This is a genomic window from Winogradskyella sp. (genome assembly GCF_028289625.1).
Classification (GTDB): domain Bacteria; phylum Bacteroidota; class Bacteroidia; order Flavobacteriales; family Flavobacteriaceae; genus Winogradskyella.
Genome location: NZ_JANQOM010000063.1, coordinates 57,672 through 115,163 on the forward strand (window position 1 = coordinate 57,672; position 57,492 = coordinate 115,163).

A 57,492-nucleotide genomic window follows, 5' to 3' on the forward strand; every position below is an offset into this window, starting at 1 on the left:
ATAATTACTTTACCAAATAACCAATTTAAAATTGACTTAAAGACATTGTATTCTGGCCCTATTACATTTAAACTGTTTAACACGTTAGGTCAACAGCTTGTATTTAACAATATCTCAAAACAAGGTGATGTATACACATATGATTTAGACATGAGCTACGCATCTAGCGGAGTATATATTGTTAAAATAGGCATAGATAATAGCTTTAAAACAGGTAGAATCATCGTAAAATAATTAGCATTTTAAAATATAAAAGAGAAGTTTAATGCTTCTCTTTTTTTATATCTATAAGTTCGATAGGTTGAATAACATCGCACCTATATGGCATACGAAGTCGGCGATATTTATAATATATAATCATTGAGTCCTTTCTAAAAGGAAGGTATTTTTTTTCCTCCAAATTTATAGGGTCGAACTCAGAGTTTATCTCTCTATCAATAATGATATATGAGCACTGTGAATCACTAATATATTTCACCCTACCTATTGAATATCCTTCTTCTATTAGCGTTTTATTGACATCATTATTTTTTACAATGGACTCTCCCTTTGATTGTTTTTCTTCTCCAGTTTTAAACGTATTACAAGATTTTAAACTTATAATTAGAATTAAAATCGAAAGTCTCAATGGAATATTCATCATTTATAGATATTATAATCGATTAATAAATTTAGTCATTTAAGTATTTTGGTCGTCTTTATTTCTGTTGATCATATATTAAAAATACGCCCTTAACTGTATGGTGCCCGTATGAATGACTTGAGATGTTTCTGTCTTTCTCCCAAAATAGTTAAGGTTAAGGTCTAAAAATTTTGTGATTTTTTTCTGGGCTAATAAGCTCCAAGTAAAGTTTTGCCCAGGTTGTAGTCCTTCTAACATTTGGTAAGCTACTGGTGTATTTGGGTTACCTTCAAATTCGTTTTGAAAGAAATTGAATTCTCCTGTTAAAGCAATTTTAGCTGCTTTGTTATAGGTAAAAGATAGTCCATAATTATTCTGTGCCAGTGACTCTAAACTACCAATGGTATTGTTCTTAGAGGTGTATTGGTAAAAGACATCAAATTGTGCATTCTCACTAAACAAATAGGATAGCTTTGGCTGAAAGCGTTCTTCTTCAATATTAAAATTTCGGTTAGCAAAGTTTTCACTAATACTTTCATCTGTTCCAAGACTAGCCAAGGTATTAATAAGCCAACTTTCAGCAAACTTATGGTTAAAATTCAACTGATGATTGGTTAATTTATTTTCTTGAAAACCTATAGATAATAAATTGCGACTTGTGTTGGTTAAAAATGTATAAGATGTTGTGTAACGTTGCTTTCCTCTGTTATAAAACAGCACATTACGCACGCTATTGTTTAGGGCTAGCTGGTTTTCTTCATCATTTTCAAAAGGATTGAGATTAAAGTTGTTACCTTCTCTCCGCACTTTTCTATCTATTAAATACGAGGTCTGGTTATAAAAATGGGAAAAGAATTTCTTCGTTTTATTATCGGATTTGCTCCATTGAATTGGGTTAATCGTCAGGGTTTGGCTTAACCGATTTTGATGCGTCCTCACAAAAACCTGATTGGGCAATAACACCCTAATATAATTGCCTTGGTCTGCAAATTGGGCGATTTCAAATTCATTAAGCTCTTGTATACCATTCTCATTATAGTCTATCCAAGTAAAGGTCCCTTGGCCTGCCTCTACCTCAACATAGGTAAAGTCTTGTTGTGGTAAAGTTCCAGAATTAGTTTCAAAGCTGGTATTCCATAACACCAGATTATTAAAGAATTTCTGATTGTAGTTCAATCGGCTATTCAAACTTTGTTCATCTCCAGAAGTTTCGTCTTCCGCTTTTAAGTCTCTAAAATTTACAAATAATTGAAGGCTGGTATTTTTATTCTGAATAAATCGCGATTTTAGGTAATAGGTATTTGAGGTATTTACGCGTTCTACCAAGTTATTTCTTAGACTATCGTTAAACCGTCTAATATAACCAACCTCTGTAAAAACTTTGGTACTATCACCAATACCTACAAAAGCTTCATAAGCTGTAAATTTTTGGCTTAATGGTGTTAATGAATCTGTTGCAATAACCGTTTGTTCATTATCTTCAATGGCAAACTTTGCACCAATCCATTTATTGTTTTTAACATATACTGCACGATTAAACGACCTTAAAAACGTGGAACGGTTAATGGTACTCTCACTATTTAAATAACTGGTGTTTGAAAATATATTGAAATTACCCAATTGCAAATTAGCTGAGGCGTTATGCCGACTACCATTGAAATTATTGTCATAGTCCAAATACTCAAAATTATAATTGGCAATCCCTTTTTTAGAATGTGATAATTGCAATCCTGAAGTGAATAGCAGTTGGTTGCCTATAATGTTATTGCCTTGGTCATCTCTATTGTCCTCCAAGTTCCAATCGCGATTAAACTCTGCCCTGTATAAACGTTGAATTGTCCTAAAATTCTCTTGAATGAAATCCGCATCCACCAAAGCGGACAAATTCCAGAGGCTATCCGATTTTATCAACTTTTGATTTACACTTAGCTTTCCTGCAAAACCATCATTGTCATTATCGTCAATACTAGAAAACAAATTAAGATCGTTCTTGCTTCCAGCCAATTCAAAAAACACATTAGTCTTTTCAGAAGGTTGATAACGTCCATTCAAAATAGCAATTTGCAAGCGTTCTGGAGCAACTAATTGGGTGATGGGTTCATAATTTCCTTGTGGTATTCCACCGACCGGAGGTACATACTCAAAAATATTACTTACCGCATCATCATTGATAAGTACATAATTACCTTGATTAGCTCCTACCAAAGTAAACCGAACACTAAACAATTGATCATCAGGATTTTGGGAAAACACAAACACTTCCTCTCCATCAATGATTTCTTGTCGGTAGAGAATCCTGTTTTCCGAAAATGACTCTTCTGTTGCGGATGATGCCACCATTAGGCTTGTATCATCACCAGCATCTGCTAAAACCTGTGTCTGTTCTGATGACAAATTTTGTTGAAGCGGCTGATTTTTAGCATCGCTTTCAGAAAATACAGAAATGTTGAGGCTCAGTTTTTCTGTCTTAAATGTCCCACCTCCGAAGACCGTAAATCGCGAATAATTACGCTCGCTAAACTGATAATCAACCGTTATTCGCATTTCGGATGTAATCGGATATGTCGAATTAAAAATAATCTCACCTGCATTATAATCAATGATATAATCCCTGTTCTCCCCACGTTCTAAGGGTACACCATTAACATAAACCGTTTCACTGCCAGAAACAATAAGCACAAACAACTCGTTCTTGGGCCCTCTTAATTTATAAGGCCCTTGGTTACCTTCTTGGGCCGTAAATTGTGTTGTTGTAAATTGTCCTCTTACTAAGGCACCAGAGGCAAACACAGACGTCTTTTCACTTAAGTTGGCACTCACCAATAAACCCTGGACACGCTTCGAAAAATTAGCAAAATAACTATTGGTATTTACCAAATCTATGTCACCTGCTCTAATATTCCAGTTGTCACTAAACAGCTCTATAAAAACTTGATCAAATTCATCTAAACGCTGTGAATAACCACTCTCTTGTAAAGGAATATTGGCATCTTGTATTGAGGCTCTTAATGAGACTTTATCGCTTAACTTTCCTGAAATTTGCAAGTCTAATTCACTATTTAAGACCGAATTTTGATTGTTACCTATCGTAACCCCTCTAGAGATACTTCCAGAAGTCGTCAGACCATCAAAAGGCGTAAACGGATTCCGCTTTTTGGTATTTTCAAGTTTGTACAGGGCTTGCGCTCCAGACGACGATCGGTCAACAATCACTTTATCATCCAATTGCTTGTAAACCTGTGTTAAAAATTTAGGATAACGTAAATATTCTATTTGTACCGTATCCAATTCAATAGGTTGCTTAAATTTTAAAACAGCTTTTGCAAAGTCTATCGTGTAAAGCGTAGAATCAACTATTTCTCCACCCTTTGTTTTGACTACAAATTTTGAAGAATTGATACTGACTGAATCTATTTGAATGGAATCCTTAACAGCAAAACGCTTTTTCTTGTAATTACTGGTGTTCTCTTGGGTAAAGCCCAATAAAGAACATAGCATTAATACAAAAAGTAACATCTTTTTCATCAGCCAATATTTATGTCATTAAATAGGCCAGATGGAACATCTATATTATAATCTACTTGTTGATTTGTAATAGGTACTTGATGTTTCATGTAGAATAATAACTACTTAAAACTTGAAATATTTTATTGTTAAAATAGGCTCAAATTAATGGTGTAAAAGTAGGTTATTATTTAATTTAGAACCCTAACGGACATTTGATAAAAATAATTTACCCTATTTAAGCTATGAAAATTGCGTCTTATAACGTCAATGGTATTAGAGCCGCCATAAATAAAGGCTTTATCGAATGGTTAAAAGCTACAAAACCAGATGTTATTTGTCTACAAGAAATTAAGGCTTTAAAAGAGCAGCTCGATTTAGACGTGTTTGCCAATGCAGGCTATCAATACAACTACTGGTTTAGTGCCCAAAAAAAAGGCTATAGTGGAGTTGCTGTTTTATGTAAAGACGAACCTAATCATGTTGAATATGGTACTGGTATCGAATCCATGGATTTTGAAGGCAGGAATCTTAGAGTTGATTATAACGGTACGTCTATAATGAGCATGTATTTACCTTCTGGGACTAATGATGCTAGGTTGGCACATAAATTTGAGTACATGGATCTTATCCATGAGTATTTGAATAATTTACGCAAAGAGAAGCCAAACTTAGTGGTCTGTGGAGATTATAATATATGCCATGAGCCTATTGACATCCATAACCCTAAAATGAAAGGTGTCTCGGGCTACTTACCAGAAGAACGCGAATGGCTAGGTAAATTTATCGATAGTGGTTTTATCGATAGTTTTAGGTACTTACATCCCGAAAAACAAGAATTCTCATGGTGGAGTTATCGCGCTAATGCAAGAGCCAACAACAAAGGCTGGAGATTGGATTATGCCATGGTTAGCGAACCTTTACAAGAAAAAATTAAACGAAGCGTTATACTAACCGAGGCAGTGCACAGTGACCATTGCCCTATTTTATTAGAATTAAATTTATAAACTAGAACAAATTAGCAATAAACATGATTAAAAAAATTTCATTAATAGCATTAACAGTATTCACATTATCATCTTGTGTTTCCAAAAAAATCTATACGGATTTAGAGGACAAATACGCCAATCTTAAAAAGGAGAATAGACGCTTAACTGATGATCTTGAATCGCTTACTTCTGATAAAACTAAGTTAACCAATGACCTCAGTAGTCTGCAATCGGCTTATGACGAAGCCGTAAAAGAACGCGACCAATTACGTTCAGATTATGCTGCAACCAAAACCAATCTCGATAACTTAAAAGCTTCATATGATGCTTTAGAAAAAAACAGTTCAGCAGAAATTGCAAAAAACTCGAAGAAAAACAGAGAGCTTTTAGCACAGCTTGAAGCCAAGGAACAGGCTCTTGCTGCCGAAAACGCACGTTTGGAAAACCTAAAAAAGGAATTAGACAGTCGATCTAAGCGCGTTGCAGAACTTGAAAGTGTCATAGCCACCAAAGATGCCAATATGCGAGCTTTAAAAGATGCCATTTCTAAAGCCTTAACTAATTTTGAAGGTAAAGGGCTTACCGTTGAGCAAAGAGATGGTAAAGTATACGTGTCTATGGAAAACAAACTATTGTTCAAATCTGGGAGCTGGTCCGTGGGTACGGAAGGTCGCAAGGCCGTTCAACAATTAGGCAATGTTTTAGCTGAAAATCCAGATATTGCTATTTTAATTGAAGGGCATACTGATGATGTTCCATATAAAGGTAGCGCACAGTTAAGCGGTAACTGGGATTTATCTACGAAGCGTGCAACTGCCATAGTGAATATCTTAAGAGAAAATGTATCAATTAACCCTGAAAACTTAACTGCAGCAGGTCGTGGCGAATACGCTCCTATTGCCTCGAATGATACTGCAGAAGGTAAAGCTAAAAATAGACGTATCGAAGTGATTCTCACACCGAAGTTGGATGAGATTTCTAAACTGTTGAATGATATATAAGCCATTATACATATTAGTTTTTTTATTCTTCATTAATGCGTATTCTCAAAATACTAAAGACGTTAGTTTTATAAAAGATATGTCATATTTAGAGAGTGCCAATCTAGTGAATTGTGATAGTACTTCAGGAAGTAATCTTGAGCAAAGGATATGCCTTAATATTAAATTAAGACGCATTGATTCCCTAATGCTATCCAAGTTCCATTCAACCTTAAGAGAAATTGAAAGTGATAGTCTTAAGAATGTTTTTAGAGAAAATCAAACCAACTGGGAAATAGAACGAAAGAGTATTAGTATGCATAAATCAGATGGTTTAGAAAGTAATGTTGGTGCAAATATGTTTATGCATTATATGATTAAGTTAACTGAGCTAAGGATATTAACTTTAAATTATATCCTCGAGGAAAACTAATAAATCAAAAAACCTTAACATAGATTTAGACCTTTCATGTCCTTGAAACTTGAAAGGTCTTGTTATTTTTGCTTAAAAATAGTGGCTTAGGCAGATAGTGAGGCTCTCGAACCGCAAAAAGCCACCACAAGTAAAATGTCATTTCGAGAGCCTCAATGACCATAATAAATATGCGCTACACCACACTACCCAATACCGATATAAAAGTTAGTAAAATATGCCTTGGCACGATGACTTGGGGCAACCAAAACACACAAAATGAAGGTTTTGCTCAAATGGATATGGCTCTCAATAAAGGAGTCAATTTTTTTGATGTCGCCGAATTGTATCCTGTACCTGCTACAGCAGATACTTATGCCGATACCGAACGCATTATTGGGAATTGGTTCAAAAAAACAGGCAATAGAGATAAAGTAGTATTAGCTACAAAAATTGCAGGACCTGGTGATTATACTGCTCATATTAGAACCACAGGCTTTAGTAAATCCGCTTTAAATGAAGCCGTTGATAATAGTTTAAAGCGCTTACAAACCGATTATATCGATCTATACCAACTCCATTGGCCAGAGCGTCAAACCAATACCTTTGGAGTACGTGATTATAGTCAAAATCCTAATGATCCTTGGGAAGATAACTTTAATGAAATTCTTCATAATCTCGATGAAATCATTAAATCGGGTAAAATAAGACAGGTAGGGTTATCCAATGAAAAAGCTTGGGGTACTATGCGCTATTTAGAAGAATCGAAATACAACGATTTACCTCGAATGATTACTATACAAAACGCTTATTCATTATTGTGTAGACCATTTGAAGGTGACTTAGCAGAAGTAGCACATAGAGAAAATATTGGTTTATTAGCGTATTCACCAATGGCGTTTGGGGTTTTATCTGGAAAGTATATTAAAGGGACAGCAGCCGATAATGCACGTTTAAAGTTATTTCCACGCTTTGCGCGTTACAGTGGTGAACAAGCCACGGAAGCTACAAAGCGCTATTTAAAGATTGCCGAAGATCACGGTATGACTTTAGCCCAAATGGCATTAGCTTTTGTAAATGAAAGACCATTCTTGACCAGTAATATTATTGGTGCAACCAGTTTAGAACAACTTGAGGAAAACATTGATAGTATAAATATCTCCTTATCTAAAGAGGTAATGAATGCCATCAATAAAGTACATGCTGAGATTCCTAATCCAGCACCTTAAAGAGGAAAAGATTATTTGACTCCAGAATTAACGTGTGATTGCTCAGAGATGTTAAATGATTTATTAATTTTATAGGTACAGCTTGGATGGTAAATAATAGAACAAGAGAAAATTGGAAAAAATTAATGCTTGAAATTCAAATTGGCGATGTTTTTAAGGGTGTGGTTTTCCAAGTTGAACCTTATGGAGTTTATGTTGATATAAATAAAGACTTTTACGGAATAGTTTTGGCGCCATATATGGGCAAAGAAGATATTAAATTAGAAGAGTACCCTAAAATAGGCGAAAATTTAAGAGTAGAGATTATAGATTTGCCAAATTATAGTGATGAATTCACATACGTAAGTCTTAAGGTCGTTTAGTAAGCTTATATGTTGCCTATCTATTCAGCTAATAAGTTATTGAGAAATAAAAAGCCCAATTGAATTCCGATAGTTATCGGACCAATTGGGCTTTTTTAGTAGATATTATTTGATTTCGTTACCATCTTTATCAAAAAAATGATATTCAAGATAAGTGTAAGCATCTCTTGGTAAGACTTTTATCCATTTTTTATGTTCAAAGAACCACTTTGTACGGATTGATGGGTACCCTTTGGTTAGAAAGGCTGCTATAAAAGGGTGTGCATTTAAAGTTACCTTCTTATAGTCTTTTTTGAAAATCCGCTCTAAATCTTGCTTAATACGTTGTACTACTTTAATAGGTGCTTCTATTTCGGCGCCTCCTACAAGATTAGGATTCTCTTCTTTGGTTTTAATATTGCGTTCTGGCCTAACGCGCTGTCTGGTAATCTGCACTAAACCAAACTTACTCGGCGGCAATATTTTGTGTTTTGCTTTATCGTCTTTCATCTCATCGCGGAGATGATTGTAAAGTTTTTTTCGGTTTTCTGCTTTACCCATATCGATAAAATCGATAACAATAATACCACCCATATCACGCAAGCGTAATTGTCTGGCAATTTCAGTAGCAGAAATAAGGTTAACTTCTAGCGCTGTTTCTTCCTGGCTTTTTTCCTTATTAGAACGGTTACCACTATTAACATCTATAACATGCATAGCTTCTGTATGTTCTATAACCAGATAAGCTCCTCTCGCCATTGAAACGGTTTTTCCAAATGATGTTTTTATTTGACGTTCAATACCAAACTTTTCAAAAATCGGAATTCCATTTTTGTAATACTTTACAATAGACTCTTTTTTGGGTGCAATTTGCTGCACATAATCTTTTACTTGTATATACAATTCTTCATCATCTACTACTATACCAGAGAATGAATCGTTAAAGATATCCCTTAAAATTGAGGACGCTTTGTTCATTTCACCCAGTACTTTCGTCGGATAATGAGCCCTATACAACTTTTTACACATCGCTGTCCATCTTGCCAGCAAATTCTGTAAATCATTATCGAGCTCGGCAACTTTTTTGCCTTCAGCTACTGTACGAATAATCACCCCAAATCCCTTAGGTGTAATACTTTTTACCAGTCTTTTTAATCGGTCTTTCTCTTCTTGTGTTTCTATTTTTTGCGAAATCGAAATACGGTTAGAAAATGGCACCAAGACAATGTATCTACCAGCAATAGACAATTCTGAACTAATGCGTGGTCCCTTCGTGGAAATGGGCTCTTTTACGACTTGTACTAAAATCGATTGATTGGATTTTAAAGCATTGGCAATAGCACCATGCTTATCTAAATCTTTTTCAAGTGGAAAGTCTTTGAGTCTATAATCTTTTAATTTCCCTGTGCTTACACGTTTAATGAATTTTAAAAGTGAAGGTAATTTTGGGCCCAGGTCGTGATAGTGTAAAAAACCATCTTTTTCATAACCAACATTTACAAATGCGGCATTTAACCCTGGAATCACTTTGCGTATTTTGGCAATGAAAATATCACCTACTGCAAAGTTGCTATCCTCTTCATCCTTATGTAATTCAATAAGTTTTCCATCTTTTAATAGTGCGAAATCAACAATATCTGAACTCGATCTTACGATTAATTCCTTGTTCATAATGTTAATTTATATCCCGATAGTAAACATCGAGATGGATTTTACTAAATTATTTGACACAGGATTCCGATAGTTAATCGGAAAATCCAACAAATTATGATGTACGATTAGTTACATCTAATTTTATATCAAAGAACGCTTTTTAAAACTGAAAAAAGTAGTCTTCAAACTACTTTTCCTCAGCTTATTTCTTTTTGTGACGATTAGCGCGTCTACGTTTTTTACGCTTATGCGTCGCTACCTTGTGTCTTTTTCTTTTTTTACCACTTGGCATAATGAATAATGCTTTTTTTTAATTAATATTTTTAAAGTCTTAGTTAACTTCAACATTAGATTTTACACCTTCTAAAAACACTTTAGCTGGCTTAAAAGCTGGTATGTTATGAGCTGGAATTTTGATTGTCGTATTTTTTGAAATATTACGACCTGTTTTTTCAGCTCTTGTTTTAATGATGAAACTTCCGAAACCTCTTAAATAAACATTATCACCACTTTCTAGAGATGATTTTACTTCTTCCATAAAGGTTTCTACTGTAGCTTGAACGTCGCCTTTCTCCATACCTAACTTATCAGATATCTTAGCTACTAAATCGGCTTTTGTCATTGTAATTAGTTTTAGGGTTACTATAAATTCTAAGGGATGCAAATATATGTAATTTAATTTCAATATTTCAAGCGTAATTAATTAAAATTTAACGTAATAAAGAATTAATTTTGCGTCATTATTGAAAAACTGAATGGATTTTACAAATAAACTAACTAGTTGGTATTCAGCAAACAAACGCGATTTACCATGGCGAAAAACCAAAAATCCATATTACATTTGGCTATCAGAAATAATTCTACAACAAACGCAGGTTAAGCAAGGGTTGCCTTATTATAACGCTTTTGTTAAGAGATTTCCAACAATTTTTGATCTTGCCAATGCTTCAGAACAACAGGTTTTAAAACTTTGGCAAGGGCTTGGTTATTATTCTAGAGCAAGAAACTTACATGCCACTGCCAAACATATTGCATTTGAGCTCAAAGGTGTTTTTCCCAATAATTATAAAGACTTAATTAAGCTAAAAGGTGTAGGTGATTATACCGCTAGTGCTATTGCCTCAATAGCTTTTAATGAAGTAGCGGCTGTAGTTGATGGCAATGTCTATCGTGTATTGGCTCGTTATTTTGGAATCGATACTCCTATTAATTCCACAGCGGGAATTAAGGAATTTAAGGCCTTGGCATCCTCACTTATAGATAAAGAACAACCCGCTACTTTTAATCAAGCTACTATGGAATTTGGGGCCACGCAGTGCAAGCCCAAAAATCCATATTGTATAGTTTGCCCTTTGAATGAAGGCTGTATTGCCCTACAAAGGAATTTAATTGGTTCACTTCCCGTTAAATTGAAGAGGACTAAAATTACCACTAAGTATTTCAATTTCTTAGTGTACATTGATAAAAACAAAAATACAATACTCGAGAAACGAATTAGCAAAGGCATCTGGCAAAACCTTTATCAATTCCCTTTAATAGAATCTGAGAAAAGCTTAGACTCCAAACAGTTTTATGTTTTAAATTTAAATAACACTATTTTAAAAGATGTAGCATTTGAATATTCACTTTATAATCAAAAAGATATCGTTCATAAATTGTCACACCAACATCTTCACACTAAATTTTGGATCATTGAGTTAGATGAGTTACCAACAACATCGGTTTCAATTCAACAATTAAAAACATACCCTACTCCTGTTCTAATTAGTGACTTTATAAATACCTTTAATTTTCATAGGATCTAGAACTCACAATTTTTTATTAATTTTAAAGTAACCATTTCAAAATAACTAACTTTGTAGGCTAAATCAATTTTTAATATGTCTGGAACATTAAATAAAGTAATGCTAATTGGTCATTTAGGGGATGAAGTAAAAATGCATTATTTCGATGATAAAAATTGTGTAGGTAGATTTCCTTTGGCAACTAATGAAACCTATACCAACAAAACAACGAACGAGCGTATTTCTAATACCGAATGGCACAATATTGTGGTGAGAAATAAAGCTGCCGAAATTTGTGAAAAGTACCTTAGCAAGGGGGATAAAGTTTATATAGAAGGTCGGATTAAGACCAGAAAGTGGACCGATGATAAGGGCATGGAACGTTACTCAACCGAGATACAGTGTACCGACTTCACCTTTTTGACCAATAGGAGCGAACAGCAGCAAATGCAACCACCAAATACCAATCAACCCGTTCAACCACAACAACAAACACAAAATAGTGTTGTCCCTGAGGTTGATGACGATGACTTACCATTTTAATTTAATATAATTATATCTTGGATCCTGAACCCTCGGTTTTATTTTCGAATCTATTAGTTTCCAATACCTCATTTATTACTAGTGTAGTATTGCTATTTATACTGCTTGCTTGCTCTGCACTGATTTCTGGTGCCGAAGTTGCGCTCTTTTCGTTAACAAAATCCAATATCGATGAAGGTATTGAGAATAAATCCTCGGCGATTGAAATTGTTGCTTCTCTACTAGAGCGCCCTAAGAAATTATTAGCCACCATTTTAGTAGCCAACAATTTTATAAACATAGCCATAGTACTTCTATTCGCTTATATAGGTGAAACACTTTTTAGGGATATTACCAATCCCATATTGCGATTTTTTTTAGAAGTTGTTTCAGCTACATTTTTGATATTGCTTTTTGGGGAAATTATACCAAAAATTTATGCCAGTAGAAACAGTGTAAAATTCTCTTCATTTATGGCTAGACCATTGAAGATATTAGATATTGTGTTTTCGCCTATTAGTCTCCCTATGCGCTATGGTACATTAAAAATTGAAGAGCGGTTTGGCAAGCAGAGGTCGAATCTTAGCGTCGATCAGCTATCCCAGGCATTAGAACTAACAGACAACAACGATACGACGCAAGAAGAACAAAAGCTACTTCAAGGCATTGTTTCTTTTGGGAACACGGATACAAAACAGGTAATGCGGCCTCGAATGGACTTATTCGCACTCAATATAGAGACCCCTTTTGAAAATATATTAGAAGAAATCGTCGACAATGGCTACTCTAGAATTCCTGTTTACGAGGAAAGTGTTGATACCATTAAGGGGATACTTTATGTGAAAGATTTATTGCCACATCTAAACAAGCAAGCATTTGATTGGCCAAGTATTTTGCGAGAACCTTTTTTTGTACCAGAAAACAAGAAGTTAGATGACCTAATGGTAGAATTTCAAACTAAAAAAGTCCATCTTGCTGTTGTTGTTGATGAGTATGGTGGTACTTCAGGTCTAGTGTCTCTAGAGGATGTCATTGAGGAAATCGTAGGTGATATTAGTGACGAATATGATGATGACGATTTAATTTATGCCAAGTTGGATGATTACAACTATAGTTTTGAAGGCAAGACACCGTTAAAGGACGTTTACAAGATTATAGGTATAGAAGACGAATCAGAAGATTTTGAAAACCGTAAGGGTGAAGCTGAGACACTTGCAGGTTTTGTTTTGGAAATTTCTGGTGGTTTCCCAAGAGTAGGAAGCAAAATAAATTTCAAAAATTACGTTTTTACTATTGAAGCTTTAGAACGAAAACGCATCAAGCAGATTAAGCTTACAATATTAAACACCAACATATGAAGCGTGTGATCATACTTATACTAAGTCTCTTCTTGTTGGGTTGTGGTGATGACCCACTACCCAAACCTAAGGGCTATTTAAGATTAGAATACCCAGATGCTACATACAAAAAAACCATAGTATCCCTTCCTTTTACTTTTGAAAAGAATGCCTTATCTGCACCTATTTCTAAAGTAAAATCATCTGATAAAACAAAAGGGATAGATGTGAAGTACCCTTCATTAAAAGCCACAATATACCTTACCTATCAAGAAGTAAAGGATAACAATTTAGACAGCCTGCTTCGTGACGCACAAAATCTTACCCAAAAGCACACAATTAAAGCTGATGAGATATCATATAATCCTTATGAAGATTTTGACAATAAGGTCTATGGTATGTTTTATGAAATTGGGGGCGATGCGGCTTCGCAATCCCAATTTTATGTTACCGATAGTATAAACCACTTTTTAAGTGGGTCTTTATATTTCTATGCAAGGCCTAATTACGATTCCATATATCCAGCCTCAGAATATCTTAAAAAGGATATTAAGCGCATTATGGAATCGATACGGTGGGTAGATTAATACATTTCCCAAATTATCACCACCTCTGAAGCAAGTTGACAGTTAGTTTCTAAAGACTTACATCAATATTGTTTATGCTAATTACGATTAAGGGGTTGTAAGAAACATATTTGTTACACCATTATGATGTTCTAAAATGAGTAATTAAATTTTGGGTGGAAGTATCGTGTTGACTTGCACTTGTGCCAGAATCTAATTCCTTGAGGATAGTTTTTGCTAATTGTTTCCCTAATTCTACTCCAAATTGGTCATAACTATATATATTCCATACAATACCTTGAACAAATATCTTATGCTCATACATAGCAATAAGTTTTCCAAGGCTTTCGGGTGTAAGTTTTTTTATTAATATAGAGGTTGTTGGTTTATTGCCTTCGAATATTTTGAACGGTAACAATTTGTCTTTTTCTTCCTCTGATGTGGATTGACCACTTAATTCTGATAAAACTTCAGCTTTGGTTTTACCATTCATTAAAGCCTCTGTCTGGGCAAAATAATTAGACATTAGCTTATTGTGATGATCTTTGTTGCCATGAAGTGATTCTATAAACCCTATAAAATCTGCAGGAATTAGTTTAGTGCCTTGATGAATCAGCTGAAAAAAAGCATGTTGCGAATTGGTGCCTGGTTCTCCCCAAATTATGGTTCCGGTTTGATAATCCACAACATTTCCTTTTCTGTCAACATATTTTCCATTACTCTCCATTATACCTTGTTGCAAATAAGTAGCAAACTGATTTAAATATTGTGAATAGGGTATGATTGCTTCGCTTTCGGCATTAAAAAAATTATTGTACCAAACGGTCAATAATGCAGATATTACAGGTATATTCTCTTTAAAATCTGTGTCTCTAAAATGCTTGTCCATTTTATGGGCTCCATTAAGTAGACTTTCAAAGTTATTATAGCCTATGGCCAAGCTTATTGATAAGCCCACAGCACTCCATAACGAAAAACGACCGCCAACCCAATCTTTCATAGGAAAGATATTGTCTTCATCAATACCAAATGCTTTAACGCTATCAATATTTGTAGATACCGCTACAAAATGCTTTGAGACAGCTTCTAGTGGCAACGACTCTAAAAACCAGGCTCTTATTGAATTGGCATTTGAAAGGGTTTCTTGGGTAGTAAAGGTTTTAGAAACGATGACAAAAAGTGTGGTCTCTGGCTTTAAACGTTTGATTATTTCGTTATAATGATCTCCATCAACGTTACTCACAAAATGTGTATTCAGGTGATTCTTATAATATTGTAAGGAATCTACAACCATAGCTGGCCCAAGATCAGAGCCACCAATACCAATATTTACAATATCCGTAATCGTCTGACCTGTGAAACCTTTATGTTCCCCAGAAACAACAGCTTCAGTAAACCCCCTAATTTTTTCTTTTACTTCAAAAACTTTAGGGATAATATTTTCACCATCCACAAATACTTCAGTAGTTTTTGGCGAACGTAATGCCGTATGCAAAACCGCCCTTCCTTCAGTAGCATTTATAATATCACCACTAAAATATTTTGAAATGGCATCTTTTAAATCGACATCATTTGCCAAATCAATAAGACAAGCTAAAGTCTCATCTGTAATTCTATTTTTAGAAAAATCAACATAAAAATCATCCCACTTTATCGTTAAATCTGTAGCTCTATTAGAATCAGTATCGAACAACTCTTTAAGGTGTTTGCCTTTTATGGTTTCAAAATGTGATTGTAGTTTTTTCCAAGAATTTGTTGTGGTCGGATTGGTAGATTTAAGTGCCATTATTGTATATCTGTAAGAGGGTCCTCGGTTATTGTGTTTTCTGTTTCTTTAGTAAGTTCAGCTTCTAAAAAGAAAATATTGTCTAGCCTTAGCCTAATTGGTTTTATGTATTCTAAATATCTTACCTTTAAGCTATCAGAAATTGGCTCTGCTTCAGGCAGTTTTTGTTTAAACGGATCAACTTGTCTTCCATTTTTCCAAAAGCGATAGCAAACATGTGGACCGCCTGTATTTCCTGTCATGCCAACCCAACCTATGACATCGCCTTGTTTTACGTAATCGCCCTTCTTTACATTTTGAGCCTTCATATGTAAATATTGGGTCATATATGTGGCATTATGCCTTATTTTAACGTATTTGCCATTGCCACCTCTTCTTGTCGATTCAATAACGGTTCCGTTTGCGGTTGCCATAATTGGAGTACCTATTGGTGCGGCAAAATCAGTACCCTTATGAGGTCTTATTTTGTAACCATAATAGGCAATACGACGTTTTAGATTGTAGCGCGAAGACAGCCGTCCGAACTTAACTGGCATCTTCAGAAATGCACGGCGAAGATTTTTAGCTTTTTCATCAAAGTAATCTTTAATATTTTTAATAGAATCCGTTTCGAATTGAAAGGCGTACAATGTATCCCCTTTATGCTCAAAATAAGCAGCCTGCACATCGTGTACACCAGCGTATATGGAATCGTTAATATATTTATCAGTATAAATTACCTTAAATCTGTCCCCAGGGAGTAGTTTTCTAAAATCTATAGTCCATGCATAAATATCATCTGCCAATTTGTTAGCCAATACTTGGCTCAGACCTTTTTCTTCTAATGTCAGTGATATGTTATTTTCTATAATACCAGTAGCCGTTTTTTCGATGTATGTTATTGGTTTTGTCTTTGTATAAGCTTGTATGGAATCCTTAAAATCAATAACCACATAGTCTTCCAATGTGTTCTGATAAATAAAGGTAGTGGGCTTTTGGATACTGTCGTTATTATTCTCTTTTGAATATAGCAGCGTATAAGGTTTGCCGACTTGAAGCTTTGTTGCTATATCAAAAGTGTCTTTTGTCTTTTCAGCAATTTGAAAGATTTCTGGATAACCAATGTTATGGCGTTCTAGAATGATACCAAAAGTATCTCCTTTCTTAATGGTGTCTCGTTTAAATTCGTATTGGCTTTGGTCAAAACCAAATTCTATTATTTTTTTTTCTTCTATCTTTTCTGCAATGTCTTTTTTGGCTTTAGATGGTATGTTATCTTCTTTACATGCAAAAACAAGTACTATAAAAACGGCTATTGCTATTAATCGTTTTATGTGCATCAATTGTGCTAATTATATGTTATTTCCCCAATTTTCTAATTCCTCTTCTGTCCATAAATCTGGAAAGAAAATACGTTTTTGATATTTCGGATGCATATACTTTTTCCAATCACTTCCTCCTGTTGCCTCTCCATCGCCTATACCACTGTCTATGTAATGCTTTGCAGTATTATAATGTGCCATAACCCAAGTGACATTAACTGTATAATCAAAATGGCGCATCGCTTTTACTAAATCTTCATCGTTTTGATCTTCTTTTGGTAATTCTTTAAAACGTGTCCAGAGATTTTTAGTATTGTAAGCTTCCATAAATCTTAAGAACTCGTCCTTATAACGCTTTTCAAAATTAATTAAAAGTGTGGATTTTTCACCTGTTTTATGATCTTTTCCTGCTGCTTGCCAATACAAATGTTCAAAGGCATGCGTATAAGGTGTATTCCTATCTATATTTTTCCTAAATCTGTAATCTATAAGATTTATTAACTCAGTGGATGCAAACTCGATAAGCCTGTATTGAGCACTTTGAAATCCACTGGCAGGAGTCAAGGTATATCTAAACTTCATGTATTGCTCAACTTCCATCCCTTCGCGCATAATGTTGAAAGACGTTGTAAGCATATCAAAATAACGGCTAATGCGCATTATTTTGTTTTCAAAAAACACAACATCTAAGTTTTCTTTTTCAGCAACCTGTGAAATTTCCCAGAGAATCATCTTAAAAATAAGTTCATTGATTTGATGGTAGGCAATAAAAACCATCTCATCTGGAAGTGTTGTACGTTGAGTCTGAAGATTTAGCAATGCATCGGTTTGGATATAGTCCCAATACGTAATCGGCTTGCTATATAGCAAGCCGTATAAATGGTCGTCTGTATCTTGGTCTATTTTGGTATACTTCTCTTGAAGCGCTTTTATAATGTCTTCGTAATTTGGCTGATCTGACATAAATTAATTATCAAATATAATTGGAAAGTAATGTTTTAGTCCTTTAAACTGGACTAAATCTGCACGTAAAGATCCTACAGCAAGATCTGCTTTTATTTTTAATGGAATTTTGTTTTTGTCTGCACTTACCCACAATGTTAAACTCTCTTCTTCTTTAAAAACACGGCCAGCCATAACATAAGGCCTAAATTTAAGGGACCTTACCTTAACCCTAGAACCATTAATATCTACCTTTATGATTTCTTTTCCCAAGTACTTAAGTTTAAAACCGTAATTCTCTGCATCGAAGAACATATTAGACCTTATTTCGTCTCCTTTTTTTAAGGATTCAATATCTATTTTATTTCTGAGATAATAGTACATAGATACCATATCCTGAACATCTTTTTCGGTAGTTACGGTCGTAACCTTTTTATGCTTTTTATTATTGACTATTGCCTTTTGTTCTTCTTGATTAAACTCAATTTCTATGTCTTTAGTGTAGCCACCCTCATCTACTTTTCTGATAAACTTATATGGAACACCAGTTTGCGTATCAAAGTAACTTTCATAGCGGTCCCTTACTTTAAAGAAGGTGTTTACTATTCCAGTAGTTTTTCCTTTTCCTACGACATGAAAAACGGACTTTCCTTTTAATTTTTTTTCTTCAACTTTTAAGGTTCCTTCACCTGCCTTAAACCAGCCACTATAGCTCATTCTAAATTTAAACCACTCTCCTGATTGAAAGGCAGTTTCTTTTTGAACATCGGGGGCTTTTAGTCCAATTAAGAAAACCAATATGGTAAATAAATATTTCATACTCTACAGTTTGTAAATTTAAATAATGTAACGCAATTTTAATGTTACTATTCTCTTAAATACAATTACTGTTCCAAATCTATTAAAACCCTGAAGCACAAGCAAAAACCTTAGTTGTTTTCTAAAATTTTTCGATTAATGCTCACATTTTTAAGATTCTTCGATGTTAATGTAGAACAAACCAAAACACAGAGATACTAATTTATTTTTGTGCAATAAATTTTAGAGTTAGTTTTTATATTAGCGCGTTTAGAAGTAGGGGTCTAGACGCGCTTCAATTTTTATAAGGTACCTCTCTTTGCCTGTTCGCGCTCTATGGATTCGAATAACGCTTTAAAATTGCCTGCGCCAAAACCTTGGGCTCCCATTCGTTGAATAATTTCAAAAAATAAGGTCGGGCGATCTTCTACCGGTTTAGTGAATATTTGTAGCAAATAACCTTCTTCATCTGCATCTACCAAAATCGATAATTTTTGAAGCTCAGCAATATCTTCTTTCATCATTTCCATATGAACACCTAATCGCTCTGGAATCATATCGTAATATGCTTGAGGTGGAGGTGGCAAAAATTCTATGCCTCTAGCTTTTAATTGCGATACTGTTTTTATGATATCATCAGTAGCTACAGCTATATGTTGCACGCCAGAATCTTCATAAAAATCCAGATATTCTTCTATCTGTGATTTTTTAGCAGCTTTTGCTGGCTCATTAATCGGAAACTTAATACGTCCGTTGCCATTACTCATTACTTTACTCATTAAGGCGGAATATTCGGTATGAATTTGCTTATCGTCAAAGGATAGGAAATTTACAAATCCCATGACATCCTCGTACCATTTCACCCAAGTATTCATTTGTCCCCAGCCTACATTACCTACCATATGGTCTATATATTTTAAACCGACAGGTTCTGGATTATAATCACTTTTCCATTCCACAAAACCAGGCATAAATACCCCACTGTAGTTTTTGCGTTCGACAAACATATGAACGGTTTCGCCATAAGTATAAATCCCAGCCCTAACAACTTCACCAAACTCATCCTTTTCTACAATGGGCTCCATATAAGATTTAGCGCCACGTTTTGTAGTTTCTTCGTAAGACTTACGTGCATCATCGACCCAAAGCGCAATGACTTTAACACCATCTCCATGCTTTACAATATGGTTATTTATAGGTGATCTGCTATTAAGTGGTGTTGTTAGCACCAAACGTATCTTATCTTGCTTTAAAACATAGCTAACATGGTCTTTAGAACCTGTTTCCAGACCTTTGTAAGCATACGATTGAAAACCAAATGCGGTTTTATAAAAATGTGCCGACTGTTTGGCATTACCGACATAAAATTCTACATAATCTGTTCCTAGAAGCGGAAGGAAATCTTGCGCTCCGTCGAATATTTTTTCTAAACCGTAATTAACGGACTTTACTTCTTTCATAATAATTAGAAGCCCCTTCTAACTTCCCCAAGGGGGAAGAACTCTTACTGTTGGGCTAAAAGAGTTTGTTTAAATGGTTATTTTATTTTTTTATGCCACGTGTTCCTTTCTTTCGAAAAGGTTAAGATGGCATTTTATTCAATCCAAGATTTAAAATAATCTTCATCAGCTATTTTTAAGGCTTCTTCTGTAACCTTTAAAGGTTTGAATGTGTCTACCATAACGGCAAGTTCATCCGTTTTTACCTTACCTATACTTCGTTCCATAGCCCCTGGGTGTGGTCCATGCGGAATACCAGCAGGATGCAATGAAATATGACCAGCATCGATATCATTTCTACTCATAAAATCACCATCAACGTAATAGAGTACCTCATCACTGTCTATATTACTGTGGTTATAAGGGGCTGGTACAGAAAGAGGATGGTAATCATATAATCTTGGCACAAAACTACATACCACAAAAGCATCGGTTTCAAATGTTTGATGTACTGGTGGTGGTTGGTGTATACGACCAGTTATAGGCTCAAAATCGTGAATTGAAAACGCATATGGATAGTTGTAACCGTCATAACCCACAACATCGAAAGGGTGCGAAGCATAGACCATATCAAATATCTCATCTTGCTTTTTGATTTTAATTAAAAAATCACCCGATTCGTTATAAGTTTCTAATTCCTGAGGTTGTCTTAAATCGCGCTCACAGAATGGGGAATGTTCTAAAAGTTGCCCAAACCAATTACGATAACGCTTTGGTGTATAAATAGGTCTGTAAGATTCTACAATAAATAAACGGTTATCTTCAGAATCAAAGTCTATTTTATAAATAATACCTCTGGGTATCAAAAGGTAATCTCCATATTTAAAATCTAAATTACCCAAATGTGTCCTTAATTTGCCCGAGCCTTTATGAATAAAAATCAATTCATCAGCATCTGTATTTTTATAAAAATAATCTTCAGTTGATTGTTTGGGTGCTGCTAAAATAATATTACAATCACTATTGGTTAAAACCACCTTTCTACTGTCTAGATAGTCGTTTTCTGGTGTTACCTTAAACCCATGGAAACGGTAGGATTGCATATTATTTGCCTTTGCTACTTTTGGAGCAATATTGTACTGGGCTTTTATTGCTTTTACCTGTGTTGGGCGTTGCTCGTGATAACTATTGGTTGACATGCCGTCAAAGCCAATGGTACCAAATAATTGTTCATAATAAAAGTCACCATTTGGTTTTTTAAACTGTGTATGGCGTTTTGGAGGAATCTTTCCTAATTTATGGTAAAATGGCATGTTTGTTTAAAGTTTAAAATTCAATGTTCAAGATTCAATTGACTTTAATACTTTACAGCCAATTGATAGTGTTCTAAAGGTACAAAAAATGAAGGTATTCCCTTTGAGCCTTGAATTTGCTTCGACTGCAGTTCGGCTTCGCTCAGTGTAGGCTAAATGACACCAAGCAGGAATAACGAAACAAAGCTATTCAGGGTTCCTTTTGATAAGGAAGTGCAAATAAAGTTTTATATCCGACCAGAATGGTTTCATATAGCCACAAATATGCGAAAATTTCGTAACTTTATATAATTATTACCTTTATTTAATTAAGTGAAACTTATCTTCAGTTTGTGTTTGGTATTGTGTTCTGTTCAGCTTGTCTGTACTTAGAATTTAGGTGAAAAACCTTACTCATTTACTAATATTTTAGCCATACCTAAAATCGATTATGAATCTGAATTGTTACCATTGGATAGATTATTCGATGATACTAAATCTTTTTCGTTCTTTGATGCAAATAGCATTGATTTTAAAACCAATTCTGAAGAGTTAAACACAAAACTATTTTCTAATATTAAGCTAGTTGATAACACTTATAGAGATTACAACGAATATCTTCGTGGCTGTGGTCTTTTAGAAAACGGCATCACAAACCCTATTGATAGTGGTGACTTAATGTTATCTGTGATTATTTATAATTTTGTAAACAACATCTTACTTCGCATGAGGTTTACTTCCTAAAAAAATTAGAAACCTCATTACAAAAAAATTATACTAAAATCCAGATTAAAAAGTGTTTAAAATTGAAAATTAAACAGGCGAGGGATTACGAAAAAATCAAGACTAAAATTTAAGAAAATTCTTAATATTTTTTCGTTAATTTCTACTTTTTTCTTAAATTTGTAATGTTAAAAATATTTTCTAGAGTTAATTTAGAAGCGAACTTTAGATTTTGTGGTTAACAAAAAATGTTGACATATAGCTTGCGCAAGCTTTTTTTTCGAAACCCTAAGAATTCAAATAAATAGCGCAAAAAGACTTCTAAAAAATGCTTCTACATCTCTTGCCCTTAACTAGAGATAAAATATGCTTCTTAAATTTTAAATGCTTCTATCCCTTTTATTGGGAAAAGTTTTATATTAATCGACCATGATTATGGTCTTAAACTTAAAATTATGAAGAAACCATTAATACTACTCATTCTCACATTAGGCTTATTTGCTTGTTCTAATGACCAAAATGAAATAAATAATGAAGAGCAAAATATAAATTTTGAAGCACAGGCAAAAGATTTGTTCTGTGGCCCAACCCATCATTTAGAAATCACATTCTTTGAAGAATTATTATTATTTGCCGCAGGTGGTGCAAAAAAGGGCACTTGCAAAAAGAAAAGTTTTGGCTTTTGTTTTGCGGCAAATTTAAATATAAGTTTTGAATGTGTACCTAATTCGCCTGAAATATCTGCTCGTTTACAAAATGTATCTTACGACAAAATAACTCAAGAAACAATTGCGATAGGCATTTCTGACCCTAGTCAATCCCAAATCACAATTTATTTTGACAGAGATATAGTTAACTCCCAAAATCATATACCATCCGATTTTGATACTCTTGATGTTGGCAAAGATTTTTATGTTACAAACAAAATCAAATTAATTGAAGGTTCGTACTCTAAAATAGCAGATGGTGACTTTTTTAAATATATTGTACCTTATGAAGATAAAAATTAAAATTCTTATAACAATTTTCAAAATTTGTCTCTTGGCTCAAACGAGCCAGGGACAAGTTGATTATAGATTCGATAACAAAAGTTCTTATTTTAAATTTATAAATAAGGAATATTCTTTAGACAGCACCAGCATATATTACGTCTCAGATGCGACTAAAAAAACTGTTTTTTTAATCCCTGCGTTTACGTTCTTCATTAAAGGAGATAAAATTTTAACTATTAATGAGGTAGCTAACAGTTTGAATTCCAATTGCCCACCTAGAAAATTATTCACACAGCTCTCTTACGACCTTGTAGAAAATCTACTAGATCAAAAAGGCTATAACGTAGATTTAACTTTAAAGAATTTAAATTCAAATGATATTCTGAACCAAAACGATACTATTACAGCACTATTTCTATTTTCTGTTGATTGGAAAAAATTAGGGATTCGATACATCAAGCACAAAAAAAAACTGGAGGATTTAGGATTTAAAACAATAGTTTTATCTAACGATATGCCATTAATAAATGGTGTTGTTGATTATTCAAAATTTAATCAATTACAGGTTAAAAAGAACTAGCTATGAAACATTTGATTTTTTTTACTTCTTTATTCATCACAATTCTATCAGTGCAATCTCAAGACATAGTGCAATCTGAATATTCCTTCTCAAATAATTTTTTAGAACCCAAACATTTCTTCGATTCCGAACTGAAGGCGATTACTAATATTATGAATCAAAATCGCTCTTTTCAGTACCAATATGACAATAGCAATAACCATGTATTAACAGTCCAAGCTTTAAATAAAAAGTTGTTTTCAAATTTTAAAATTGTAGAAAACACCTATAAAGACTACGGTAGTTTTTTTATCCTATGCGCTCCTTTAAATGACGGCATTTCTAATAGTATTGATAGTCGTGATGCCATACTATCTTACATCCTTAACAATTATATTAATAACTTTATTTTTAAAGGTCGCATTTTCCAAAGGTTCTTTTGATTTTAATTTAAGTGATTAGCGTGAGTCCAACAAAACTATCAAACAAATTAAATAAGCCATTTAACATAATCAAATCTAGTCTAATAATGTAGAAAAGACTTTTTTAAAATTTCCTTTCGCATTTCCTTACCTAACGCGTTCTGCTTAGCACATCTTTAAGTTATTCAAAATGGCTTCTACGACAGTTCTTCTTAGATTGTAGACCTGGGGCTTAGGTATGTAAAATTTTGTTTTAATTTCTCACTCAAGTCACTGAATACATGCTAATAGCTGGAGTCCTAATAAAAGTATTTGGAGGTTTAGAAAAGGTTACGATAGTCACTCCATTAAGCTCTAAAATCCGGAAATAAGATACTAGTAAAGAAAAATCACACCTTAGGTGTTTGGATTCATTACACACATAATAATTTTTGAGTGTCTAATTTTCTGTTTTACTGCTATAATAATCAATTTATTCCTGTTGAACCCACATTTACTATTATTAGGATGGGATACTGAAATGCTGAAACGAATTCTGTAAAGAGGTAAGTTTAGTTTAATAGATCTATTATTCTGGATTCCTTTTGATAAGGAAGTGCAAATAAAGTTTTATATCTGACCAAAATGGTTTCATATAGTCACAAATATGCGAAAATTTCGTAACTTTATATAATTATTATCTTTATTCATTAAATGAAACTTATCTTCAGTTTATATTTGGTATTGTGTTCTATTCAGTTTGTCTGTGCTCAGAATTCAGGTGAAAAACCTTACTCGTTTACTGATATTGTAGCCATACCTAAAATCGATTATGAATCTGAATTGTTATCATTGGACACATCGTTCGATGATACTAAATCTTTTTCGTTCTTTGATGCTACAAATAATATTGATTTTAAACCCAATTCCGAAGAATTAAACACAAAACTATTTTCTAACATTAAGATAATTGAAAACACCTACAAAGATTACAGTGATTTTTTTAGTCTTTGTAGCCCTTTAGATGACGGCATTGCAAATAATGTAAATAGTGGTGACCGCATGCTTTCGATGGTCTTAAACAACTTTATTAACAATGTACTATTTAAAGATAGAGGTCCTTTAACCAGACTGTTGTCATCTAAAAACTAAATCTTTTACTTTTTGGCATAAATGTGTCTTTAATCGTAAAAGGACTACTTAAATGAGTTCGGCATAATCACACACCCTGATAATCAAAACCAAAACCCAAGGTTAAAAAACCAATAGGCATTCCCTGTTTCAGGTGAGTAGGTGTACTTTGCTTCCAATGGACCAAGAAACGTCTCAAGAGAGTAACCCAATGCATAACCACTAAAATCTGGAGATGACAACCATTCTCCAGTTTCAAAAATACCATCTGCTATATTCGCATAATTAGCGGCTAGTAGAATATGATGCTTTTTAAATATTTCATAATCCAAGGTAAAGGTTGCCTTAACAAAACTGTCGCCAGAAAGCTCCAAAAAATCATAACCATAGAAAGATTGAAAGTTATTAATAAAATTATTGGCATAGCCTCCCAAACCAAATCCCAAAGTTGTAGTAGAGTTGTCACCGATTTTAAACCCACCACTGGTTTCGGTCTTAAGAGCCAAATTGTCCGTAAAACTAAATGCATATCCTATATCTGCCTTGGCAATTGAGAACTGCTCAAAATCAACATTGAAATCAGAAGCATTAAGATACAGATGGAAATCACCATTAAAATAGAATCCAGATTTAGGAAAATATGGGTTATCGTAATCGTCAAAAACTAAGTTTCCAAAAACACTAAAATAGTCCGTGCTCTCAAAAGTAAATTCATCTTCTTGGTCATCATCAATGATGGTTTCGGAAGTTATTTTAAGACGTTTGTGTTCAGCGCCAACCCTAAGTGCAAAGTCCCGTCTAAAAATGGTCTGTAGGTATAATTGATTGGTGAAATCTGTTAGTTCTACATCGATTTTATTCAGACCAGTAAGCAAGGGGGAGTCTTCCTCTAGGGCCAATAATGGGTTAACATTTTTATTAAATTGATTGAAGCGTGATTTTAGCCCAATACTTATATAAAATCCTTTATCAATGAAATAATCAAAGTTATATCTCGAATTATCGCCTAAAATAACATCCAAAGAGGCAATGTCATTATTAAACAACAATCGTTTTTTGGTAATATTTGCTAATGCCGCACTGTTATACAAACCATCATAGTGCACGCCAAGTTTTAAAAAGGTCGATGTTTCAGACTCTATAACATTACCTACTAAGTTATAACCAGAGTTTTCTGTATTTGGTTCTAAATAATATCGAAATGTCTCGAAATTACTGGTGGCTATTAGATTATTTATACCTTCCTTAAAGTCTTTATAACTGATTTTTTCACCATTTTTGAATTTGAGTTTCCCTAAAAGATAAGATCTTGTGTACCTTTTATTGCCACTGATATTAATTGAATTTATTTTTATACTATCTAAAATTTGAAGCTTAGGTCTCTTAAAAGGAGTACGTTGTTGGCGCTTTACATTTAATAGCTGTGACATGTTTCCTCTAGCAGCAATTTCGCCGTTGGCAATTATATCTCTTCCTTCATCAAAAGAAATGACAGAGAAGTTAGTAATGTCTGGTTTAATATAAATATCAGTTAGGGGAACTTTGCTCTTCATAGCATTAATAGTCCTAAAATTGTTAATCTGGACTAAGATTTCTGGTGCCGATTTTAAGGATTCCCGATCTTTAAGCGCATCTTGTACGTCAACACCAATAATAATGTCCATACCTTTGGCCCTAAGCTCTTCAACTGGGAAATTATTGGTCACTCCACCGTCGAGTAAAATAGTATCATTAATGGTTACTGGCTGAAACAATGATGGTAAAGCACCACTAGCCGTTACTGCTTCGGCCAAACGTCCTTTATCCATTACAATGGATTCACCTGTCTCTATATTGGTTGCTATACAGAAAAAAGGAATCGGTAATTGCCCAAAATCTCTTATTTCGCTCACGGGAAGCATCAGTTGGTACAGTAAATTATAGACATTTTGCCCACGAGACAATCCCGATGGTAAGTTGATTTTAAAGTTATCAAATGGAAGGCTAACCGCATATTTTTCGGCGTTTTCACGTTCGTAAAATGGTTTTGATGATCTAGGAAATTCGTCATTGATTAATTCATCAAAATCAATAGTGTTGAAGAGATCTTCTAACTGCTGCCCTGAATAGCCTGTTGCATATAGAGAGCCAATGATAGCTCCCATACTGGTTCCAGCCACATAATCTATCTTTATACCTAGACTATCAATTACCTTTAAAGCTCCAATATGTGCAAAGCCTTTTGCGCCTCCTCCGCTTAGCACTAGGCCCACTTTAGGCTCTTTTTCCTTTTGAGCTTGTATTTGGTGTGTATTAAATACTAAAAAAAATAGGATAAGAAAAATGGATAAGTACTTACACTTTAAATCATATGTTTGGGACAGCTTCAATTTATTCTTTATGATAATGATTATACACTTTGTTGGCTCGCGAGACTCCTACTATGGCCTCTAGTTCATCTAATTTTGCATTGGCAATGCGTTTAACCGTTTTAAATTGTTTCATTAAGTCAACAATCGTTTGCTCTCCCACACCTGGTATATTTTCAAGTTCGGTCGTCAGAGCACTTTTGCTTCTTCGGTTTCTGTGATGCTCAATACCAAAACGATGCGCTTCGTTACGCAACTGTTGAATAATCTTTAAGGTTTCACTTTTTTTGTTTAAATATAATGGAATTGGATCATCTGGATAGAATAATTCCTCTAAACGTTTGGCAATTCCGATAATCGCTATTTTTCCTCTCAAACCCAAAATATCAAGACTTTTAAGTGCAGAAGACAATTGACCTTTACCACCATCTATAATAATGAGCTGAGGTAGTGGTTGATCTTCCTCCAATAAGCGCTTATAGCGTCTGTGTACGACTTCTTCCATAGAGGCAAAATCATCTGGTCCCTCAACCGTTTTTATGTTAAAATGGCGATAGTCTTTTTTACTAGGCTTTCCATTTTTGAATACAACACAGGCTGCTACAGGATTTGTTCCCTGAATATTGGAATTGTCAAAACATTCTATATGCCTTGGTTCTTCAGATAATCGCAAATCTGCTTTCATTTGTGCCATTATGCGGTTGGCATGTCGATCGGGATCGACTATTTTAATTTGTTTGAGTTTATCCGTGCGATAGTACATGGCATTACGCTTAGACAGATCGACTATACTTTTCTTGTCTCCAAGTTTAGGAATAGTAACTTTAATTTCTTCTCCTAGATCTACTTTAAAGGGCACATAGATTTCATTAGATTTAGAATTAAATCGTTGACGAATTTCCGTAATGGCAATTTCTAAAAGTTCTTTATCAGTTTCTTGAAGTTTCTTCTTAATTTCAAGTGTATGAGACCTTATAATAGAGCCGTAACTTAATTGTAAAAAATTAATGTAAGCATAGGTTTCATCACTTACAATCGAAAACACATCGACATTGCTAATCTTCGGATTTACAATGGTCGATTTAGCCTGATAGTTCTCTAAAATCTCTAGCTTTTCTTTTATCTTTTGAGCATCTTCAAACTGCATGGTTTCAGCATATTGCTTCATCTGAGCCCTAAACTGTTGCAGTGAGTCCTTAAAATTTCCTTTAAGAATTTCTCTAATGGCTTTTATATTGGCATGATAAGCTCCTTCAGTTTCTCTACCTTCACAGCCTCCTTTGCAGTTACCTAAATGATATTCCAAGCAAACTTTATACTTTCCTGACTCGATTTTAGCTTCGGATAAATCATAATTACAAGTACGCAAATGGTAGAGCCCTTTGATTAAATCTAACAACGTCCTCACTGTCTTCATGCTCGTGTAAGGACCAAAATATTCCGACCCATCTTTAATGACTCTCCTCGTGGAAAACACCCTTGGAAAACGTTCCTTCTTAACACAAATCCAGGGATAGGATTTATCGTCCTTAAGCATAACGTTGTACTTGGGCTGATACTTCTTTATGAGATTGTTTTCCAATAAAAGCGCATCGTTTTCTGTTTCTACAACAATATGCTTTATGGATGCTATATTTTTAACGAGGACTCTTGTTTTTCCATAATCGTGATGCTTTGTAAAATAACTACTAACACGCTTCTTTATGTCCTTAGCTTTACCAACATAAATTAAGGTGTCATCATTATCAAAATACTGATATACTCCAGGCTGGTGAGGTAAGGTTTTAATTTGTATTTCCAATGAAGTTTCCGACATTAAATCAAAGGTAAATAAAAGTTCTAAGCACCTAAAGTTTTAAGTACGTTAAGTGAATATGAAAAACTTTGAATATTTTAGCATGAATAACTTTAAATACTTTTTAATTTAAGGCGCTTTAAGTATTCCTATGAACATCGTCATCCTCTCCCGAAATGAAAACTTGTATTCCACAAGGCGTCTTGTTGAAGAAGGTGAAGACAGAGGACATGATATGGAAGTCATTGACCCTCTGAAGTGTGATATTATTATTGAAAGAGAGAAACCTACTATTTTTTATAAAGACCGGTATCTGAACTATGTTGATGCTATCATCCCTAGAGTTGGAGCGTCCGTAACCTTTTTTGGCTGCGCTGTTGTAAGGCAATTCGAAATGATGAATGTGTTTACGACTGTAACCTCTGATGCTATTTTAAGAAGTCGGGATAAACTAAGAAGTTTTCAGCGTTTGTCTAAGGCTGGTATCGGAATGCCAAAAACTGTTTTCACTAATTACTCTAGAGATGTTGAAGAGGTATTGAACCATGTAGGTGGGCCTCCTGTAATTATTAAGTTGCTTGAAGGCACACAAGGATTAGGTGTAGTTTTAGCAGAGTCTAGGAACGCTGCTGAATCAGTTCTTGAAGCCTTCAACGGGTTACAAGCTAGAGCACTCGTACAAGAATACATTGCTGAAGCTAAAGGTGCTGATTTAAGGGCACTTATCGTTGATGGTCAAGTGGTTGGTGCAATGAAACGGCAAGGGAGGGAAGGGGAATTTCGTTCTAACTTGCACAGAGGAGGAAAAGCCGATTTAATACGCCTTTCGGAAGATGAATTAAAATTAGCAATAAAAGCAGCACGTGCCTTAAAGTTACCTGTTTGCGGTGTAGATATGCTTCAGTCCGCACGAGGGCCTTTAATCATGGAAGTGAATTCTACACCAGGTTTGGAAGGCATTGAAAGAGCTACTCAAAAAAATATAGCAAGAGCTATCATTACTTTCGTAGAACGCAATCGAAGATAGATGAGCGAAAAAGAAGTTTTAGATATACTTGGCGAAAAAGTAGCACTAGGCAAAAGTGCCAAAGTAAGTTTTAATGTCGCCAAATTACATACCCAAAATACAATTGATGTCCCGGTAATTATAGAACGTTCTAAAAAACCTGGTCCAACTGTATTAATAACCGCCGGGATTCATGGAGACGAAGTTAATGGTGTGGAAATTGTTCGGCAGATTATTGCTAAAGGTATTAATAAACCAAAGAAAGGTACCATTATTTGTATTCCTGTGATTAATGTTTTTGGATTTATCCATATGGATAGGGAGTTTCCAGATGGGCGAGATCTCAACCGTGTTTTCCCTGGCGGAAAAAATGGCTCTTTAGCAAGTAGGGTTGCCCATAAATTAATGACAGAAATTGTGCCACACGCTGATTTAATTTTAGATTTTCATACTGGTGGTGCAGATCGGTTTAATGCAGCTCAAATACGAATCGTAAAAAATGAAATTATTTTAGATGAATTAGCACAGGTTTTTGGAGCGCCAATTATTTATTACTCTAAAAACCTTAATAAGTCCTTTAGAAATTCCTGTTATAAATTAGGTATTCCAATGTTACTATTTGAAGGTGGAAAGTCATTCCATATTGATAAAACAGTCACAAATACAGGTGTCAATGGCATAAAACGCGTATTACATCATTTAGGAATGCTAAATCGAAAATTCAAAGCTTCTAAACCAAAAAAGAACTGTATAAAAATCACGGATAGTAAGTGGATAAGAGCTAGCCATTCAGGAATGTTTAGGTCTAATATTTCTGTAAATACTCAAGTTAAGAAAGGTGATGTCTTAGGCCATATCACTGATCCCTACGGTAGTTTTAATCATTTTGTAAAGGCCCCAAATAACGGTTATGTATTTAATGTAAATGAGTCGCCTATAATCTATCAAGGAGATGCTATTTTTCATATTTCTACAAAGCTAGCGTAATGGATAAAGCTAGCTTAAGGAAAACATATAAAGCACTACGACAGAAGTTAACAGCTGAACAAATCGAAGATTTTAGTCTTGCCATTGCCAACCAGTTACTGTCACTTAAAATTTGGGATAAATCATTCTACCATATCTTTTTGAGTATTGAAGAACAAAAGGAGATCAACACGGAATATATTTTAAATATTCTGGCGGGTAAGGATAAAAACATCGTAATCTCTAAGAGCAATTTTGATGATTACTCCATGACGCATTACCTGTTAACCGACAATACAAGAATAAAAAAAAATTCCTATAATATTCCAGAACCAATTGATGGTATTGAGGTATTACCTTCTCAAATAGATGTTGTTTTTGTGCCATTATTGGCTTTTGATAATAATGGAAATAGAGTGGGCTATGGCAAGGGCTTTTATGATCGGTTTTTAGCTGAGTGCCATCCTAAAACCATAAAAATTGGCTTATCTTTTTTTAATGTTGAGGAAGGCGATTTTGTAACTTCAGAAGAAGATATTAAATTAAATTACTGTGTGACTCCACATCAGGTGTTTCTGTTTTAGAGATATCTTTAAAGGCCTTCTTGTTAAACACAATTAAAATACCAATACCAGTACTGATAGCCATATCAGCCACATTAAATACAGGGTCAAAAAACGAAAAATATTTTCCTCCAAAAAATGGTAGCCATTCAGGTAAAATACCTCTCCAAATAGGGAAATGTAACATATCTACGACTTTACCATGAAACACTTCGGCATAGCCCCCATCTTCGGGTAAAAATGTTGCGACTTGCATATAACTATCACTGAAGAATATTCCGTAAAATACTGAATCAATGATATTTCCCAAAGCACCAGCAAAAATAATAGCAATAGCGAACACAAGTGTTTTTGATTTTTTCTTTTTGGTAACATCAACTAGCCAAAATCCAATCCCAGTTACTGCTATAATCCTAAATAAAGTTAGAATTAGCTTTGCAGTCTTATCGGATATAAAGGAAACAAAATCACTTAATTTGGTGCCCCAAGCCATACCGTCGTTTTCTACAAAAGCAATTTTAAACCAAGAAAACACGGTAATATCCTCATTCAATTCAAAATGTGTTTTGATATAGATTTTACTGATTTGGTCAATAAGTAAAATAAGGACGATGACTAATGAAGCTCTCTTTAGGGACATTAAACAATTTTGGGCAAATGTAAACCAATATTTTAAATTGCTCTAATATTAGTTATTCCATAGCGTATGACTATAAAAACCTGCTTCACGCTCTAAGAAATTATCATAAAATGAATTTGCAGTTTCAGTCTCGAACATATATATAGGTCTGAGTATTGCGTAATGATACTCTACATAAAGATGGTTGTTCAACCAGTTAACTACAGAATTGTTTGAAGACCAATTGGCTAAAGGCTTATTTAAATAGGTATTAAATATTTGAAAATCATTAGATTGATATATGTGAATTACTTCATGCACACTAGTTTTAAAATCATCCAAAAACATTTGATCATAAACTATATAACCTGCTGATGCTGCAGCAAAAACATTGTTTAAATTGTTACTTGTTTGCAATTCAGAACTTGAGTAAATAAACTCTCCTATTCTTAAACTTTCCTTTAACTCAAAATTATACCTAAATATTGCATCTATATTGAAAACAAAAGCAATTGGCATGAGTTTATAATTTAATGAAAATTTACCTTTAGTATTAAACTCTATGCGGTTGAAGCCAATATTAAGATGCCATCTATCATAAAAATCGTAATTAAGTGCCGCATTTTCTTTTATGGACGTACCTGCTGCATTTACAAGCTTTGCAGCCCAAAAGTATTCCCATTGTTCTTGGCGTTGGGCTTCTCTTAAAATACGTTTACTTTCAAAAGTTATATAGCCACCCAAGGCCCCTTGCCACAAGGACTTTTTAATTACCTTACCTAAAGGCTCATCTTTTGGTTTGTTAATAATAGCACCAACGGTACTAAAAACAGCACCAAAACCAATATTATATAAAGCTGCTTCTGTATCATTGGCTTGAGCCCTAACAAAAAGGCAATTAGTTAAAATTAAAAACAATAAAAAAGCCTTGAAGTAGTAGTTCCAAGGCTTTAATTTATAGGTATTTGACATTTTACTTCTGCATGTTCTTAGCTTCAATGCTTAGTGTGGCATGTGGCACTAATTTTAGGCGTTCGGGATTTATAAGCTTGCCTGTAACTCTACATACACCATAAGTTTTATTCTCAATTCTAATCATAGCGTTCTTTAAATCGCGAATAAATTTTTCCTGACGAATAGCCAATGCGGAATTTGCTTCCTTACTCATTGTAGCACTTCCTTCTTCAAAGGCTTTGAACGTTGGAGACGTATCATCAGTACCATTATTGTGATCGTTCATATAGGCACTTTTTATCAACTCTAAATCGTGCTCAGCTTTATCGATTTTTTCTTGAATTAAAACTCTAAAAGCTTCTAAATCTTTATCCGAATATCTATTTTTTGTATCTGTTGCCATAGGTTTAGTGTTTTTGTATAAATAGTTTGGTATTGACCTCATCAAAAGCTATCTCTATACCATCACTCAAATTATCAATTATTTTTAAATTTTCCGTTAAGGTCTCAGACTTAATATAGGCTTCATTTGAAGCTATCGCTGCTGAAACTTGCTCATCGTTTTGAAGCTGTACGTCTATACGGTCAGTAACTTCAAATCCAGAATCTTTACGTAAATTTTGAATTCGGTTTACGAGCTCACGTGCAATACCTTCTTCGCGTAATTCTTCTGTTATTGTTACATCTAAGGCTACAGTGAGTACACCTTCATTTGCAACGAGCCAACCTTCTATATCTTGAGATGTAATCTCAACATCATCTAATACCAATGTAATATTTTTTCCGTTAATTTCAACGTCTAAAGTACCTTTTTGCTCGATTTTTTTGATGTCTTCCCCTGAAAATGAGCTTATAGCGTTAGAAATCAGCTTCATATCTTTTCCAAATCGAGGCCCTAAAACCTTAAAATTGGGCTTAATTTGCTTTACCAAAATATCTGAAGCATCTTCCAAAAGTTCAATTTCCTTAACATTGACTTCGTGCTTTATTAAATCAGAAACGGCTTCAATTTCCTTCTTTTGTTGATCGTTGTCAACAGGAATCATTATTTTCTGTAATGGTTGGCGCACTTTAATCTTCTCCTTTGCTCTCAACGATAATACCAAGGAAGATATTGTCTGTGCGTTTTCCATTTTTCGTTCTAAGACCTTGTCTATTGCAGATGCATCTGCTTTAGGAAATTCGGCTAAGTGAACACTTTCAAAGCTTTCTTTATGTGTTACTGCATTTAAATCTAGATACAAGCGGTCCATAAAAAACGGAGCAATTGGCGCGCCTAATTTTGCAATAGTCACCATACAGGCATAAAGAGTTTGATATGCGGAAATCTTATCCGTTTGATAATCCCCTTTCCAGAAGCGCCTTCTACTTAAACGCACATACCAATTACTTAAATAATCCTGAGTAAAGTTTGAAATCGCTCGTGCGGCTCTTGTCGGTTCATATTCCGCATAAAACGTATCTACTTTTTGAATAAGTGTGTTTAATTCTGAAAGGATCCAACGGTCAAGCTCTGGTCTTTCATTTAAAGGGGTATCATCCTCAGAATAATTAAATCCATCTAAATTGGTATACAATGAAAAGAACGAGTACGTGTTATACAAAGTCCCGAAGAATTTACGTTTAACTTCTTCAACACCATCAATGTCAAACTTAAGATTATCCCAAGGATTCGCATTGCTAATCATATACCATCTGGTGGCATCCGCTCCGTGATTAGCTAAGGTTTCAAAAGGATCAACCGCATTACCGAGGCGCTTAGACATTTTCTGTGCATTCTTATCCAAGACCAATCCGTTAGACACCACATTTTTGTAGGCTACCGAATCGAATACCATAGTGGCGATGGCATGTAATGTGTAGAACCATCCACGTGTTTGGTCGACACCTTCAGCAATAAAGTCCGCTGGGAAGGCTTCATTTTTATCAATGAGATCTTTGTTCTCAAAAGGATAATGCCATTGGGCATAGGGCATCGAACCCGAATCGAACCAAACATCGATTAAATCATTTTCACGATTCATAGGTTGCCCTGAATCAGAAACTAAAATAATCTTATCAACAACGTTCTTGTGCAAGTCGACTGTTTCGTAATTCTCCTCTGACATATTACCGACTTCAAAATCAGCAAAAATATCCTCAGTCATTATACCTGCTTGGACAGCCTTTGCCATCTCACTTTTTAGTTCTGCTACCGAACCAATGCATTTTTGTTCTTTACCGTCCTCCGTTCGCCATATAGGAAGTGGAATTCCCCAAAAACGTGAACGCGATAAATTCCAATCGTTTGCATTAGCTAACCAATTACCAAAACGACCTTCGCCTGTAGACTTTGGCTTCCAGTTTATGGAAGTGTTCAACTCATACATACGATCTTTAACATCGGTTACTTTAATAAACCAAGAGTCTAAAGGATAGTAGAGGATTGGTTTATCCGTTCTCCAGCAGTTTGGGTAGCTGTGCTTGTATTTTTCGACCTTAAAGGCTTTATTTTCAATCTTCAATTTAATAGCCAACTCTACATCTACGGATTTCTCTGGCAATTCTCCATCTTCATAATATTCATTCTTGACATACTTCCCTGCAAACTCACCCATTTCTGGTCTAAATCGACCTTGTAAATCCACTAGTGGTACCAGATTACCATTATTGTCTTTCACCAATAGTGGTGGCACTTCTGGACTTGCTTGTTTGGCAACCAAGGCATCATCTGCACCAAATGTAGGCGCGGTATGAACAATTCCTGTACCATCTTCAGTGGTAACAAAATCTCCAGATATGACTCTAAAGGCATTTTCTGGGTTATCGTTTGGTAAGGCATAATCTAAAAGTTGTTCATAATTTATACCAACTAAGTCTTTGCCTTTAAACTCCTCAACTATATAGAACGGAATCTTTTTATCTCCTTCCTTATAGTCTAACAGCTCTGGTTTTGTTTCAACCTGTTGGTATTTTCCTGTGAATTGCTTTTGAACCAAGTTCTTGGCCAACACAACATTCATCGGTTTAAACGTATATTGATTATAAGTTTCTACCAACACATAGTCAATCTTCGGCCCAACAGTTAATGCGGTATTACTCGGTAATGTCCAAGGTGTAGTCGTCCAAGCTAAGAAGTAAATATCCCCTTCATTTTGTAAAAACTCTGGAAGCGATTCTTCTTTAGCCTTAAACTGAGCAACCACCGTAGTATCCGTTACATCTTGATAAGTCCCTGGTTGGTTCAACTCGTGTGAACTTAGACCTGTCCCCGCTTTTGGTGAATAGGGTTGAATAGTATAGCCTTTGTACAATAAATCTTTATCGTATATCTGCTTTAATAACCACCAAACAGACTCCATATATTTGGGCTTATACGTAATATATGGATTGTCCATATCTACCCAGTAGCCCATTTTTTTGGTAAGGTCATTCCAGATGTGGGTATAACGCATTACAGCTTTTTTACAAGCCTCGTTGTATTCTTCAATACTAATTTTGGTGCCAATATCTTCCTTTGTAATGCCTAGTTCTTTCTCAACACCAAGCTCAATAGGTAATCCATGAGTATCCCAACCAGCCTTGCGTTTTACCTGAAAGCCTTTCATGGTTTTGTAGCGAGGAAAAATATCCTTAATGGCTCTTGCCAGAACATGGTGCACTCCAGGTAATCCGTTTGCAGAGGGAGGTCCTTCAAAAAACACATAAGGGGACTTTCCTTCCCTGGTGGTGACACTTTTTTCGAATATGTTATGTTCTTCCCAATAGCCACCTATGTCTTTGGCTACTTTTGGCAAGTTAAGTCCTTTATATTCAGGGAACTTTATGCTCATATCATCAAAATTCTTTTCAATCTGCGAAATTAACGAATTTTAAGGGAAATTAAAGGTAAATACAATTAATGTTAATCTAAATAAAGTATTGATTTAGTCTACACAGAAATCGTTATAATAATTCACTAAATCAATCATAGTTGCCCACCTGAATTCATGATTATCAATACCTTTGATTAAGCCTGAACATTCCCCAAAGTATGCGATGATGCATTTTTTGAAACGCCCTTTTAATTTTGTTGCTAGTTCTTCGTTCTCTCGTTTAACGTAATATTTTACCCCTGTAATTAAAGATGAGCCTAACCCAGGAATCTTATCATCAAAAGAGGGTATAAAAAAAATATCTTTAATTACGTTTGCGTAAAGAGTAACTTCACCTTCAGTTAAGACCTCTAATAATAAAGGATATCGTTCATGATTTTTGGCATATTGGTAATCGAAACGTATATCATACTCAAATCCATGAAATGTAATCCCACTAACAACCAATCCCTCCCAAACATCTGGTTCATCTTCTAAAGATGCCCTGAATTTTATCTTATATCTTTGAAAAATATAACCATAACCTTCAATAGAAGAACCATCATAAAAATGTAAAGTTGCTTCTTGATCTTGGCAAAAACTAATTTTTGAAACTGAGATTATTATTAAAATTAAAATTACTGGGCTTTTGAGAATCATTAAAGAGATGGACTTATTTAAACTTAAAAATTTGATTTTCAATTTAGGAAAATCTAATAATATATAACTATTTCTATCTAAGGTATAGTTTATATCATAAAAAAAGCAAACGAATGTCGTTTGCTTTCTTCTGTTAGGGTTATTAACTAATTTTTGGTTAGTAGAATTAATCTTATTAGTAAAGGTATGCCGAATTATTCTTTAATTGATTAACATATGTTAATCTGGGAGGTATTTTTTTATTCTGCTCAATTGTACCGCGGTAATATTAAGATAGGACGCTATCTGATATTGAGGGATAATGCTATCTATATTTGGGATTTGCTCTTTTAGGATTTGATACCGTTTTGTGGCATTCAACGATATGTGATCTAAATGTTTTCTCTCATAAAGAATAAACAGATACTCTAAAATTCTACTGTATAAATTACTTATTTCGATATTGGTTTTAGTATGCTGAATAAAATCGTTAAAATTTATTTCGTACAAAATAGAATCTGTTAAAGCCTCATGGGTTAATAATGAGGGTTCATTTTTTAATATCGAAGAAAAGGGACCAACAAAACTATATGTTGTATAAAGATTTTTGGTGATTTCTTTACCAGATTCAAGTATATGGTAAGAACGTATTAAACCATAGCTTAAGAAAAAGATATGATTACTTATGGAACCTTGTTCTACAAGTATCTCACCTTGTTTTATTTTTTTATAAGATGCCAGGCTTGTTAAAATCTCATAGGCTTCTTTTGAAATACGGAATTTTGATTTTAAAAAATCAAAGTTAGGGTCATCCATGATTCTAAAATATTAATCTCAACTCGAGATTCTAAAAATTTTTATAGGTGCTCAATATAATCTATTAATACTACTAAAAAGGTCCTAGAGTCATTAATTTAATATCTAAATGAGAAAATCTACTAAATCCTCGATTTTGGAAATCAGTTGAATCTTAATAGAGGGTTCCTTTAAGGTAAACTTATTGTACTTAGAAATAAAAATAGTTGAGAATCCAAGCTTTTCTGCTTCTAATATACGTTGTTCTACACGTTGTACAGGTCTTATTTCTCCAGATAAGCCTACTTCAGCTGCAAAACAAAAATCATTGGGAAGAGCAACATCTTCATTAGAAGATAATATTGAAGCTACAACTGCCAAATCAATTGCAGGATCATCTACAGTAATACCTCCCGTAATATTTAAGAATACATCCTTGGCCCCTAAACGAAAACCAGCTCGTTTTTCTAAAACAGCCAAAAGCATATTTAATCGTTTGGCATTAAAACCCGTTGCTGAACGTTGTGGTGTACCATAAACAGCTGTACTCACCAAAGCCTGAACTTCTATCATCAACGGTCTTAAGCCTTCTAGTGTAGCCGCAATAGCATTGCCAGAGAGTTCACCATCTTTTTCGGAAATTAAAATTTCGGATGGGTTGGAGACTTCTCTTAGTCCAGAACCTTGCATTTCGTATATCCCCAACTCATTGGTAGAACCAAAACGGTTTTTATGAGCTCTAAGAATCCTAAAGACATGATTACGGTCACCTTCAAACTGTAATACGGTATCAACCATATGTTCCAGGATTTTCGGACCTGCAATATGACCATCTTTTGTAATATGACCAATTAACAATACAGGTGTGGCAGTTTCCTTGGCAAATTTAATAAGTTCTGTAGTGCATTCTTTGATTTGTGAGATACTTCCGGCTGAAGACTCAATGTAATCACTATGCAAGGTTTGAATAGAATCGATAATCACGAAGTCTGGCTGTAACTGCTCGATTTGCTTGAAGATATTTTGAGTTTTAGTCTCCGTAAGAATATAGCAACTCTTGCTTTGAGGGTTAATGCGCTCGGCACGCATTTTAATTTGTTTCTGGCTTTCTTCTCCAGATACATATAGGATTTTCTGTTGAAGCTTTAAGGCGATTTGAAGTAAAAGTGTACTCTTACCAATACCTGGTTCACCTCCCAAAAGTGTTACCGATCCGAGCACCATTCCACCACCCAACACACGATTAAACTCAGTATCTTTTATATCTAATCTGGATTCGAGTGAAGTGTCAATTTCATCAATTTTAAGAGGTTTTGAAACACGTTTAGAGTTGGATGACGAAGATTTCCAATCGTTTTTCTCTGGTTTTTGTATGACTTCTTCAGCAATAGTATTCCATTGTTTGCAAGATGTACATTGCCCTTGCCATTTGGCATATTGAGCACCACAATTTTGACAGAAAAAGGTTGTTTTTACTTTAGCCATGTTCTATTTGTAAGCCAAGGGGCTTAGAGAAGTAATTTTAGAACAGCTAAATTAATATAATTTTAGTTGATGTCCTTAAACCAATTTATGATGGTTAAAAATTTTATAGTGGCTAGTTTTGCAGGAATATTTGTGAGCAAAAATGCTCTTGCCCTTTTAAATAATGCTTCAAAAAAGTAATCGGTAGACAGTGGTTTTTTCTTAATTTTCTTCATCCTCTTCCTCCTCTCCTTCATTATCAGTATCAACAACGGTAAGTTCGTCAATTTTAGAAAAGATGAAATCCCTATCAATATGACTTACATCATTTAGTGTTAATGCAGATTCGTATAATTTTTTAGCTTTTTTGTTCTTGCCTATCTTTTCTGAATATTGGGCTAGGTAATAAGTGCCTAGCAATGATTCTGGATTCAATTTCTTAGCAAGCTTTCCTATTTTTTCTAAGGACTCCAAGTCGTTTCGTTGTTCAGCAGCCTTAACTACTTTTTCAAACTCCCCTTCTGTTATAGGCTTTTTAATACCAAACAGTTCTTCAATTCTATCGTATCTATCCACCAAGTATTTATCTAAGGTGCCTTCATAGGGCAACACCTTTTCTTCGAGTTCTTTTTCACGAAGTGGTTTATACAACTCAAAAATCTTGTCGAACGATCTTGCAATGGCACTATTTACCAATGTGTAATGCGTATCGTTATTAAAATCGTCGAAGTAATAAGTAAGGTATTGGTTTTTGACCTGTGCTATTTTCGAATTGGCACTTAGCACGGCTTCTCTAATGTAAGGTAAATCTTTGTCAGATGTGGCCATGTAATAAAAAATATCATCCTTAAAAAACTCCAAGCGTTTTCCTAAATAGTCTCTTACAGTGCCAGATAGATCTGGACTTATACACACATAAGCATTAAAAAGCGGATCTTCTTTAAACAAGTACGAATTAATGAAGTTTCCCATTAAATCGTGACCAACAGCCACTCTAAATTTACTGGTATTGAATTTTTCATCGAGATAAGGCATCAACTCTTCGGCAACAAAGTCGTGAAAGCGTAAACCCGACTCTTTTGGTAAGCCTGTAACTTCATCACAATAACCATCATAACGTCTTTCACTACCTTGTACAACACCGACTATAATTGAGCTTGGCATATCGTCGAAATACGTTTGAAAATCTACCTGACCAGCAATAGGTTCAAATAAATAATCACCATCAAAAACAATAATTAAAGGGTATTTTATTTCTGAAGATGGATCATAATTTTTTGGAAGCTTAATTTTTAACTTTCGTACTGCATTTAATTTTGATGAGCGTATCTCATCATAACTAATTTGAGCAAATAAGGGCATACAAAGCGCATATGCCAAAACTATTAGGGTAGTTTTTCTCATTTATAAGTAGGTTTAGCTTTGGATTACCAAACATACTAAAATACCGTTAAGTTGTGAATTTTTTTCGATGAAATGCAATTAATTGTCCATTGCATCTTGTACTTCATACATTTTTTCGAGCATGATCTCCTTATCAATATACTGAGATGGCTCCATAAGAAGCCCTCCTTTATAACGCAACAAGGCTTTTCTGAGATTGCCTTCTTTTTCGTGAAACATGCCCATATAATAAGCACTCAACATGGATTTAGGAAATTCCTTTTTTATCAATTTTGCCAGTTTTTCTAAAGATTCAAGGTCATCTCGTTTATTACAAGCTGTAGCAATAGCTCTTATATCGTTCTCAATTAACTTTTTTTCAAAACCGTAGAAGTACTCAATATTTTCATACTTTTTTATAAGGTAATCATAAGGAGAACCATCATAAGTCAGGATTTTTTCCTTGTATTCCTTTCCACTTATGGGTTTGTAAATGGTGAATATTTCGTTTAGTGCTTTAGGAATACCTCTTCCAACGAACGAATAGTGATTGGCATCTTCAAAATCATCGAACTTATAACTGAATTTGGGGTTTTCAATGGTTTTTAGTTTTGCATCACACTCTAAAATATCAGTTCTTAGCGCTCTAACGTCAGCATCCGCAGTGGCCATATAGTAAAACGTTTCTTTTGCAACGGTAGGTAAACGTTCATGTAGCCTGTTAATCATCTCTGGTGCTAAATCTGGACTTAAACTCACATAGGCTCTAAATAAAGGAACATCCTTAAAAAGGTAATAATTAATAAAATTAGCACTTAAGTCGTGTCCAATGATGACTCTAAAATTAGAAACCTTATAACTGTCTTCTATAAATGGTAATAGCTCGGCGCTTAAAAATTCATAAAAATTGGCACCCCCATTAGATGGAAAATAGGTTTCATCATCGTAATAAAAGTCTTCCTCCCTAGTCTTATCTTGCTTAATTCCGACAACAATACAATCGGGTATATCTTCCCAATAAGCTTGATAATCAATGTTACCAGCAACAGGCTCAAACAAATAATCACCGTCAAGAACAATCACCAATGGATAACTGCGCTTAGTTTCTGGGTCATAGTTTCGAGGTAATTGAATTTTTAACTCACGTTCACCATCTAGTTTGTATGAATCAATCGTTTTATATATAGCTTGTGCAGGAAGGTGAATTGCTAAAAGAAACAGGATGATAAACGTGTAGAATTTATTCATGTTATAGATGATAGTTAAAGTTAAAGCAAGGTAAAAAATATTTCTATATCCGAGCTTTCTTTCTGTTATAGATTGGTAAGTAAATTAAAGATAAACCACCTAAAATTATTATAACCAAAGTTTGGGTAGACCACATAATCCAGCCAAAAGCCCTACTTGGGTCTTCGGGCATGTTAAATAACAAAAAAGCAATAACTATAGCTTCTGGAAAAGATCCTATACCACCATTGGTAGCCGCAATGCTAAAGCTTGCCAAAATAAATCCTATTAAGACTGCACCTAGTGAAATATCGCTTAATTCAGGTAATGCTTTAGTGGTGATATAAAACATGAACACATACATTACCCAAATAAATACGGTATGAAAAATAAACGGCCACTTTTTTTTCATTTTAAAAATACTCAAAGCACCTTCGATAAGGCCCTTAATAAAGTTTCTGACTTTTAAAGCGAATTTTGAAGCACTTTTTTTAATGAATATATACATGCCTGAAATGACAATCAATCCAGCAACTACTATAACGATTAAAGATGTAGGGTTAAACTTATTCATGAAATAGTCATAAATGAATTCGAACTTTAAAATTAAGGCAACCCCAATAATTATAAATAACATTATAGTATCAGCTACACGTTCAGCTACAATAGTTCCGAAGCCCCTATCAAAAGGGACATCCTCATAGTTAGACAAAATAGAAGCTCTGGCAACTTCACCAGCACGAGGAATTGTAAGGTTGATAAGATAGGCCGAATACACAGCCATAAAGCTATTGATAAACCGTGGCTTATAGCCTAAAGGTTCTGCCATAAATAACCAACGGTAAGCTCTTGAGGTATGACTCATTATCCCACAACTTACACCAAGCACTATCCAGAAATAATTGGCATCTTTAAAATACTGAACGAGTTTTGAAATCGAAATTTGCGACAACGAATACCAAACCAGTGCAATTCCTAATAGTAAAGGCAATACAACTTTTAGGATGGATTTTGGATTATTCAAAAATTTATTTTAGAAGATTGGTCGCTTCATCAGGGAATACCAACGATGGTTTAAATACTTTGGCATCTTCAATATCCATAAAGGCATAGGTGATTAAAATTAAAACATCACCAACCGCAACCTTTCGTGCTGCAGCACCATTTAGTGTAATTTCACCACTATTGCGAGGACCAGGTATACAATAGGTCTCTAAACGCTCTCCATTGTTGTTATTTACAATCTGAACCTTTTCACCCTGAATAATATTAGCGGCATTCATTAAGTCCTCATCAATGGTTATACTACCAATGTAATTGAGGTCTGCACCTGTACATTTTACGCGATGTATCTTAGATTTTACAACTTGAATTTGCATGAGGCAAAGATAATTAATTTAAGGCGATATTATCTATAAGTCTTATATCTCCTGCATATGCAGCAATAAAGGCTCTATATGTCTTTTTTGTTGATTTACGTTTCAATGGTTTTAAGGTTTCCGTATCCGCAATTATAAAATACTCTAGCTCTAAGAGTGGTTGTTTTTTAAATTGCTTCTCAACCCATTCCGTTACATATTTAGCACTTTTTGTGCCAAATTTGATTTTGGCAGATTTTAGTGTTTTATAGATAAACGGTGCTGCTTTTCTATGTTCTTTTGTCAGTCTTGTATTTCTAGAACTCATGGCCAATCCATCCGATGCCCTGTGGATTGCACAACCAATCACCTCAACAGGGATATCGTATAGCGCAACGAGTTTTTTAATGATTTGTAACTGCTGAAAATCCTTCTCACCAAAGTATGCTCTATGTGGTTTTACAATTTCAAAAAGGCGTTTTACTATGGTGCCCACACCATTAAAATGACCTGTTCTAAAAGCACCTTCCATCTCGTTCTCAAGACCATCGAAATTAAAGCGTTCAGATTGAACGTTATGGTTATATATGTCCTCGATTGTCGGTGCGTAGACCATTATTTTTGTTTCATTTACTGTCTTTAACAGTGCCACATCACTTTCTAAAGTTCTGGGATATTTAACAAGGTCTTGCTCATTATCAAATTGAGTAGGATTAACAAAAATGCTTGTAATTACATAGTCATTATCGCTTAACCCTTTTTTCACCAGAGCCAAATGCCCTTCGTGAAGTGCTCCCATGGTAGGTACAAACCCTAGGGTTTTACCTTTTACTTTTAATGAGTTTAGGTGATGAGATAATTCGGATTTATTGTGAAAAACGTTCAAGACAGTAATAAAAATTAATGCCTGCAAACATAATATTTTACTGGCAATCTGCACAAATTTTTGTAATTTTGCATGTTTTTTACTCTTAATTTTCTAAAGGAGCAGATTTATGAAAGATAAACGAATATTATATGTGTCATCAGAGGTTGTTCCATATTTACCAGAAACGGAGATTTCTTCAATGTCATTTGAGGCACCAAGAATGGTAAACAAACAGGGAGGTCAGATACGTATATTTATGCCTCGTTTTGGTAATATTAATGAAAGAAGGCACCAGTTGCACGAGGTAATCAGACTATCTGGGATCAATTTAGTGATCAACGACTTAGATATGCCTTTGATTATTAAGGTGGCATCAATCCCAAAAGAGCGTATTCAAGTTTATTTTATCGATAATGAAGAATATTTTAAGCGCAAGGCCACTTTAACCGATGAGGATGGAAAGTTGTTTTCGGATAATGATGAACGTGCCATTTTCTTTGCCAAAGGAGTCATAGAAACTGTAAAAAAGCTTAATTGGGCTCCAGATATTATACATGTAAACGGTTGGTTAGCATCATTACTGCCACTGTATTTGAAAGAGTTTTATAAAACAGAACCCTTATTTACAGAAAGTAAAATTATCACTTCAGTATACAATCAAAACTTCGAAGGTACGTTAGATAAAGGAATGATAGACAAGGTAAAGTTTGATGGGTTGGACGAAAAAGCGATTAAACCACTTGAAAATCCTAATTACATTAATTTAATGAAAATAGCAGTAGATAATTCTGATGCAGTAATTAAAGGTTCCCAAGAATTCCCTAAAGAACTAGAGGATTATATTAAAAATTTGTCAAAACCTGTTTTAGATTACCATTCTTTGGAAGAATTTGCCGATTCTTACACAGAATTTTATAAAAGTGCTGTTCTCAACAGTTAGATGTGACTATGAAAAAACACAAATTTGCATTTCAGATTGTAACAATTTTAATATTTGTTTTTAGTATAATAGCTTGCGACAAAGATTTTGCAACATTAGATTCGGACATTATTAATGAAGACAATGCCACTAATTTCGAAATCAGTTCAGAGCAATATGATATTATTACTTATACCGATGCATTGGGACCAGTGCAGACAAATAACTTAACACTTAACTCAATAGGGATTTACGATGATGATGTATACGGCAGGACTACTTCAAGTTTTTTAACACAATTAACCTTACCAAATTTTGACCCAGAATTTGGTGAAGAAGTTGAGATAGATTCAGTAGTGCTCAATATACCTTACTCTAGCTTGGTGTCTGATGTTGATGAAGATGGAAATATTGAATATGAAATTGATTCGGTATTAGGGGATTCACCGATTAAGCTGAGTATTTTTGAGAGCAATTATTTCCTAAGGGATTTTGATCCTAATGGCGATTTTGATGAATCCCAGGCATATTTCTCAAATAAGTCAGCTTCAGAATCTGAACCTATTTCTGAGGCTCTTTTAGAAAGTGTGCCTATAAATATTGTTCAAAATCCAGATGGTGTCAATAGTGTTTCTTTAGATACACAAGGTAATATCATAGTTAGTGATCAAGGTTACACATTAACCGAAGTCAATGATGATGGCGAAACCCTAGTAACGTTAAGACAACCACCTGGTATTAGGGTTAAACTAGACACAGCATATTGGAAAAGTAAAATTCTTGACATGGAAGGAGATGCAGTTCTGGCAAGCCAAAATAACTTTTCAGAATACCTGAGAGGGATATATTTTAAGGCAGAATCCGTAAATGATGATGGGAGTCTTATTATTTTCAACCCATCGTTTGAAACCTATAACATCACTATTTATTACACAAGATTGAGTATATCGACTTCTGATGATGAAGATGCCACAGAACAAGTAGAAATTGATATGGGCTTTGGGCCAAATAGAGTGAATTTCTTCGATAATAATTTTGCAATATCAATAAATGATGGAGATCCAGTAAACGGCGATGCAAGATTATACCTAAAAGGCGGTGAAGGATCAGTAGCAAAAATTAAACTTTTTAATGGTGATAATTTTGATGATGGTGATGACATGACTTTCGATGACTGGAGAAACGAGTTTGTTGATATCGATGAAAATGGTGAAGTAGTAAGATCTAGGCGATTAGTAAATGAGGCTAATTTGGTATTCCACGTTGACCAAGAAATTGTTCAGGATGGCGAACCAGAACGTATTTATGTGTATGATGTCGAAAATAAAACGTTTTTGAGGGATTATTTTTTAGATGTGACTAATAATACCTTACCTTCATTTTCGAAATTAAGTCATCTTGGACCTTTACAACGTGTTGATGATGAACCAGATGGGGAAGGCATTAAGTATAAGTTGAGAATCACGGAGCACATTAACAATTTATTGTTGAGAGATTCTACTAATGTTGAATTGGGACTATCAGTTTCAATTAATATAAATTTAGAAAACCCAACCATAGGAGGTCCTCAGAGACAAGTTCAAGATAATGTTGATACAGATTTTACGATACCTGTAAGTTCAATTATGACGCCTAGAGGTACAGTTCTTCATGGTAATACCACTGAAGACGAAAGTAGAAGAGTGTATCTGGAAATATTTTATACAGAACCAAATAACTAAATATTAACCTATGTGTGGAATTGTTGGGTACATAGGCCATCGAGAGGCTTACCCTATAATAATTAAAGGACTTCAAAGACTAGAATACCGTGGTTATGATAGTGCAGGTATTGCACTTTATGACGGAAGCGATATTAAACTGTCAAAAACCAAAGGAAAAGTTGTCGACCTAAAAGATAAGTTAGAAAGTGAAATTTCTACTATAGGCTCTCTTGGGATAGGTCATACGCGTTGGGCAACCCACGGTGTGCCAAATGATGTTAATTCGCACCCGCACTATTCGAATTCGGGCGATTTAGTGATTATCCATAATGGCATTATTGAAAATTATGATGCTCTAAAAAAGGAGCTCATCAAGCGTGGTTATGTATTTAAATCAGATACCGACACAGAAGTATTAGTCAATCTTATTGAAGATGTTAAAAGGAACGAGGACATAAAGCTCGGTAAAGCTGTTCAAATCGCATTGAACCAGGTCGTTGGCGCCTATGCCATAGCCGTTTTTGATAAAAACAAACCTAATGAAATTGTAGTGGCAAGATTAGGTAGCCCTCTTGCTATTGGTATTGGAGAAGATGAATTTTTTATTGCTAGTGATGCTTCGCCTTTTATAGAGTTTACCAAAAACGCCATTTATCTTGAAGATGAAGAGATGGCTATCGTAAGAAGAGGCAAAGAAGTAAAGATTAGAAAAATTAAGAACGATGCCTTAGTTGATCCTTATGTTCAAGAACTGCAACTCAATCTCGAGCAGATTGAAAAAGGTGGCTATGATCATTTCATGTTGAAGGAAATCTACGAACAACCTGAAGCCATTAAAGATACCTTTAGAGGACGATTATTAAGTAAAGAAGCTATGGTAAAGTTGGCAGGTGTTGAAGATAACATGAAAAAATTCTTAGCTGCTGACAGAATTATTGTGGTAGCTTGCGGAACGTCTTGGCACGCTGGTTTAGTTTCAGAATATATTTTTGAAGATTTAGCCCGAATCCCAGTAGAGGTTGAATATGCTTCTGAATTTAGATATAGAAATCCGGTTATTACCGAAAAAGATATTGTTATCGCTATTTCCCAATCTGGTGAAACAGCCGATACGCTGGCCGCTATTAAATTGGCCAAGTCAAGAGGCGCTTTTGTATTTGGTGTTTGTAATGTTGTCGGCTCGTCTATAGCCAGAGAAACTGATGCTGGAGCTTATACACATGCTGGTCCTGAGATTGGTGTAGCTTCAACAAAAGCTTTTACGACTCAGATTACGGTATTAACATTAATGGCATTACGTTTAGCAAGAGCAAAAGGAACAATCTCTAGTTCTGAGTTTAGACATCATCTCATAGAACTTGAACTAATACCAGATAAAGTTGAAGAAGCACTAAAATCTGATGCCTTTGTCCAGACCATCTCTGACATCTACAAGGATGCTACGAACTTCCTATATCTTGGACGTGGATTTAACTTCCCTGTTGCCTTAGAAGGCGCTCTAAAACTTAAAGAAATTTCGTATATCCATGCGGAAGGCTATCCAGCTGCAGAAATGAAGCATGGTCCTATTGCTTTGATAGACGAGCAAATGCCCGTTGTAGTAATTGCAACAAAAAAAGGGCATTATGAAAAAGTTGTTAGTAATATTCAAGAAATTAAATCTCGAAAAGGGAAGATTATAGGTATAGTGACTAAAGGTGATAAAAGTGTGAAGGAATTAGCGGATCATGTCATTGAGGTGCCAGAAACTATAGAGTGCCTTACACCTCTATTAACAACCATACCATTGCAATTGCTATCGTATCACATTGCAGTGATGTTGGGTAAAAATGTTGATCAACCTCGAAATCTTGCAAAATCTGTAACTGTAGAATAGTTTATTTTTAAAAATTTAACTCTCTATTAGCCCTAAAATTGAATAGTATTCAATTTTAGGGCATTTTATTTATTAAAATATACTATGCGCGCATAATTTTATGTGAATTTTTTACAGACTTTTCATATATTTATTTAAATTGCTCATCTAATAAATTTAACTAATTCTCTAAAATGAAGACAATCTTAAAGCTTTTTGCAATGCTTTTTTGCGTGGTGTGTTATTCCCAAACCACAATTAAAGGTAAAATCACTGACAATACGGGATTACCCCTACCCGGTGCAAATATTGTCGTAGTTGGCACAACTTCAGGTGCAGTATCGGATTTTGATGGTAACTACATTCTCACCGTAAATCAAGACCCGCCATTTTCAATACGAGTAAGCTACACAGGTTTTGAAACACAAACTATCGAGATAACAGCCAAAGATCAAACAATTGATGTGACACTAAAGGAAGGCAATACGCTCGATGAAGTTGTTATTGCAGCTTCACGAACACCAGAAAGAATCTTTGAATCTCCAGTAACCGTAGAACGATTTGGATTAAAAGAAATAAAGAATACAGCATCGTCTGACTTTTATGGTGGTTTAGAAAATTTAAAGGGTGTAGACATTAACACTAATAGTTTAACGTTTAAATCCATTAACACAAGAGGATTCGCAACTTTTGCTAATACGCGTTTTATGCAGTTGGTTGATGGTATGGACAATTCCGCACCAGCGCTTAACTTTCCTTTGGGAAATCTGCTAGGTATGGTAGAAACAGATGTACAAAGCGTAGAGCTTTTACCAGGTGCATCTTCCGCGCTTTATGGTGCTAATGCCTTCAATGGTATTCTTTTTATGAGAAGTAAAAATCCTTTTGACCATCAAGGAATTAGAGGCTATATTAAACAAGGTATTACATCTCAAGAGGCTGCTGGAGATAATTCTTACACCGATATTGGTATAAGTATGGCTCATAAATTTAGTGATAAGTTTGCCGCAAAAGTTAACTTTGGTTATTTAAAAGGAACGGATTGGTTTGCTACCAATTACGACGACAAAAATATGCGTGGCGGTACAAGAGAATCAAACATAAACTATAATGGTGTAAATGTTTATGGTGATGAAGTTACTGCAGACATTAGAGAGTTATCAGGCATTGGTTTTATAGCAGAGGATACTTTTGTTAGTAGAACAGGTTATTTAGAGTCTGATTTAACTGACTACGACGCAGAAAGCGTTAAAGCTGATTGGGGCTTATATTTCCGACCATGGGCAGATGATTTTGAAATTCAATATGTAGGTAAAGTAGGTACAGGCTCTACTATTTATCAAGGTGCACAACGTTACCGTATAGACGGTTTCTCATTACAACAGCATAAAATTGAAGTTAGAAATGATAACTTTTTTGTTAGAGGTTATATAACGTCAGACAAAGCGGGTGACACCTATGTAATGGATGTATTAGGACCGAACTTATTGAACGCTTGGAAAACTCATGAGCAGTGGTATGGCGAATACATTCAAACTTATGCAGGTGCTCTATTAAATGGTGTCCCTGATGCACAAGCTCATGCTGCAGCGAGAGCTGTTGCCGAGCAAGGAAGACCAGAAATAGGATCAGAACAACACAATCAACTTTTGGAGCAGGTTACATCTGACACTAATTTCCTAACAGGTGCCGGGTTTAGAGATAATTCTAAAATCTATCATGGTGATGCCAATTATAATTTTGGAGAAACCTTTAACTTTGCAGAAGTTCAAGTAGGAGGCTCTTACAGAACCTATAGATTAAACTCTTTTGGTACCATTTATGCGGATGCCAACGGACCAATTACTTATTCAGAATTAGGTATTTATACGCAATTACAGCGTTCACTGGAAATAAATGAGAGTTTAGAATTAAAATTAACAGGATCTATTAGATACGATAAATCAGAATTATTTGATGGCTTCTTTTCGCCTCGAATTTCAGCTGGTTTAACAGTTAATGAAAATCATAACTTTAGAGCATCGTTCCAAACTGGTTTTAGAAACCCTGATACGCAAGCATTATACATAGGTTTACAAACCAACGCCGGAACATTAATTGGAGGTGCAACAGATATTGGTGATCGATACCAGAGAGATATAGAAGTAAGTCAGTTTGCTCAAGATAATTTAGGTCAACCAGCCTTTATTACACAACGAGGAGATATCGCATATACCAATTCTTTGTTTTCATCTATTGGCAATGATTTAGAAAATCATAATGCTGCAAATGATGGTAGAGAATTTGTAGCAAATTCAAACTTTGTTGAGCCAGAGCAAGTAAGTTCGTTCGAAGTTGGTTATCGTGGTAAAATAGACGACTTTATTATAGATGCCTCGGCGTATTACAGTATATACAACGACTTTTTGGCCAACGAAAATGTTATTGCACCTCTATACGGAAATGTTTCAAACTTTGATTTAACAGGTTACGACCCTAACAACCCAGGATCGATAGCTGGTCTTAATTCAGATACTCAACAGATCCTAGCGGCATTACAAAATGATGATTTTGTTGGCTACCAAACTTATACAAATACTGAAGAAACCGTAAACTCTTATGGCGCTGCAGTTGCTGTTTCTACTAAGGTTTTTGATGGCTTCGATTTAAGTGCTAATTATACTTGGGCAAGATTAGATTTTGATGTTGCTGGTAATCCAGATTTTCAAACCAATTTTAATACACCAGAGCACAAAGTGAAAATAGGTTTTGGTAAAACAGAACTATTCAAAAATTTTGGCTTCAATATGGCATGGAGATGGAGCGACAACTACTTCTGGGAGGCCTCTTTTGGTAGTGGAGAAATACCTGCATTTAATGTGTTAGATGCTCAAATAAATCTTCGAATTCCTAGTTTAAAATCAACAATCAAAGCAGGTGCTACTAATTTATTGGCTGATGAATACTTTACTGCATTCGGAACAGGATTCATAGGTTCTCAATACTACGTATCTTTAACTATCAACAATCTTTAAAAAAATTAGCAATGAAAAATATAAAGTATATATTGTTGTCAATGTTCGCGATGGGTTTTCTAGCATGCGAGTATGACGAATTAGATGAACTAAGAGAGAATAACAATAATGTAGAAGATGATGAAGTTATTCTACCAGATCTTACTGTAGGAACTGCTGACTTTTCAAATTATGTGGCTATAGGTCCTTCGTTTACAGCAGGATTTACAGATAATGGTCTGTTTATCGCTGCACAAGAGAATTCTTTCCCAAATATTTTGGCTGGTCAATTTGCTAATGCTGGTGGTGGGGCATTTACACAACCCTTAATGAATGATAATTTTGGAGGACTTGCACTTTCAGGAAATAGAATAGCCCAGCCAAGATTGGTTTTTGGTGGCGCAGGACCTGTACCCTTAGAGAATGTTATTGGTCCGGTTACGGTTTCAACGGATGTGGCATTAAATAACCCAACAGGACCCTTTAATAATTTAGGTGTGCCTGGAGCTAAAAGTTTTCACTTTATAGCTCCAGATTATGGAAATATAAGTGGTCTTTTAACAATGCCCGCTACCGCAAATCCCTACGCCGTAAGAATGACCGGGAATACACCAAGTGCTACAATATTAGATTTGGCCGTAGCCCAAAGTCCTAGCTTTTTTACTGCAGATTTAATTGGTGGCAATGATGTTCTAGGATATGCTACTTCTGGTGGTGATGCCACATTAGATCAAATAACAGATCCTGCTACTTTTGAAGTTGCTTTTAATGCTATAATTGCAGGACTTACTTCCAATGGAGCTAAAGGCGCGGTAACAAATATTCCTTATGTTTCAAGTTTGCCTTATTTTACAACAGTTCCGGCGAATGCTTTAGATCCTTCGAACCCATCTTTTGGACCATTAATTCCGACTCTAAATGGCATTTTTGGTCAAATAAATTTAGTTTACGAGGCACTTGGACAGGCTAATCGATCAATTGTATTCTCAGAAACTTCGGCTAGTCCAGTAGTCATTAGAGATGAAAGTATAGCAGATATTTCAACACAAATGATAGCTGTTTTTAATGCAAGCCCAACTTTCCCGGCTTTTGTACAATCGTTAGGTTTACCTGCAGCTGCCGCACCATTAGTTGCTAATTTATTAGGATCTACGTATGGGCAATCTAGACAAGCAACAAATGATGATTTATTGACATTGCCAAGTAGTTCAGTAATTGGCACAGTCAATAGTGATTTCTTTGCATTTTTAACGAGTCAAGGTATACCAGCCGATATTGCAGGTCAGTTTGCTGTTGAAGGCATTACCTACCCTCTAGACGACAGATGGGTTTTGTTACCAAGTGAAAACACTGAGATTGTGGCGGCCGTAGATGCATACAATGCTACAATTTCGGCTGTTGCAACTGCTAATGGTTTGGCCTTAGTAGATGTGAATGGTATTTTAACTGAGGCCTCAACGACTGGTATTATGTTCGATGATTTTCTATTGAACACTGATTTGGTATTTGGTGGCTTAGTTAGTCTGGATGGTATACATTTAACGGCTAGAGGTTATGCTTTAATGGCTAATAGTTTCTTAGAAGCTATAGATGCCACTTACGGATCTAATTTTGTTGCTTCAGGAAATCTAGCTAAAGCGGGTGATTTCCCAACAAATTACTCACCAACATTGCAGTAATTCATCAATAATATTCTAATTAAAAATACGCCTTTAAAAGGCGTGTTTTTTTTATTCAAAAAAGACATATTTTTTAAATATTAACTCTATCTTTGCAGCGCGAAAAACGCATGTGCTTAACTTGATTGGGTAAGCTGTTTTTCTGTATTTAAATTATTGCAAAACAAAAACATATAAGTAATGTCAAAAGTTACAGGTAAAGTTGCACAAATTGTAGGCCCAGTAATCGACGTAGAATTCGCTGCTGGCACAGAACTTCCAAAGATTTATGATTCATTAGAAATTAAAAACCAAGATGGTTCCACGTTGGTATTAGAAGTACAATCTCACATTGGTGAGGATACAGTACGTACAATCGCTATGGATTCATCTGATGGTTTAAGTAGAGGAACCGAAGTTCTTGCAACTGGTGCGCCAATCCAAATGCCAATTGGCGAGGATGTTTACGGACGTCTTTTTAATGTAATTGGTGATGCTATTGATGGATTGGGTGACTTACCAAAAGCTGGTGAAGCAGGTTTGCCGATTCACAGACAAGCACCTAAATTTGAAGAATTATCAACATCTACGGAAGTCTTATTCACAGGGATTAAAGTTATCGATTTAATTGAGCCTTATGCTAAAGGTGGTAAGATTGGTTTATTTGGTGGTGCTGGTGTCGGTAAAACAGTATTGATTCAAGAGCTAATCAACAATATTGCTAAAGGTCATGGTGGTCTTTCCGTTTTTGCTGGCGTTGGTGAAAGAACTCGTGAAGGAAATGATTTACTCCGTGAAATGTTAGAGTCTGGTATTATTAAATACGGTGATGATTTTATGCATTCTATGGAAGAAGGTGGATGGGATCTTAAAAAAGTAGATAAGGCTGCGATGAAAGATTCTAAAGCAACCTTCGTTTTTGGTCAGATGAATGAGCCTCCAGGAGCGCGTGCGCGTGTGGCATTATCTGGTTTAACTATTGCAGAGTATTTCCGTGATGGTGCTGGTGATGGACAAGGGAAAGATGTTTTATTTTTCGTAGATAATATCTTCCGTTTTACTCAAGCAGGTTCTGAGGTATCTGCACTTCTTGGTCGTATGCCTTCAGCTGTAGGGTATCAGCCAACTTTAGCCACTGAGATGGGGGCAATGCAAGAACGTATTACTTCAACTAAAAAAGGTTCTATTACATCTGTACAAGCTGTTTATGTACCTGCGGATGATTTAACTGACCCTGCACCTGCGACAACATTTGCTCACTTAGATGCAACAACGGTATTATCTCGTAAGATTGCTGAGCTTGGTATTTACCCTGCTGTGGACCCATTAGATTCTACATCGCGTATCTTAACACCCGAAATATTAGGTGATGAGCATTACAATTGTGCTCAGCGTGTAAAAGAGCTTCTACAACGCTATAAGGAATTACAAGATATTATCGCCATCCTTGGTATGGAAGAATTATCTGAAGAGGATAAACTGGCTGTATCTAGAGCAAGACGTGTACAACGTTTCTTATCTCAGCCATTCCACGTTGCTGAACAATTTACTGGTATACCAGGTGTTCTAGTAGATATTAAAGAAACTATCAAAGGCTTTAACATGATTATGGATGGTGAATTAGATCACTTACCAGAAGCTGCATTTAACCTTAAAGGATCTATCGAAGAAGCTATTGAAGCTGGTGAGAAAATGCTTGCTGAGGCCTAAACTAGTATACAGTTAACAGTAACAGTTTGCAGATTATGCTACTGAGTACTGAATACTGAATACTGAATACTCGAAAATTATGTATTTAGAAATCGTATCACCAGAAGCCACTTTATTTAGTTCAGAAGTAGACTCTGTCGTTGTACCAGGAGTCAATGGTGAGTTTGAGATGTTAAAAGATCATGCTCCTATTGTTTCAATTTTAAAAGAAGGTACGATTAGAGTAAAGACACATTCTCAAAGTCATTTGATTTTTAATGAATTACATGCCGATGTAGTTCCCCATAAAGATGACAAGAAAGTGTTAACCGTAAAGATAAATTCTGGCACTATCGAAATGAAAGACAATAAGCTAATTATCTTAGCTGATTAGAAAGTTATTCATAACTGTAAAATAAAAAAACCGCAAAGCTCCTAAAGTTTTGTGGTTTTTTATTTAACTATTAGCATACATATAGTCTGTCATTAACGCTCATTATGAAAGATGTAATCGCCGATTTATAGAAATACCTTAGAGGTATCATAACATATGGTTTTTACTTTAAGCATAATAAACCCTACCAACTCCTATAAATTTAAAGTCTAAAGCGAATCCAAAGCGTGCTTCATTATAAGTCATTGAATCACGAATTTAAGTGCTTTTTAATGAATTGAATTTTTCAAAAGAACAGATTTGGATTAAATCTTGCCTAATATTTTATCCATAACCCAAGCTGTATGCGCTGCTGTAATTCCTGTTGAAGGATGTTGAAAATTAGAGTCTAAATGCTTTACCATATTTTCAACATGAAACTGTTGGATATGTTTTGGATTTTCAATTTGGAGTTCTTTTTGTTCATTTGGTGTAATTAATTTAATCGGTTCTTCCAAAAACACAGAAAAGCTTATTTCACCTTTATTACCAATAATTCTAACCCTATCTTCTCTTTTATAGACTCCAAAACTCCACATACCACTACCTACCACACCGGATTCATGTTCCCAAAATCCTGAAATAATATCCTTAGCACTATATAATTGTTGCTGATTTCTTGACACACCTTTTGCCTTAATAATATTGCCTAATAGATAAATGAATAAATCTAATCCATGGCTAGCCAAATCATCAAAATAGCCAGCGTATGCAATGTTGGCATCCGTGCGCCAATTATACGTTCTTGACTGGTCTAAATCACTTGGACTACGGCTTAAATACCAACTTATATGCCTCACATCTCCAATAACCTGTTCTTCCAAAAGTGATTTTACTTTATTAAATCTTGGCAAAGACCTGCGATAATAAGCCACAAACAATGGCAAATTTTGTTCTTCAAATACGGTTTGTATGTCCTTACACTCTTTGTAGCTCGGAGCCATTGGCTTCTCAATACAGCAGATTTTTTTGGCCTTTGCTACCTTCAAGGCATAATAATGGTGTGTATCTGGCGGTGTAGCAATGTAAACAGCATCCACTTCAGTATCATTAATTAATTTATCCGCATCATTATAAAAACGTGGTATATTGTGTCGCTTTGCATAATCTTTTGCTAACTC

Annotated in this window: 50 protein-coding genes (1 of these 50 cut by a window edge); 25 read left to right on the top strand and 25 right to left on the bottom strand. The window is 34.8% G+C overall.

Annotation, left to right across the window (positions count from 1 at the left end; all coding sequences use genetic code 11):
• Nucleotides 1–234: the end of a GEVED domain-containing protein gene (locus Q0992_RS12760; protein ID WP_299524952.1), read on the top strand. Its footprint begins 2,790 nt before the window's first position; only the last 234 of its 3,024 coding nucleotides appear in the window; the start codon falls outside the window, past its left edge; the stop codon is at nucleotides 232–234.
• Between the two features lie 28 nt (nucleotides 235–262).
• Here the strand turns inward: Q0992_RS12760 and Q0992_RS12765 are convergent, their stop codons facing one another.
• Both Q0992_RS12765 and Q0992_RS12770 read right to left on the bottom strand, forming a co-directional pair.
• Nucleotides 263–643, bottom strand: a complete 381-nt coding sequence (locus tag Q0992_RS12765; protein ID WP_299524955.1) for a hypothetical protein — start codon at nucleotides 641–643, stop codon at nucleotides 263–265.
• A gap of 75 nt (nucleotides 644–718) precedes the next feature.
• Nucleotides 719–4,147, bottom strand: a complete 3,429-nt coding sequence (locus Q0992_RS12770; RefSeq protein WP_299524958.1) for a hypothetical protein — start codon at nucleotides 4,145–4,147, stop codon at nucleotides 719–721.
• Nucleotides 4,148–4,371: 224 nt separating this feature from the next.
• Between Q0992_RS12770 and Q0992_RS12775 the strand changes: the two genes are divergently transcribed.
• The 5 genes from Q0992_RS12775 (at nucleotide 4,372) to Q0992_RS12795 (ending at nucleotide 8,098) form a co-directional block, all read left to right on the top strand.
• On the top strand, nucleotides 4,372–5,133 hold the full coding sequence (locus Q0992_RS12775; RefSeq protein WP_299524961.1) for an exodeoxyribonuclease III: 762 nt from the start codon (nucleotides 4,372–4,374) through the stop codon (nucleotides 5,131–5,133).
• A gap of 23 nt (nucleotides 5,134–5,156) precedes the next feature.
• Complete coding sequence (locus tag Q0992_RS12780; protein WP_299524964.1) at nucleotides 5,157–6,116, top strand: OmpA family protein; 960 nt, start codon at nucleotides 5,157–5,159, stop codon at nucleotides 6,114–6,116.
• Nucleotides 6,106–6,528 carry a hypothetical protein gene (locus Q0992_RS12785; RefSeq protein ID WP_299524967.1) on the top strand — a complete coding sequence of 141 codons (423 nt, stop codon included), beginning with the start codon at nucleotides 6,106–6,108 and terminating at the stop codon, nucleotides 6,526–6,528. Before Q0992_RS12780 ends, Q0992_RS12785 begins: the two co-directional genes overlap by 11 nt.
• Before the next feature lie 170 nt (nucleotides 6,529–6,698).
• Nucleotides 6,699–7,736 (top strand): aldo/keto reductase, encoded by a 1,038-nt coding sequence (locus Q0992_RS12790; RefSeq protein ID WP_299525081.1) that lies wholly within the window; start codon nucleotides 6,699–6,701, stop codon nucleotides 7,734–7,736.
• Between the two features lie 125 nt (nucleotides 7,737–7,861).
• Nucleotides 7,862–8,098 carry a S1 RNA-binding domain-containing protein gene (locus Q0992_RS12795; protein ID WP_299524970.1) on the top strand — a complete coding sequence of 79 codons (237 nt, stop codon included), beginning with the start codon at nucleotides 7,862–7,864 and terminating at the stop codon, nucleotides 8,096–8,098.
• 105 nt (nucleotides 8,099–8,203) lie between these two features.
• On the opposite strand, the gene Q0992_RS12800 is transcribed toward Q0992_RS12795, so the two are convergent.
• On the bottom strand, nucleotides 8,204–9,748 hold the full coding sequence (locus Q0992_RS12800; RefSeq protein WP_299524973.1) for an Rne/Rng family ribonuclease: 1,545 nt from the start codon (nucleotides 9,746–9,748) through the stop codon (nucleotides 8,204–8,206).
• Nucleotides 9,749–10,061: 313 nt separating this feature from the next.
• A complete protein-coding gene (locus tag Q0992_RS12805) occupies nucleotides 10,062–10,352 on the bottom strand; it encodes an HU family DNA-binding protein (RefSeq protein WP_076619727.1) in 291 nt (96 codons plus the stop codon).
• 133 nt (nucleotides 10,353–10,485) lie between these two features.
• Here Q0992_RS12805 and mutY point away from each other — a divergent pair, with 133 nt between their 5' ends.
• From mutY to gldD, 4 genes are all read left to right on the top strand, one after another.
• On the top strand, nucleotides 10,486–11,535 hold the full coding sequence (mutY, locus tag Q0992_RS12810) for an A/G-specific adenine glycosylase (RefSeq protein ID WP_299524976.1): 1,050 nt from the start codon (nucleotides 10,486–10,488) through the stop codon (nucleotides 11,533–11,535).
• A 75-nt stretch (nucleotides 11,536–11,610) separates the two neighbouring features.
• Nucleotides 11,611–12,057: a single-stranded DNA-binding protein gene (locus Q0992_RS12815; RefSeq protein WP_299524978.1), complete on the top strand. Its 447-nt coding sequence runs from the start codon at nucleotides 11,611–11,613 to the stop codon at nucleotides 12,055–12,057.
• A 17-nt stretch (nucleotides 12,058–12,074) separates the two neighbouring features.
• Nucleotides 12,075–13,394 carry a gliding motility-associated protein GldE gene (locus Q0992_RS12820; protein WP_299524981.1) on the top strand — a complete coding sequence of 440 codons (1,320 nt, stop codon included), beginning with the start codon at nucleotides 12,075–12,077 and terminating at the stop codon, nucleotides 13,392–13,394.
• Complete coding sequence (gene gldD / locus Q0992_RS12825) at nucleotides 13,391–13,960, top strand: gliding motility lipoprotein GldD (protein ID WP_299524984.1); 570 nt, start codon at nucleotides 13,391–13,393, stop codon at nucleotides 13,958–13,960. The genes Q0992_RS12820 and gldD overlap by 4 nt, the downstream gene beginning before the upstream one ends.
• A gap of 121 nt (nucleotides 13,961–14,081) precedes the next feature.
• Here gldD and pgi read toward each other — a convergent pair whose 3' ends face one another.
• The 6 genes from pgi to Q0992_RS12855 all read right to left on the bottom strand — a co-directional run bounded on the left by pgi (nucleotide 14,082) and on the right by Q0992_RS12855 (nucleotide 21,518).
• A complete protein-coding gene (pgi, locus tag Q0992_RS12830) occupies nucleotides 14,082–15,725 on the bottom strand; it encodes a glucose-6-phosphate isomerase (RefSeq protein ID WP_299524987.1) in 1,644 nt (547 codons plus the stop codon).
• Nucleotides 15,725–17,044: a peptidoglycan DD-metalloendopeptidase family protein gene (locus Q0992_RS12835; RefSeq protein WP_299524990.1), complete on the bottom strand. Its 1,320-nt coding sequence runs from the start codon at nucleotides 17,042–17,044 to the stop codon at nucleotides 15,725–15,727. The genes pgi and Q0992_RS12835 overlap by 1 nt, the downstream gene beginning before the upstream one ends.
• Before the next feature lie 12 nt (nucleotides 17,045–17,056).
• Entirely contained in the window at nucleotides 17,057–17,989 is a 933-nt protein-coding gene (locus Q0992_RS12840) for a tryptophan 2,3-dioxygenase family protein (protein WP_299524993.1), read from the bottom strand.
• Nucleotides 17,990–17,992: 3 nt separating this feature from the next.
• Complete coding sequence (locus tag Q0992_RS12845; protein ID WP_299524996.1) at nucleotides 17,993–18,787, bottom strand: DUF3108 domain-containing protein; 795 nt, start codon at nucleotides 18,785–18,787, stop codon at nucleotides 17,993–17,995.
• A 281-nt stretch (nucleotides 18,788–19,068) separates the two neighbouring features.
• Entirely contained in the window at nucleotides 19,069–20,229 is a 1,161-nt protein-coding gene (gene hppD, locus Q0992_RS12850) for a 4-hydroxyphenylpyruvate dioxygenase (protein WP_299525084.1), read from the bottom strand.
• A gap of 131 nt (nucleotides 20,230–20,360) precedes the next feature.
• Nucleotides 20,361–21,518, bottom strand: a complete 1,158-nt coding sequence (locus tag Q0992_RS12855) for a homogentisate 1,2-dioxygenase (RefSeq protein WP_299524999.1) — start codon at nucleotides 21,516–21,518, stop codon at nucleotides 20,361–20,363.
• 450 nt (nucleotides 21,519–21,968) lie between these two features.
• On the opposite strand from Q0992_RS12855, the gene Q0992_RS12860 reads away from it, so the two are divergent.
• The 5 genes from Q0992_RS12860 (at nucleotide 21,969) to Q0992_RS12880 (ending at nucleotide 25,324) form a co-directional block, all read left to right on the top strand.
• Nucleotides 21,969–22,241, top strand: a complete 273-nt coding sequence (locus tag Q0992_RS12860) for a hypothetical protein (protein ID WP_299525001.1) — start codon at nucleotides 21,969–21,971, stop codon at nucleotides 22,239–22,241.
• A 434-nt stretch (nucleotides 22,242–22,675) separates the two neighbouring features.
• Entirely contained in the window at nucleotides 22,676–23,230 is a 555-nt protein-coding gene (locus Q0992_RS12865) for a hypothetical protein (RefSeq protein ID WP_299525004.1), read from the top strand.
• Entirely contained in the window at nucleotides 23,214–23,792 is a 579-nt protein-coding gene (locus tag Q0992_RS12870) for a hypothetical protein (protein ID WP_299525007.1), read from the top strand. The genes Q0992_RS12865 and Q0992_RS12870 overlap by 17 nt, the downstream gene beginning before the upstream one ends.
• 2 nt (nucleotides 23,793–23,794) lie before the next feature.
• The gene (locus Q0992_RS12875; RefSeq protein ID WP_299525010.1) at nucleotides 23,795–24,214 is read left to right on the top strand and encodes a hypothetical protein; all 420 of its coding nucleotides are present in this window, start codon (nucleotides 23,795–23,797) and stop codon (nucleotides 24,212–24,214) included.
• 672 nt (nucleotides 24,215–24,886) lie between these two features.
• Nucleotides 24,887–25,324, top strand: coding sequence for a hypothetical protein (locus tag Q0992_RS12880; protein WP_299525013.1), 438 nt, complete (start codon nucleotides 24,887–24,889; stop codon nucleotides 25,322–25,324).
• An 83-nt stretch (nucleotides 25,325–25,407) separates the two neighbouring features.
• Here the strand turns inward: Q0992_RS12880 and Q0992_RS12885 are convergent, their stop codons facing one another.
• Together Q0992_RS12885 and uvrC are read right to left on the bottom strand one after the other, a co-directional pair.
• The gene (locus Q0992_RS12885; RefSeq protein ID WP_299525016.1) at nucleotides 25,408–27,672 is read right to left on the bottom strand and encodes a patatin-like phospholipase family protein; all 2,265 of its coding nucleotides are present in this window, start codon (nucleotides 27,670–27,672) and stop codon (nucleotides 25,408–25,410) included.
• Nucleotide 27,673: 1 nt separating this feature from the next.
• A complete protein-coding gene (gene uvrC / locus Q0992_RS12890; protein WP_299525018.1) occupies nucleotides 27,674–29,467 on the bottom strand; it encodes an excinuclease ABC subunit UvrC in 1,794 nt (597 codons plus the stop codon).
• 130 nt (nucleotides 29,468–29,597) lie between these two features.
• Here uvrC and rimK point away from each other — a divergent pair, with 130 nt between their 5' ends.
• From rimK to Q0992_RS12905, 3 genes are read left to right on the top strand one after another with little or no spacing between them, the layout of a single operon-like run.
• The gene (rimK, locus tag Q0992_RS12895; protein WP_299525020.1) at nucleotides 29,598–30,473 is read left to right on the top strand and encodes a 30S ribosomal protein S6--L-glutamate ligase; all 876 of its coding nucleotides are present in this window, start codon (nucleotides 29,598–29,600) and stop codon (nucleotides 30,471–30,473) included.
• The gene (locus Q0992_RS12900) at nucleotides 30,474–31,439 is read left to right on the top strand and encodes a succinylglutamate desuccinylase/aspartoacylase family protein (protein ID WP_299525023.1); all 966 of its coding nucleotides are present in this window, start codon (nucleotides 30,474–30,476) and stop codon (nucleotides 31,437–31,439) included.
• On the top strand, nucleotides 31,439–32,002 hold the full coding sequence (locus tag Q0992_RS12905) for a 5-formyltetrahydrofolate cyclo-ligase (RefSeq protein ID WP_299525026.1): 564 nt from the start codon (nucleotides 31,439–31,441) through the stop codon (nucleotides 32,000–32,002). Before Q0992_RS12900 ends, Q0992_RS12905 begins: the two co-directional genes overlap by 1 nt.
• On the opposite strand, the gene Q0992_RS12910 is transcribed toward Q0992_RS12905, so the two are convergent.
• From Q0992_RS12910 to panC, 12 genes are all read right to left on the bottom strand, one after another.
• The gene (locus Q0992_RS12910) at nucleotides 31,956–32,621 is read right to left on the bottom strand and encodes a lipoprotein signal peptidase (RefSeq protein ID WP_299525029.1); all 666 of its coding nucleotides are present in this window, start codon (nucleotides 32,619–32,621) and stop codon (nucleotides 31,956–31,958) included. The genes Q0992_RS12905 and Q0992_RS12910 overlap by 47 nt on opposite strands.
• 48 nt (nucleotides 32,622–32,669) lie before the next feature.
• The gene (locus Q0992_RS12915) at nucleotides 32,670–33,572 is read right to left on the bottom strand and encodes a hypothetical protein (protein WP_299525032.1); all 903 of its coding nucleotides are present in this window, start codon (nucleotides 33,570–33,572) and stop codon (nucleotides 32,670–32,672) included.
• Between the two features lies 1 nt (nucleotide 33,573).
• Complete coding sequence (locus tag Q0992_RS12920; protein ID WP_299366020.1) at nucleotides 33,574–33,957, bottom strand: TraR/DksA C4-type zinc finger protein; 384 nt, start codon at nucleotides 33,955–33,957, stop codon at nucleotides 33,574–33,576.
• A gap of 4 nt (nucleotides 33,958–33,961) precedes the next feature.
• Nucleotides 33,962–37,366: an isoleucine--tRNA ligase gene (gene ileS, locus Q0992_RS12925; RefSeq protein ID WP_299525035.1), complete on the bottom strand. Its 3,405-nt coding sequence runs from the start codon at nucleotides 37,364–37,366 to the stop codon at nucleotides 33,962–33,964.
• Between the two features lie 93 nt (nucleotides 37,367–37,459).
• Nucleotides 37,460–38,089, bottom strand: a complete 630-nt coding sequence (locus tag Q0992_RS12930; RefSeq protein WP_299525038.1) for a hypothetical protein — start codon at nucleotides 38,087–38,089, stop codon at nucleotides 37,460–37,462.
• Between the two features lie 177 nt (nucleotides 38,090–38,266).
• Nucleotides 38,267–38,842 (bottom strand): Crp/Fnr family transcriptional regulator, encoded by a 576-nt coding sequence (locus Q0992_RS12935; protein WP_299525041.1) that lies wholly within the window; start codon nucleotides 38,840–38,842, stop codon nucleotides 38,267–38,269.
• A gap of 105 nt (nucleotides 38,843–38,947) precedes the next feature.
• Nucleotides 38,948–40,306, bottom strand: coding sequence for a DNA repair protein RadA (gene radA / locus Q0992_RS12940; protein ID WP_299525044.1), 1,359 nt, complete (start codon nucleotides 40,304–40,306; stop codon nucleotides 38,948–38,950).
• Nucleotides 40,307–40,507: 201 nt separating this feature from the next.
• Nucleotides 40,508–41,689, bottom strand: a complete 1,182-nt coding sequence (locus tag Q0992_RS12945) for an alpha/beta hydrolase-fold protein (protein ID WP_299525047.1) — start codon at nucleotides 41,687–41,689, stop codon at nucleotides 40,508–40,510.
• A gap of 78 nt (nucleotides 41,690–41,767) precedes the next feature.
• Nucleotides 41,768–42,916, bottom strand: a complete 1,149-nt coding sequence (locus Q0992_RS12950; RefSeq protein WP_299525050.1) for an alpha/beta hydrolase-fold protein — start codon at nucleotides 42,914–42,916, stop codon at nucleotides 41,768–41,770.
• A 43-nt stretch (nucleotides 42,917–42,959) separates the two neighbouring features.
• Nucleotides 42,960–43,919 (bottom strand): lysylphosphatidylglycerol synthase transmembrane domain-containing protein, encoded by a 960-nt coding sequence (locus tag Q0992_RS12955; RefSeq protein ID WP_299525053.1) that lies wholly within the window; start codon nucleotides 43,917–43,919, stop codon nucleotides 42,960–42,962.
• A gap of 4 nt (nucleotides 43,920–43,923) precedes the next feature.
• On the bottom strand, nucleotides 43,924–44,274 hold the full coding sequence (gene panD / locus Q0992_RS12960; protein ID WP_299525055.1) for an aspartate 1-decarboxylase: 351 nt from the start codon (nucleotides 44,272–44,274) through the stop codon (nucleotides 43,924–43,926).
• 13 nt (nucleotides 44,275–44,287) lie between these two features.
• A complete protein-coding gene (gene panC / locus Q0992_RS12965; RefSeq protein ID WP_299525087.1) occupies nucleotides 44,288–45,139 on the bottom strand; it encodes a pantoate--beta-alanine ligase in 852 nt (283 codons plus the stop codon).
• Nucleotides 45,140–45,248: 109 nt separating this feature from the next.
• On the opposite strand from panC, the gene Q0992_RS12970 reads away from it, so the two are divergent.
• The 7 genes from Q0992_RS12970 (at nucleotide 45,249) to Q0992_RS13000 (ending at nucleotide 56,332) form a co-directional block, all read left to right on the top strand.
• Nucleotides 45,249–46,061 carry a glycogen/starch synthase gene (locus Q0992_RS12970; protein ID WP_299525058.1) on the top strand — a complete coding sequence of 271 codons (813 nt, stop codon included), beginning with the start codon at nucleotides 45,249–45,251 and terminating at the stop codon, nucleotides 46,059–46,061.
• Between the two features lie 8 nt (nucleotides 46,062–46,069).
• The gene (locus Q0992_RS12975; RefSeq protein ID WP_299525061.1) at nucleotides 46,070–47,761 is read left to right on the top strand and encodes a DUF4270 domain-containing protein; all 1,692 of its coding nucleotides are present in this window, start codon (nucleotides 46,070–46,072) and stop codon (nucleotides 47,759–47,761) included.
• A 10-nt stretch (nucleotides 47,762–47,771) separates the two neighbouring features.
• Nucleotides 47,772–49,619, top strand: a complete 1,848-nt coding sequence (glmS, locus tag Q0992_RS12980; protein ID WP_299525064.1) for a glutamine--fructose-6-phosphate transaminase (isomerizing) — start codon at nucleotides 47,772–47,774, stop codon at nucleotides 49,617–49,619.
• A 173-nt stretch (nucleotides 49,620–49,792) separates the two neighbouring features.
• Nucleotides 49,793–52,612 carry a TonB-dependent receptor gene (locus tag Q0992_RS12985; protein ID WP_299525068.1) on the top strand — a complete coding sequence of 940 codons (2,820 nt, stop codon included), beginning with the start codon at nucleotides 49,793–49,795 and terminating at the stop codon, nucleotides 52,610–52,612.
• Nucleotides 52,613–52,623: 11 nt separating this feature from the next.
• Nucleotides 52,624–54,270 (top strand): G-D-S-L family lipolytic protein, encoded by a 1,647-nt coding sequence (locus tag Q0992_RS12990; RefSeq protein ID WP_299525071.1) that lies wholly within the window; start codon nucleotides 52,624–52,626, stop codon nucleotides 54,268–54,270.
• Between the two features lie 180 nt (nucleotides 54,271–54,450).
• Nucleotides 54,451–55,959 (top strand): F0F1 ATP synthase subunit beta, encoded by a 1,509-nt coding sequence (gene atpD / locus Q0992_RS12995; RefSeq protein ID WP_299525073.1) that lies wholly within the window; start codon nucleotides 54,451–54,453, stop codon nucleotides 55,957–55,959.
• A gap of 79 nt (nucleotides 55,960–56,038) precedes the next feature.
• Nucleotides 56,039–56,332 carry a hypothetical protein gene (locus tag Q0992_RS13000; protein WP_299525076.1) on the top strand — a complete coding sequence of 98 codons (294 nt, stop codon included), beginning with the start codon at nucleotides 56,039–56,041 and terminating at the stop codon, nucleotides 56,330–56,332.
• Nucleotides 56,333–56,637: 305 nt separating this feature from the next.
• Here the strand turns inward: Q0992_RS13000 and Q0992_RS13005 are convergent.
• Nucleotides 56,638–57,492, bottom strand: an 855-nt coding sequence (locus Q0992_RS13005) for a Gfo/Idh/MocA family oxidoreductase (RefSeq protein WP_299525078.1), incomplete at its 5' end; no start/stop codon positions are given.

Coding starts and splice junctions, on each gene's coding strand:
- Q0992_RS12800 (WP_299524973.1), bottom strand. CDS start 9,748: ATGAACAAGGAATTAATCGTAAGATCGAGTTCAGATATTGTTGATTTC.
- uvrC (WP_299525018.1), bottom strand. CDS start 29,467: ATGTCGGAAACTTCATTGGAAATACAAATTAAAACCTTACCTCACCAG.
- Q0992_RS12840 (WP_299524993.1), bottom strand. CDS start 17,989: ATGTCAGATCAGCCAAATTACGAAGACATTATAAAAGCGCTTCAAGAG.
- Q0992_RS12870 (WP_299525007.1), top strand. CDS start 23,214: ATGAAGATAAAAATTAAAATTCTTATAACAATTTTCAAAATTTGTCTC.
- Q0992_RS12780 (WP_299524964.1), top strand. CDS start 5,157: ATGATTAAAAAAATTTCATTAATAGCATTAACAGTATTCACATTATCA.
- Q0992_RS12935 (WP_299525041.1), bottom strand. CDS start 38,842: ATGGATGACCCTAACTTTGATTTTTTAAAATCAAAATTCCGTATTTCA.
- Q0992_RS12765 (WP_299524955.1), bottom strand. CDS start 643: ATGATGAATATTCCATTGAGACTTTCGATTTTAATTCTAATTATAAGT.
- Q0992_RS12975 (WP_299525061.1), top strand. CDS start 46,070: ATGAAAAAACACAAATTTGCATTTCAGATTGTAACAATTTTAATATTT.
- ileS (WP_299525035.1), bottom strand. CDS start 37,366: ATGAGCATAAAGTTCCCTGAATATAAAGGACTTAACTTGCCAAAAGTA.
- pgi (WP_299524987.1), bottom strand. CDS start 15,725: ATGGCACTTAAATCTACCAATCCGACCACAACAAATTCTTGGAAAAAA.
- Q0992_RS12865 (WP_299525004.1), top strand. CDS start 22,676: ATGAAGAAACCATTAATACTACTCATTCTCACATTAGGCTTATTTGCT.
- Q0992_RS12770 (WP_299524958.1), bottom strand. CDS start 4,147: ATGAAAAAGATGTTACTTTTTGTATTAATGCTATGTTCTTTATTGGGC.
- rimK (WP_299525020.1), top strand. CDS start 29,598: ATGAACATCGTCATCCTCTCCCGAAATGAAAACTTGTATTCCACAAGG.
- gldD (WP_299524984.1), top strand. CDS start 13,391: ATGAAGCGTGTGATCATACTTATACTAAGTCTCTTCTTGTTGGGTTGT.
- Q0992_RS12985 (WP_299525068.1), top strand. CDS start 49,793: ATGAAGACAATCTTAAAGCTTTTTGCAATGCTTTTTTGCGTGGTGTGT.
- Q0992_RS12875 (WP_299525010.1), top strand. CDS start 23,795: ATGAAACATTTGATTTTTTTTACTTCTTTATTCATCACAATTCTATCA.
- Q0992_RS13000 (WP_299525076.1), top strand. CDS start 56,039: ATGTATTTAGAAATCGTATCACCAGAAGCCACTTTATTTAGTTCAGAA.
- Q0992_RS12855 (WP_299524999.1), bottom strand. CDS start 21,518: ATGCCATTTTACCATAAATTAGGAAAGATTCCTCCAAAACGCCATACA.
- Q0992_RS12900 (WP_299525023.1), top strand. CDS start 30,474: ATGAGCGAAAAAGAAGTTTTAGATATACTTGGCGAAAAAGTAGCACTA.
- Q0992_RS12915 (WP_299525032.1), bottom strand. CDS start 33,572: ATGTCAAATACCTATAAATTAAAGCCTTGGAACTACTACTTCAAGGCT.
- Q0992_RS12845 (WP_299524996.1), bottom strand. CDS start 18,787: ATGAAATATTTATTTACCATATTGGTTTTCTTAATTGGACTAAAAGCC.
- Q0992_RS12815 (WP_299524978.1), top strand. CDS start 11,611: ATGTCTGGAACATTAAATAAAGTAATGCTAATTGGTCATTTAGGGGAT.
- Q0992_RS12805 (WP_076619727.1), bottom strand. CDS start 10,352: ATGACAAAAGCCGATTTAGTAGCTAAGATATCTGATAAGTTAGGTATG.
- mutY (WP_299524976.1), top strand. CDS start 10,486: ATGGATTTTACAAATAAACTAACTAGTTGGTATTCAGCAAACAAACGC.
- atpD (WP_299525073.1), top strand. CDS start 54,451: ATGTCAAAAGTTACAGGTAAAGTTGCACAAATTGTAGGCCCAGTAATC.
- Q0992_RS12880 (WP_299525013.1), top strand. CDS start 24,887: ATGAAACTTATCTTCAGTTTATATTTGGTATTGTGTTCTATTCAGTTT.
- Q0992_RS12835 (WP_299524990.1), bottom strand. CDS start 17,044: ATGCACATAAAACGATTAATAGCAATAGCCGTTTTTATAGTACTTGTT.
- Q0992_RS12970 (WP_299525058.1), top strand. CDS start 45,249: ATGAAAGATAAACGAATATTATATGTGTCATCAGAGGTTGTTCCATAT.
- Q0992_RS12785 (WP_299524967.1), top strand. CDS start 6,106: ATGATATATAAGCCATTATACATATTAGTTTTTTTATTCTTCATTAAT.
- Q0992_RS12790 (WP_299525081.1), top strand. CDS start 6,699: ATGCGCTACACCACACTACCCAATACCGATATAAAAGTTAGTAAAATA.
- glmS (WP_299525064.1), top strand. CDS start 47,772: ATGTGTGGAATTGTTGGGTACATAGGCCATCGAGAGGCTTACCCTATA.
- Q0992_RS12905 (WP_299525026.1), top strand. CDS start 31,439: ATGGATAAAGCTAGCTTAAGGAAAACATATAAAGCACTACGACAGAAG.
- Q0992_RS12990 (WP_299525071.1), top strand. CDS start 52,624: ATGAAAAATATAAAGTATATATTGTTGTCAATGTTCGCGATGGGTTTT.
- panD (WP_299525055.1), bottom strand. CDS start 44,274: ATGCAAATTCAAGTTGTAAAATCTAAGATACATCGCGTAAAATGTACA.
- radA (WP_299525044.1), bottom strand. CDS start 40,306: ATGGCTAAAGTAAAAACAACCTTTTTCTGTCAAAATTGTGGTGCTCAA.
- Q0992_RS12795 (WP_299524970.1), top strand. CDS start 7,862: ATGCTTGAAATTCAAATTGGCGATGTTTTTAAGGGTGTGGTTTTCCAA.
- Q0992_RS12910 (WP_299525029.1), bottom strand. CDS start 32,621: ATGTCCCTAAAGAGAGCTTCATTAGTCATCGTCCTTATTTTACTTATT.
- Q0992_RS12950 (WP_299525050.1), bottom strand. CDS start 42,916: ATGAATAAATTCTACACGTTTATCATCCTGTTTCTTTTAGCAATTCAC.
- Q0992_RS12945 (WP_299525047.1), bottom strand. CDS start 41,689: ATGAGAAAAACTACCCTAATAGTTTTGGCATATGCGCTTTGTATGCCC.
- Q0992_RS12775 (WP_299524961.1), top strand. CDS start 4,372: ATGAAAATTGCGTCTTATAACGTCAATGGTATTAGAGCCGCCATAAAT.
- Q0992_RS12920 (WP_299366020.1), bottom strand. CDS start 33,957: ATGGCAACAGATACAAAAAATAGATATTCGGATAAAGATTTAGAAGCT.